Source organism: Pseudomonas sp. B21-040 (assembly GCF_024748695.1).
In the GTDB taxonomy this organism is placed as follows: Bacteria; Pseudomonadota; Gammaproteobacteria; order Pseudomonadales; family Pseudomonadaceae; genus Aquipseudomonas.
This window is the reverse complement of the sequence record NZ_CP087176.1, coordinates 5,970,867-6,026,684: the sequence shown is the minus strand read 5'-3', so window position 1 is coordinate 6,026,684 and position 55,818 is coordinate 5,970,867. Positions and strand designations below refer to the sequence as shown.

At 55.1% G+C, this 55,818-nt stretch carries 58 protein-coding genes, 6 tRNA genes and 3 rRNA genes (2 of these 67 running past the window's edge); 60 read left to right on the top strand and 7 right to left on the bottom strand.

The window, feature by feature from the left end; all coding sequences use genetic code 11:
• The 3 genes from LOY55_RS27670 to hemJ form a co-directional block, all read right to left on the bottom strand.
• On the bottom strand, positions 1-702 hold the 5' portion of the coding sequence (locus tag LOY55_RS27670) for a DUF805 domain-containing protein (protein ID WP_223522824.1). The gene continues 276 nt to the left of window position 1, outside the view; only the first 702 of its 978 coding nucleotides appear in the window; it begins with the start codon at positions 700-702; the stop codon falls past the left edge of the window.
• Positions 703-782: 80 nt separating this feature from the next.
• Positions 783-1,751: a nitronate monooxygenase family protein gene (locus LOY55_RS27665; protein WP_077431174.1), complete on the bottom strand. Its 969-nt coding sequence runs from the start codon at positions 1,749-1,751 to the stop codon at positions 783-785.
• A gap of 33 nt (positions 1,752-1,784) precedes the next feature.
• Complete coding sequence (gene hemJ / locus LOY55_RS27660; RefSeq protein WP_077431175.1) at positions 1,785-2,216, bottom strand: protoporphyrinogen oxidase HemJ; 432 nt, start codon at positions 2,214-2,216, stop codon at positions 1,785-1,787.
• A 135-nt stretch (positions 2,217-2,351) separates the two neighbouring features.
• Between hemJ and argC the strand changes: the two genes are divergently transcribed.
• On the top strand, positions 2,352-3,386 hold the full coding sequence (argC, locus tag LOY55_RS27655) for an N-acetyl-gamma-glutamyl-phosphate reductase (protein WP_109785536.1): 1,035 nt from the start codon (positions 2,352-2,354) through the stop codon (positions 3,384-3,386).
• 168 nt (positions 3,387-3,554) lie between these two features.
• Positions 3,555-3,905 carry an iron-sulfur cluster insertion protein ErpA gene (gene erpA, locus LOY55_RS27650; protein WP_007947969.1) on the top strand — a complete coding sequence of 117 codons (351 nt, stop codon included), beginning with the start codon at positions 3,555-3,557 and terminating at the stop codon, positions 3,903-3,905.
• A 68-nt stretch (positions 3,906-3,973) separates the two neighbouring features.
• Here erpA and LOY55_RS27645 read toward each other — a convergent pair whose 3' ends face one another.
• Positions 3,974-5,065, bottom strand: a complete 1,092-nt coding sequence (locus LOY55_RS27645) for an anhydro-N-acetylmuramic acid kinase (protein ID WP_109785535.1) — start codon at positions 5,063-5,065, stop codon at positions 3,974-3,976.
• A gap of 3 nt (positions 5,066-5,068) precedes the next feature.
• Entirely contained in the window at positions 5,069-6,481 is a 1,413-nt protein-coding gene (locus tag LOY55_RS27640) for a peptidoglycan DD-metalloendopeptidase family protein (RefSeq protein WP_109785765.1), read from the bottom strand.
• 211 nt (positions 6,482-6,692) lie between these two features.
• On the opposite strand from LOY55_RS27640, the gene tyrS reads away from it, so the two are divergent.
• The 56 genes from tyrS to bfr all read left to right on the top strand — a co-directional run bounded on the left by tyrS (position 6,693) and on the right by bfr (position 50,256).
• Positions 6,693-7,892, top strand: a complete 1,200-nt coding sequence (gene tyrS, locus LOY55_RS27635; protein WP_109785534.1) for a tyrosine--tRNA ligase — start codon at positions 6,693-6,695, stop codon at positions 7,890-7,892.
• Between the two features lie 495 nt (positions 7,893-8,387).
• Positions 8,388-9,924: ribosomal RNA gene (locus LOY55_RS27630) — 16S ribosomal RNA — on the top strand.
• Between the two features lie 81 nt (positions 9,925-10,005).
• Positions 10,006-10,082, top strand: a tRNA-Ile gene (locus LOY55_RS27625).
• Between the two features lie 30 nt (positions 10,083-10,112).
• Positions 10,113-10,188 (top strand) — tRNA-Ala (locus LOY55_RS27620).
• 248 nt (positions 10,189-10,436) lie between these two features.
• A 23S ribosomal RNA gene (locus LOY55_RS27615) occupies positions 10,437-13,328 on the top strand.
• 152 nt (positions 13,329-13,480) lie between these two features.
• Positions 13,481-13,596: ribosomal RNA gene (gene rrf, locus LOY55_RS27610) — 5S ribosomal RNA — on the top strand.
• Together the 16S, 23S and 5S rRNA genes with 2 tRNA genes alongside form the textbook arrangement of a ribosomal RNA operon.
• A 133-nt stretch (positions 13,597-13,729) precedes the next feature.
• On the top strand, positions 13,730-14,689 hold the full coding sequence (birA, locus tag LOY55_RS27605) for a bifunctional biotin--[acetyl-CoA-carboxylase] ligase/biotin operon repressor BirA (RefSeq protein ID WP_223525635.1): 960 nt from the start codon (positions 13,730-13,732) through the stop codon (positions 14,687-14,689).
• Positions 14,679-15,428 (top strand): pantothenate kinase, encoded by a 750-nt coding sequence (locus LOY55_RS27600; RefSeq protein ID WP_109787303.1) that lies wholly within the window; start codon positions 14,679-14,681, stop codon positions 15,426-15,428. The genes birA and LOY55_RS27600 overlap by 11 nt, the downstream gene beginning before the upstream one ends.
• Positions 15,429-15,435: 7 nt before the next feature.
• Complete coding sequence (locus LOY55_RS27595) at positions 15,436-15,876, top strand: hypothetical protein (RefSeq protein WP_046033392.1); 441 nt, start codon at positions 15,436-15,438, stop codon at positions 15,874-15,876.
• Positions 15,877-16,020: 144 nt separating this feature from the next.
• Positions 16,021-16,105: transfer RNA gene (locus LOY55_RS27590), tRNA-Tyr, on the top strand.
• A 24-nt stretch (positions 16,106-16,129) separates the two neighbouring features.
• Positions 16,130-16,203: transfer RNA gene (locus LOY55_RS27585), tRNA-Gly, on the top strand.
• Positions 16,204-16,229: 26 nt separating this feature from the next.
• A tRNA-Thr gene (locus tag LOY55_RS27580) sits at positions 16,230-16,305 on the top strand.
• An 84-nt stretch (positions 16,306-16,389) separates the two neighbouring features.
• Positions 16,390-17,583, top strand: a complete 1,194-nt coding sequence (gene tuf / locus LOY55_RS27575; RefSeq protein WP_027924378.1) for an elongation factor Tu — start codon at positions 16,390-16,392, stop codon at positions 17,581-17,583.
• A gap of 53 nt (positions 17,584-17,636) precedes the next feature.
• Positions 17,637-17,712 (top strand) — tRNA-Trp (locus LOY55_RS27570).
• Between the two features lie 45 nt (positions 17,713-17,757).
• Entirely contained in the window at positions 17,758-18,126 is a 369-nt protein-coding gene (secE, locus tag LOY55_RS27565) for a preprotein translocase subunit SecE (protein WP_007896620.1), read from the top strand.
• Between the two features lie 9 nt (positions 18,127-18,135).
• On the top strand, positions 18,136-18,669 hold the full coding sequence (gene nusG, locus LOY55_RS27560) for a transcription termination/antitermination protein NusG (RefSeq protein WP_007896622.1): 534 nt from the start codon (positions 18,136-18,138) through the stop codon (positions 18,667-18,669).
• Between the two features lie 117 nt (positions 18,670-18,786).
• On the top strand, positions 18,787-19,218 hold the full coding sequence (gene rplK, locus LOY55_RS27555; protein ID WP_007933726.1) for a 50S ribosomal protein L11: 432 nt from the start codon (positions 18,787-18,789) through the stop codon (positions 19,216-19,218).
• Positions 19,218-19,913 carry a 50S ribosomal protein L1 gene (gene rplA / locus LOY55_RS27550; RefSeq protein WP_008041297.1) on the top strand — a complete coding sequence of 232 codons (696 nt, stop codon included), beginning with the start codon at positions 19,218-19,220 and terminating at the stop codon, positions 19,911-19,913. The genes rplK and rplA overlap by 1 nt, the downstream gene beginning before the upstream one ends.
• 198 nt (positions 19,914-20,111) lie before the next feature.
• A complete protein-coding gene (gene rplJ, locus LOY55_RS27545; protein ID WP_046033385.1) occupies positions 20,112-20,612 on the top strand; it encodes a 50S ribosomal protein L10 in 501 nt (166 codons plus the stop codon).
• A gap of 75 nt (positions 20,613-20,687) precedes the next feature.
• The gene (gene rplL / locus LOY55_RS27540) at positions 20,688-21,053 is read left to right on the top strand and encodes a 50S ribosomal protein L7/L12 (protein WP_046033384.1); all 366 of its coding nucleotides are present in this window, start codon (positions 20,688-20,690) and stop codon (positions 21,051-21,053) included.
• 220 nt (positions 21,054-21,273) lie between these two features.
• Positions 21,274-25,347: a DNA-directed RNA polymerase subunit beta gene (gene rpoB, locus LOY55_RS27535; RefSeq protein ID WP_046033383.1), complete on the top strand. Its 4,074-nt coding sequence runs from the start codon at positions 21,274-21,276 to the stop codon at positions 25,345-25,347.
• Between the two features lie 64 nt (positions 25,348-25,411).
• On the top strand, positions 25,412-29,611 hold the full coding sequence (gene rpoC / locus LOY55_RS27530) for a DNA-directed RNA polymerase subunit beta' (RefSeq protein ID WP_046033382.1): 4,200 nt from the start codon (positions 25,412-25,414) through the stop codon (positions 29,609-29,611).
• A gap of 216 nt (positions 29,612-29,827) precedes the next feature.
• Positions 29,828-30,199, top strand: coding sequence for a 30S ribosomal protein S12 (gene rpsL / locus LOY55_RS27525; protein WP_002555494.1), 372 nt, complete (start codon positions 29,828-29,830; stop codon positions 30,197-30,199).
• Between the two features lie 118 nt (positions 30,200-30,317).
• Positions 30,318-30,788 (top strand): 30S ribosomal protein S7, encoded by a 471-nt coding sequence (gene rpsG / locus LOY55_RS27520; protein WP_002555493.1) that lies wholly within the window; start codon positions 30,318-30,320, stop codon positions 30,786-30,788.
• Positions 30,789-30,818: 30 nt separating this feature from the next.
• Entirely contained in the window at positions 30,819-32,924 is a 2,106-nt protein-coding gene (gene fusA / locus LOY55_RS27515) for an elongation factor G (protein WP_046033381.1), read from the top strand.
• A gap of 30 nt (positions 32,925-32,954) precedes the next feature.
• Positions 32,955-34,148 (top strand): elongation factor Tu, encoded by a 1,194-nt coding sequence (tuf, locus tag LOY55_RS27510; protein ID WP_027924378.1) that lies wholly within the window; start codon positions 32,955-32,957, stop codon positions 34,146-34,148.
• 156 nt (positions 34,149-34,304) lie between these two features.
• Positions 34,305-34,616, top strand: coding sequence for a 30S ribosomal protein S10 (rpsJ, locus tag LOY55_RS27505; RefSeq protein ID WP_003186070.1), 312 nt, complete (start codon positions 34,305-34,307; stop codon positions 34,614-34,616).
• A gap of 80 nt (positions 34,617-34,696) precedes the next feature.
• On the top strand, positions 34,697-35,332 hold the full coding sequence (gene rplC / locus LOY55_RS27500) for a 50S ribosomal protein L3 (RefSeq protein WP_003186059.1): 636 nt from the start codon (positions 34,697-34,699) through the stop codon (positions 35,330-35,332).
• A 12-nt stretch (positions 35,333-35,344) separates the two neighbouring features.
• Entirely contained in the window at positions 35,345-35,947 is a 603-nt protein-coding gene (gene rplD / locus LOY55_RS27495) for a 50S ribosomal protein L4 (protein WP_007896707.1), read from the top strand.
• Positions 35,944-36,243, top strand: a complete 300-nt coding sequence (gene rplW / locus LOY55_RS27490; RefSeq protein ID WP_002555488.1) for a 50S ribosomal protein L23 — start codon at positions 35,944-35,946, stop codon at positions 36,241-36,243. The genes rplD and rplW overlap by 4 nt, the downstream gene beginning before the upstream one ends.
• A 14-nt stretch (positions 36,244-36,257) precedes the next feature.
• Positions 36,258-37,082 carry a 50S ribosomal protein L2 gene (gene rplB, locus LOY55_RS27485; RefSeq protein ID WP_003176423.1) on the top strand — a complete coding sequence of 275 codons (825 nt, stop codon included), beginning with the start codon at positions 36,258-36,260 and terminating at the stop codon, positions 37,080-37,082.
• A 16-nt stretch (positions 37,083-37,098) separates the two neighbouring features.
• Positions 37,099-37,374 carry a 30S ribosomal protein S19 gene (gene rpsS / locus LOY55_RS27480; RefSeq protein WP_002555486.1) on the top strand — a complete coding sequence of 92 codons (276 nt, stop codon included), beginning with the start codon at positions 37,099-37,101 and terminating at the stop codon, positions 37,372-37,374.
• A gap of 11 nt (positions 37,375-37,385) precedes the next feature.
• Entirely contained in the window at positions 37,386-37,718 is a 333-nt protein-coding gene (gene rplV, locus LOY55_RS27475) for a 50S ribosomal protein L22 (RefSeq protein ID WP_003103908.1), read from the top strand.
• A gap of 13 nt (positions 37,719-37,731) precedes the next feature.
• Entirely contained in the window at positions 37,732-38,418 is a 687-nt protein-coding gene (gene rpsC, locus LOY55_RS27470; protein ID WP_003176422.1) for a 30S ribosomal protein S3, read from the top strand.
• A 12-nt stretch (positions 38,419-38,430) separates the two neighbouring features.
• Positions 38,431-38,844, top strand: a complete 414-nt coding sequence (gene rplP, locus LOY55_RS27465) for a 50S ribosomal protein L16 (RefSeq protein ID WP_007943783.1) — start codon at positions 38,431-38,433, stop codon at positions 38,842-38,844.
• On the top strand, positions 38,844-39,035 hold the full coding sequence (gene rpmC / locus LOY55_RS27460; RefSeq protein WP_002555481.1) for a 50S ribosomal protein L29: 192 nt from the start codon (positions 38,844-38,846) through the stop codon (positions 39,033-39,035). Before rplP ends, rpmC begins: the two co-directional genes overlap by 1 nt.
• 2 nt (positions 39,036-39,037) lie before the next feature.
• The gene (gene rpsQ, locus LOY55_RS27455) at positions 39,038-39,304 is read left to right on the top strand and encodes a 30S ribosomal protein S17 (protein WP_003176419.1); all 267 of its coding nucleotides are present in this window, start codon (positions 39,038-39,040) and stop codon (positions 39,302-39,304) included.
• 23 nt (positions 39,305-39,327) lie between these two features.
• Positions 39,328-39,696, top strand: a complete 369-nt coding sequence (gene rplN, locus LOY55_RS27450; protein ID WP_002555479.1) for a 50S ribosomal protein L14 — start codon at positions 39,328-39,330, stop codon at positions 39,694-39,696.
• Positions 39,697-39,707: 11 nt separating this feature from the next.
• Positions 39,708-40,022, top strand: a complete 315-nt coding sequence (gene rplX, locus LOY55_RS27445) for a 50S ribosomal protein L24 (protein WP_003176416.1) — start codon at positions 39,708-39,710, stop codon at positions 40,020-40,022.
• 20 nt (positions 40,023-40,042) lie between these two features.
• Entirely contained in the window at positions 40,043-40,582 is a 540-nt protein-coding gene (gene rplE, locus LOY55_RS27440; RefSeq protein ID WP_003176415.1) for a 50S ribosomal protein L5, read from the top strand.
• 13 nt (positions 40,583-40,595) lie between these two features.
• Complete coding sequence (gene rpsN / locus LOY55_RS27435; protein ID WP_003176414.1) at positions 40,596-40,901, top strand: 30S ribosomal protein S14; 306 nt, start codon at positions 40,596-40,598, stop codon at positions 40,899-40,901.
• 209 nt (positions 40,902-41,110) lie between these two features.
• Complete coding sequence (rpsH, locus tag LOY55_RS27430; protein ID WP_003186040.1) at positions 41,111-41,503, top strand: 30S ribosomal protein S8; 393 nt, start codon at positions 41,111-41,113, stop codon at positions 41,501-41,503.
• A 12-nt stretch (positions 41,504-41,515) separates the two neighbouring features.
• Positions 41,516-42,049 (top strand): 50S ribosomal protein L6, encoded by a 534-nt coding sequence (gene rplF / locus LOY55_RS27425; RefSeq protein ID WP_003176412.1) that lies wholly within the window; start codon positions 41,516-41,518, stop codon positions 42,047-42,049.
• A gap of 10 nt (positions 42,050-42,059) precedes the next feature.
• Positions 42,060-42,410 carry a 50S ribosomal protein L18 gene (rplR, locus tag LOY55_RS27420; RefSeq protein WP_003186037.1) on the top strand — a complete coding sequence of 117 codons (351 nt, stop codon included), beginning with the start codon at positions 42,060-42,062 and terminating at the stop codon, positions 42,408-42,410.
• 3 nt (positions 42,411-42,413) lie between these two features.
• Positions 42,414-42,914 (top strand): 30S ribosomal protein S5, encoded by a 501-nt coding sequence (gene rpsE / locus LOY55_RS27415; protein ID WP_007943782.1) that lies wholly within the window; start codon positions 42,414-42,416, stop codon positions 42,912-42,914.
• Between the two features lie 2 nt (positions 42,915-42,916).
• Entirely contained in the window at positions 42,917-43,093 is a 177-nt protein-coding gene (rpmD, locus tag LOY55_RS27410) for a 50S ribosomal protein L30 (RefSeq protein WP_003176408.1), read from the top strand.
• Between the two features lie 3 nt (positions 43,094-43,096).
• Positions 43,097-43,534, top strand: coding sequence for a 50S ribosomal protein L15 (gene rplO, locus LOY55_RS27405; protein ID WP_007896782.1), 438 nt, complete (start codon positions 43,097-43,099; stop codon positions 43,532-43,534).
• On the top strand, positions 43,535-44,863 hold the full coding sequence (gene secY / locus LOY55_RS27400) for a preprotein translocase subunit SecY (protein ID WP_003228718.1): 1,329 nt from the start codon (positions 43,535-43,537) through the stop codon (positions 44,861-44,863). It begins immediately after the preceding gene.
• A 27-nt stretch (positions 44,864-44,890) separates the two neighbouring features.
• Positions 44,891-45,007, top strand: coding sequence for a 50S ribosomal protein L36 (rpmJ, locus tag LOY55_RS27395; RefSeq protein WP_002555468.1), 117 nt, complete (start codon positions 44,891-44,893; stop codon positions 45,005-45,007).
• A gap of 130 nt (positions 45,008-45,137) precedes the next feature.
• Positions 45,138-45,494: a 30S ribosomal protein S13 gene (gene rpsM, locus LOY55_RS27390; protein WP_003186020.1), complete on the top strand. Its 357-nt coding sequence runs from the start codon at positions 45,138-45,140 to the stop codon at positions 45,492-45,494.
• A 30-nt stretch (positions 45,495-45,524) separates the two neighbouring features.
• Positions 45,525-45,914: a 30S ribosomal protein S11 gene (gene rpsK / locus LOY55_RS27385; RefSeq protein ID WP_002555466.1), complete on the top strand. Its 390-nt coding sequence runs from the start codon at positions 45,525-45,527 to the stop codon at positions 45,912-45,914.
• Positions 45,915-45,932: 18 nt separating this feature from the next.
• Entirely contained in the window at positions 45,933-46,553 is a 621-nt protein-coding gene (gene rpsD, locus LOY55_RS27380; RefSeq protein WP_003210056.1) for a 30S ribosomal protein S4, read from the top strand.
• 22 nt (positions 46,554-46,575) lie between these two features.
• Positions 46,576-47,577 carry a DNA-directed RNA polymerase subunit alpha gene (locus tag LOY55_RS27375; protein ID WP_003186012.1) on the top strand — a complete coding sequence of 334 codons (1,002 nt, stop codon included), beginning with the start codon at positions 46,576-46,578 and terminating at the stop codon, positions 47,575-47,577.
• Positions 47,578-47,619: 42 nt separating this feature from the next.
• A complete protein-coding gene (gene rplQ / locus LOY55_RS27370) occupies positions 47,620-48,006 on the top strand; it encodes a 50S ribosomal protein L17 (RefSeq protein ID WP_003176402.1) in 387 nt (128 codons plus the stop codon).
• Positions 48,007-48,187: 181 nt separating this feature from the next.
• Entirely contained in the window at positions 48,188-49,642 is a 1,455-nt protein-coding gene (locus LOY55_RS27365; protein WP_046028856.1) for a catalase, read from the top strand.
• A gap of 149 nt (positions 49,643-49,791) precedes the next feature.
• Entirely contained in the window at positions 49,792-50,256 is a 465-nt protein-coding gene (gene bfr / locus LOY55_RS27360; RefSeq protein ID WP_223525633.1) for a bacterioferritin, read from the top strand.
• 64 nt (positions 50,257-50,320) lie between these two features.
• Here bfr and uvrA read toward each other — a convergent pair whose 3' ends face one another.
• Complete coding sequence (gene uvrA / locus LOY55_RS27355) at positions 50,321-53,155, bottom strand: excinuclease ABC subunit UvrA (protein ID WP_109787307.1); 2,835 nt, start codon at positions 53,153-53,155, stop codon at positions 50,321-50,323.
• Between the two features lie 192 nt (positions 53,156-53,347).
• Here uvrA and LOY55_RS27350 point away from each other — a divergent pair, with 192 nt between their 5' ends.
• Both LOY55_RS27350 and LOY55_RS27345 read left to right on the top strand, forming a co-directional pair.
• A complete protein-coding gene (locus LOY55_RS27350) occupies positions 53,348-54,745 on the top strand; it encodes an MFS transporter (RefSeq protein ID WP_109787308.1) in 1,398 nt (465 codons plus the stop codon).
• 9 nt (positions 54,746-54,754) lie between these two features.
• The gene (locus LOY55_RS27345; RefSeq protein ID WP_046028847.1) at positions 54,755-55,276 is read left to right on the top strand and encodes a single-stranded DNA-binding protein; all 522 of its coding nucleotides are present in this window, start codon (positions 54,755-54,757) and stop codon (positions 55,274-55,276) included.
• Positions 55,277-55,350: 74 nt separating this feature from the next.
• Here the strand turns inward: LOY55_RS27345 and LOY55_RS27340 are convergent, their stop codons facing one another.
• A protein-coding gene (locus LOY55_RS27340) for an OsmC domain/YcaO domain-containing protein (RefSeq protein WP_223525632.1) crosses the window boundary here: on the bottom strand, positions 55,351-55,818 show its 3' portion. It continues 1,737 nt past the right edge of the window; 468 of the gene's 2,205 nt are visible here — the last part of the coding sequence; its start codon lies off the right edge, out of view; the stop codon is at positions 55,351-55,353.

Sequence of the window (55,818 nt, the reverse complement as noted above, 5' to 3'; positions counted from 1 at the left end):
GCGATTGGCGATGTTGGTGCCGGGGGCGACCATGATCACGATCGGGAAGAAGCTACCCACGAACGGGACGAGGTTGAGTAACCAGAGCCAGCCCGACCAGCCAATGTCGTGCAGGCGCTGCACGCTGATCTGAATGCTGACCACGGCCACTGCGATAAACAGGATCAGCGCCACCAGGCCACCGACAATCAGGCCCGCCGTCGAGTCTGCGCTAATAAGGGCGATGGCGAAAACGGCCAGCACCGAGCCTACCGCAAGCATGACCAGGGTCAGGACCATCGTCCACGCAAGATAACGCAAGCGGCCGATGCGGCCTTCGACGCTGAATGGCTTGAGCGTGGCGAACACGGGTTCGGTTTCGCCGACAGTCGCGCGGGGCGGCGCGTACGGGGATTCCGGGTCCGTCGGGGCAGGTTGAATGCTGGCTGGAGCGTGATGCTGGACGTCGGCCAGGTTCAACTCGACCGCGGGCTCTGCTTCGACCCGGGCGTCGATACCGGTTTTCGTCAGCGCTTGAAGGTAGGTTTTTGCGTCGGCTTGCGACAAGCCTTGTTTAAGCGTCACCGTCTGGCCACTGAACAATCTTTCGACGGCAGCGACCTCGCTTTTGTACAGCGCGGCGAGGTTGAGTTTTGCGGTGGCGAGGTCAACACCTGGCAGCAGAGCGCCGTTGAATGTGATCTTGAAACGGTTTTCGCTCATTGCGAGGCATCCTTGTCGCGAGTGTTTGAATTAGGAATCGAGTGTAAGGCCAGCCGGTAGGGGCTGGCCAAACTTTCATTTTAGCGTGGCCAGCGCTTGGGCAACGACGCGGCCAGTGCCAATGCCTTGCGGTATTCGTCGTCCAGCCGTGCGACCAGTTGGTCGACGCTCGGCAGGTCATCGATTTCCCCGACCCCCTGACCTGCAGACCACACGGTTTTCCAGGCCTTGGCTTCATCGCTGATGGGTTTCAGTTTGGAACCGAAGTTCACCTCCCCCTTGTTTTGCAGGGCGGCCATGTCGAAGCCCGCCGCTTCAAGACTTTGACGCATGAAGCTCGCCGGTACACCCGAGACGGCTGGAGTATGGACGATGTCCGCCGCCCGGGACGTCAGTAGCATCTCTTTGTAGGCGTCAGGTGCATGACTTTCAGTGGTACCGATAAATCGCGTACCGAAGTAGGCCAAATCCGCCCCCAGCAATTGCGCGGCGAGAATCTCGTGGCCATGGTTCAGGCAGCCGGCCAGCAGCAGGGTCTTGTCGAAGAACTGGCGGATCTCGGCGATCAGCGAAAACGGGCTCCAGGTCCCGGCGTGTCCACCGGCACCCGCGGCCACGGCAATCAAGCCGTCCACGCCGGCTTCGGCGGCTTTTTCCGCATGACGGCGAGTCGTCACGTCGTGAAACACCAGGCCGCCGTAGCTGTGTACAGCGTCGACCACTTCTTTTACGGCGCCCAGGCTTGTGATCACGATCGGCACTTTGTGCTCGATGCAGATCTGCAGATCCGCTTGCAGGCGCGGGTTGCTATTGTGGACGATCAGGTTGACCGCGTAGGGTGCCGGGTTTTCCATTGCTGCCAACCCGGCTTCGATCTCTTCCAGCCAGGCCTTGAAGCCGCTGCTTTCGCGCTGGTTCAACGCGGGGAAGCTCCCCACCACGCCATTTCGGCAACAAGCGAGCACCAGTTGCGGGTTGGAAATCAGGAACATCGGCGCAGCCACCACAGGCAGACGCAGACGTTGATCGAGCAGAGCGGGCAGCGACATTGGAAGTACCCCGGTGAATGATGTTTGTTGAGATTAGAACGGCCGAACCACGACCAGAATTACGATTGCCAGCAATATCAGAACCGGGACTTCATTGAACCAGCGATAAAAGACATGGCTGCGGGTGTTTTCGCCACGGGCAAAACGTTTCACCTGCGCGCCGCACATGTGGTGGTAACCGATCAGAAAAACCACCAACGCCAACTTGGCGTGCATCCAGCCACCCTGGCTGAAATAGGCGCTGGGGTTGAGGCTGATCAACCAGCCGCCGAAAATCAGCGTAGCGATCATCGACGGGCCCATGATGCCCCGGTACAGCTTGCGCTCCATGACGCTGAAGCGTTCCTTGCTGACGGTGTCTTCGCTCTGCGCGTGATAGACGAACAGGCGTGGCAGGTAAAACAGCCCTGCAAACCAGCAAACGATGCTGACGATGTGAAGCGCTTTGAGCCACAGATAAAGCATTTTTAGTTATTCCAGGATTCACGGTAGCCGGAATAGTAGAGGCTTGAGCGTCCGCACGTCACCTTGACGGTTGTCGCAGACGCGCGCGGCCCCTATTATCGACGGCTTTCCAGTGGGTTCGTTGAGGGCAGGTTTATGGTCAAGGTCGGTATCGTCGGCGGCACGGGTTACACCGGTGTCGAACTGCTGCGTCTGTTGGCACAGCATCCGCAAGCTGAAGTGGTTGTCATCACTTCCCGATCCGAGGCTGGCCTGGCCGTCGCCGACATGTACCCGAACCTGCGAGGTCACTACGACGGCCTGGCGTTCAGTGTTCCGGACATCAAGACCCTGGGTGCCTGTGATGTGGTGTTCTTTGCAACGCCTCACGGTGTAGCCCATGCCCTGGCGGGTGAGTTGCTGGCGGCCGGGACCAAGGTCATCGACCTGTCGGCGGATTTCCGCCTGCAAGATGCCGCAGAATGGGCCAAGTGGTACGGCCAGCCGCACGGTGCGCCAGAGTTGCTGGACGAAGCGGTCTACGGCCTGCCGGAAGTCAATCGCGAACAAATCAAGAAGGCTCGCCTGATTGCAGTGCCGGGTTGCTACCCGACCGCTACGCAATTGGGTTTCCTGCCGTTGCTCGAAGCCGGTCTGGCGGATACCGCTCACCTGATTGCCGACTGCAAATCCGGCGTCAGCGGTGCCGGGCGTGGCGCCTCTGTAGGATCGCTGTACTCCGAGACGTCGGAAAGCATGAAAGCCTACTCAGTCAAAGGTCACCGTCACTTGCCGGAAATCCGCCAAGGGCTGCGTCGCGCGGCGGGCAAGGACGTCGGTCTGACGTTCGTTCCGCACCTGACGCCAATGATTCGCGGCATTCACTCGACGCTTTACGCGACCGTCGTGGATCGCTCGGTGGATCTGCAAGCGTTGTTTGAAAAGCGCTATGCCAACGAACCGTTCGTCGACGTAATGCCGGCCGGCAGCCATCCGGAAACCCGCAGCGTGCGCGGCGCCAACGTGTGCCGGATTGCGGTGCATCGTCCACAGGATGGTGATCTGGTGGTGGTATTGTCGGTGATCGACAACCTGGTCAAAGGTGCGTCGGGTCAGGCGGTGCAGAACATGAACATCCTGTTCGGTCTGGATGAGCGTCTGGGCCTGTCCCACGCCGGCATGTTGCCGTAACGCTTTATCCTGCAAAGCAAAAAGGCCCGTCTGACGGGCCTTTTTGCATTCCGGGCGAGCAATGGGTTCGATTGATATACCGTAACAATAGTTGACCGCTTTTCTAGGAGAAGCGGATAATGCGCGTCATCACGCAATATGACGGCGTAACGCCGGGAGATAGTCAGCATGAGCGTCGAATCCTTCACCCCCACGGCTTTGCAATTCACCCACGGTGCCGCGCACAAAGTGAAGAGCCTGGTCGATGAAGAGGGGAATGATCGCTTGAAACTGCGCGTATTCGTTACGGGCGGCGGTTGTTCAGGTTTTCAGTACGGCTTTACCTTCGATGAAGAAGTGGCCGATGACGACACCATCGTCGAGCGCGAAGGCGTGAGTCTGGTCGTAGACCCGATGAGCTTCCAGTACCTGGCCGGTGCCGAGGTGGATTATCAGGAAGGTCTGGAAGGCTCGCGCTTCGTGATCAAGAACCCGAACGCCAGCACGACTTGTGGCTGTGGGTCTTCGTTCTCGATCTGATTGCACCTGCACACAATGCAAAACGCCGCAGAACCTTATGGGTTGTGCGGCGTTTTGCTTTCTGGCGTTTACGCCGGGTAAATGGCGCCCAGAACGCGCAGGCCTCGAGCGCCAGTGACGCTAGGGCGATTGGCGGCGATGCCTTCGAGGCAGCAATGGGCCAGCCAGGCGAAGGCCATGGCTTCGACCCAGTCCGGGTCCACGCCGTAAGCGGCGGTGCTGCTGACTTTGGCGTTGGGCAACAGGTTGGCCAAGCGCTTCATCAGCGTGGTGTTGTGCGCGCCGCCGCCGCAGACCAGCAGTTCTTGAGTGTCCGCCTGGGCGTGTTGCAGTGACTCGATGATCGTCAGCGCGGTCAGTTCGAGCAGGGTTGCTTGCACGTCTTCGGCGGCAAAAGTCGGTAGCTTCGAGAGGTGTTGTGTCAGCCATGGCAGGTTGAACACTTCGCGGCCGGTGCTTTTCGGGCCTTTGGTCACGAAGAAGGGATCACTGAGCAGCTCATTCAGCAGTGACGGTTCGACTTTGCCGTTGGCGGCCCATTGGCCATCCCTATCAAAGTTGTCGCCGCGCTGCTGGTGAATCCATGCATCCAGCAATACGTTACCCGGACCGCAGTCGAAACCCGCAACGGGTTTGCCGGGTTCGATCAGGCTGAGGTTGCTGAATCCACCAATATTCAATACGGCGCGATTGCCGGCGCGTTCTTCAAACAAGGCTTCGTGGAATGCCGGGACTAGCGGCGCGCCTTGTCCACCGGCGGCCACATCGCGACTGCGGAAGTCGCTGACTACGGCAATGCCTGTCAACTCGGTCAGCAGGGCAGGGTTGCCGATTTGCACGGTGAAGCCGCGTGCCGGTTCGTGGCGAATGGTCTGGCCATGGCTGCCAATCGCACGAATGTCTTCGGGCTTAAGGTGTTGTTGATCAAGGAGGGTTTGTACACCCTGGGCAGCCAGTTTTACCCAGTTTTGTTGGGTGATGGCTGAACGGGCTATCTCGTCCGGGCCGCTGGCGCACAAGCCAAGCAGCTCGGTGCGCAGGGTTTCGGGCATCGGAATGTAATGCGTGGCGATCAATCTGATCGCCGGGGCTTGCTCGATCAGCGCGATGTCCAGGCCATCAAGGCTGGTCCCGGACATCACACCTATATAGAGAGCCATGGCTTAACGCTTGCTCGAAGCCAGCAGAGTGGCTTTTTCCTGTTCCATGCGCGCCATCAGTGGCTGGCTTTGGGCGAGGAAGCGTGCGCGTTCCGCCTTGGCAATCGGATCGGCCATTGGCAGTTTCTGGCCCAGTGGATCGACGTGCACGCCATTGACCTGGAATTCGTAGTGCAAATGCGGGCCAGTGGAGAGGCCGGTGGTGCCGATATAGCCAATCACCTGGCCCTGTTTCACCGTGCCGCCAGTTTTCACGCCTTTGGCGAAGCCTTGCATGTGGCCGTAGAGCGTGGTGTAGGTATTGCCATGTTGGAGGACCACGGTATTGCCGTAGCCGCCGCGGCGACCCGCCAGCAATACTTTGCCGTCGCCAGCCGCCTTGATTGGCGTACCGCGTGGTGCTGCGTAATCGACGCCTTTGTGGGCGCGAATCTTGTTCAGGATCGGGTGCTTTCGCCCCATGGAGAATTTCGAGCTGATGCGGGCAAAGTCCACCGGGGTGCGGATGAACGCTTTGCGCATGCTGTTGCCGTCAGCGGTGTAGTAGCTGCTGTTGCCTTGTTTGTTGATGTAACGCACGGCGGTGTAAGTCTTGCCGCGGTTGGTGAAACGTGCGGAAAGGATCGGGCCGTTGCCGACAGCCTTGCCGTTGACGACTTTCTGTTCGTAGATCACATCGAACTCGTCACCCTGGCGAATATCCTGGGCGAAGTCGACGTCGTATCCAAATACACTGGCCATATCCATCGTCAGGCTGTGGGACAAACCAGCGCGAGCGGCGGATTGCGACAGCGAACTGTTGATCACGCCATGAACATAGGCGGAACGCGTGGTGGGTTTGGCAGTGATGCGGTTGAACGCATAACCCTTGTCATGCCTGGTCAGGGTGATGCTTTCGAGGTCGCTGAGTTTGCTGTGCAGGCTGGTCAGTTGGCCTTCGGGGGTCAGTTCGAACTCGAGCTTCTGGCCGTGTTTGAGTTGGCTGAATTGCTTGGCTTGTTTGTCGCTGGCCAGGACATCATGCACCGAGGTGGCTGGGAGGCCGACTTTCTCAAACAGGGTGGAGAGCGTATCGCCTTTGGAGACAATCACTTCCCTGTGGTTCGCAGACTTCTTTTCTTCGACCGCAGGCACCGCCTGCGCGGTTTCCTGTGGTTCTTCGGCGCTGTTATCGATCTGCGCAAAAGGGGAGGTTACTGGCTCATTTGTGGCTTGAGCGGCGTCAGCAGCGTCTTGATCTTGTGACAGTTGTTCAGCAGGGCTTTCCAGTTCGAGACTCAGAGTGGTCTTTTTTGCTTCAACATCACTGGAAGGAAATACCAGAAGCGCCAGGCTCAGGAGAGCGGCGATGCCGCTTGCTGCGAGCAGGTGGGTCTTCGGGTAAAGCGGCGGCGCTTTAGACGATTCTTGGGTCATAAGTAATTTTGACTTTGAAAAAGATGAATTGGAAAAGATGAATGACATGATGAAGATGAAATAACTGTATAAAATATAACCAAATCATCTCTGAAGCAAGTCCGCGGACACTCTGCCAGCGGATTGGCGTCATTGCGCCGGCCAAACTTTGTATTTGACGCGTGATCTTGTATGGTTGGTCCCCTTTGAATTCGAGCCTTGCGGGTCTGTTATGAAGTCGGTTGAAGAGCAGCTAGCGCTGATTAAACGTGGTGCAGAAGAACTGTTGGTCGAGTCCGAGCTGATCGAAAAGCTCAAGCGTGGCCAGCCGCTACGTATTAAGGCAGGCTTCGATCCGACTGCACCGGATTTGCACCTGGGTCATACCGTGCTTATTAATAAGCTGCGCCAGTTCCAGGAACTGGGGCATCAGGTGATCTTCCTTATAGGTGATTTCACCGGGATGATCGGTGATCCGAGCGGCAAGAGCGCGACGCGTCCACCGCTCACCCGTGAGCAGGTTCTCGAGAATGCCGAGACCTACAAGACTCAGGTCTTCAAGATTCTTGATCCGGCGAAGACCGAAGTTGCGTTCAACTCCACCTGGATGGACCAGATGGGGCCGGCGGACTTCATTCGCCTGACGTCGCAGTACACCGTTGCCCGCATGCTCGAGCGCGACGATTTCGATAAGCGCTACACAACTAATCAGCCAATCGCCATTCACGAGTTCCTTTATCCGCTGGTTCAGGGTTATGACTCGGTCGCTTTGCGCGCGGATATTGAGCTGGGCGGCACTGATCAGAAGTTCAACCTGTTGATGGGGCGTGAGCTGCAGCGTGGTTATGGTCAAGATCCTCAGTGCATTCTGACGATGCCGTTGCTCGAGGGGTTGGATGGCGTGAAGAAGATGTCCAAGTCCTTGGGCAACTACGTCGGTATTCAGGAAGCGCCGGGTGTCATGTACAGCAAGCTGGTTTCCATACCGGATGTGTTGATGTGGCGCTATTTCGAATTGCTCAGCTTCCGCTCCATGGATGAGATCAATGCATTCCGTGCTGATGTCGAGGCTGGCGCTAACCCGCGCGACATCAAGATCAAGCTGGCCGAAGAAATCGTTGCGCGGTTCCATGGTGAAGAGGCTGCGGCCAATGCTCATCGTGCGGCAGGCAATCGTATGAAAGAGGGCGAGCTCCCGGACGATCTGCCAGAGATCGAGCTGACTGCTGCCGAAGATATGCCGATTGCGGCTGTCCTTAATAAGGCCGGGCTGGTGAAGAACTCGGCAGTGGCGCGTGACCTGCTGGGTTCCGGCGGTGTGCGTATTGATGGTGAGGTGGTCGATCGCACCTTTATATACGTACTGGGCGCGACGCACGTTTGTCAGGCCGGCAAGAAGGCATTTGCGCGTATTACGCTCAAATCCGAATAAAGCCGAAATCAGTGCTTGACGGCAGATTCAGGATGTCTATAATTCGCCCCACTTCCGGCGCAGTCGAAACGGAAAACTCCTTGGTAAACAAAGAGTTACGCAGTTTTCGGCAGTGAGTGGCTTCAGTTCATCGAAGTCCGAAAGGAGTTGAAAAAGAGGTGTTGACAGCAGCGTGTAACGCTGTAGAATTCGCCTCCCGCTACCGAGTGATCGGAAGCGCAAGTGGTTGAAGTTACAAAGGAAACTTTGAAAACTTCTGAAAATAACCACTTGACAGCAACAGAGGCTGCTGTAGAATGCGCGCCTCGGTTGAGACGAAAGATCTTAACCAACCGCTCTTTAACAACTGAATCAAGCAATTCGTGTGGGTGCTTGTGGAGTCAGACTGATAGTCAACAAGATTATCAGCATCACAAGTTACTCCGCGAGAAATCAAAGATGTAACCAACGATTGCTGAGCCAAGTTTAGGGTTTCTTAAAAACCCAAAGATGTTTGAACTGAAGAGTTTGATCATGGCTCAGATTGAACGCTGGCGGCAGGCCTAACACATGCAAGTCGAGCGGTAGAGAGAAGCTTGCTTCTCTTGAGAGCGGCGGACGGGTGAGTAATGCCTAGGAATCTGCCTGGTAGTGGGGGATAACGTTCGGAAACGGACGCTAATACCGCATACGTCCTACGGGAGAAAGCAGGGGACCTTCGGGCCTTGCGCTATCAGATGAGCCTAGGTCGGATTAGCTAGTTGGTGAGGTAATGGCTCACCAAGGCGACGATCCGTAACTGGTCTGAGAGGATGATCAGTCACACTGGAACTGAGACACGGTCCAGACTCCTACGGGAGGCAGCAGTGGGGAATATTGGACAATGGGCGAAAGCCTGATCCAGCCATGCCGCGTGTGTGAAGAAGGTCTTCGGATTGTAAAGCACTTTAAGTTGGGAGGAAGGGTTGTAACCTAATACGTTGCAATTTTGACGTTACCGACAGAATAAGCACCGGCTAACTCTGTGCCAGCAGCCGCGGTAATACAGAGGGTGCAAGCGTTAATCGGAATTACTGGGCGTAAAGCGCGCGTAGGTGGTTCGTTAAGTTGGATGTGAAATCCCCGGGCTCAACCTGGGAACTGCATTCAAAACTGTCGAGCTAGAGTATGGTAGAGGGTGGTGGAATTTCCTGTGTAGCGGTGAAATGCGTAGATATAGGAAGGAACACCAGTGGCGAAGGCGACCACCTGGACTGATACTGACACTGAGGTGCGAAAGCGTGGGGAGCAAACAGGATTAGATACCCTGGTAGTCCACGCCGTAAACGATGTCAACTAGCCGTTGGGAGCCTTGAGCTCTTAGTGGCGCAGCTAACGCATTAAGTTGACCGCCTGGGGAGTACGGCCGCAAGGTTAAAACTCAAATGAATTGACGGGGGCCCGCACAAGCGGTGGAGCATGTGGTTTAATTCGAAGCAACGCGAAGAACCTTACCAGGCCTTGACATCCAATGAACTTTCCAGAGATGGATCGGTGCCTTCGGGAACATTGAGACAGGTGCTGCATGGCTGTCGTCAGCTCGTGTCGTGAGATGTTGGGTTAAGTCCCGTAACGAGCGCAACCCTTGTCCTTAGTTACCAGCACGTTATGGTGGGCACTCTAAGGAGACTGCCGGTGACAAACCGGAGGAAGGTGGGGATGACGTCAAGTCATCATGGCCCTTACGGCCTGGGCTACACACGTGCTACAATGGTCGGTACAGAGGGTTGCCAAGCCGCGAGGTGGAGCTAATCCCAGAAAACCGATCGTAGTCCGGATCGCAGTCTGCAACTCGACTGCGTGAAGTCGGAATCGCTAGTAATCGCGAATCAGAATGTCGCGGTGAATACGTTCCCGGGCCTTGTACACACCGCCCGTCACACCATGGGAGTGGGTTGCACCAGAAGTAGCTAGTCTAACCTTCGGGAGGACGGTTACCACGGTGTGATTCATGACTGGGGTGAAGTCGTAACAAGGTAGCCGTAGGGGAACCTGCGGCTGGATCACCTCCTTAATCGACGACATCAGCTGCTCCATAAGTTCCCACACGAATTGCTTGATTCATTGAAGAAGACGAAAGAAGCAGCCCGAAATTGGGTCTGTAGCTCAGTTGGTTAGAGCGCACCCCTGATAAGGGTGAGGTCGGCAGTTCGAATCTGCCCAGACCCACCAATTTTGTGTGGGAAACGCCTGTAGAAATACGGGGCCATAGCTCAGCTGGGAGAGCGCCTGCCTTGCACGCAGGAGGTCAACGGTTCGATCCCGTTTGGCTCCACCACTACTGCTTCTGAAGTTTGAAAGCTTAGAAATGAGCATTCCATCGAGAGATGGTGAATGTTGATTTCTAGTCTTTGACTAGTTCGTTCTTTAAAAATTTGGGTATGTGATAGAAAGATAGACTGAACGTTACTTTCACTGGTAACGGATCAGGCTAAGGTAAAATTTGTGAGTTGCTCTTAATTGAGTATTATCGAATTTTCGGCGAATGTCGTCTTCACAGTATAACCAGATTGCTTGGGGTTATATGGTCAAGTGAAGAAGCGCATACGGTGGATGCCTTGGCAGTCAGAGGCGATGAAAGACGTGGTAGCCTGCGAAAAGCTTCGGGGAGTCGGCAAACAGACTTTGATCCGGAGATGTCTGAATGGGGGAACCCAGCCATCATAAGATGGTTATCTTGTACTGAATACATAGGTGCAAGAGGCGAACCAGGGGAACTGAAACATCTAAGTACCCTGAGGAAAAGAAATCAACCGAGATTCCCTTAGTAGTGGCGAGCGAACGGGGACTAGCCCTTAAGTGGCTTTGAGATTAGCGGAACGCTCTGGAAAGTGCGGCCATAGTGGGTGATAGCCCTGTACGCGAAAATCTCTTGGTCATGAAATCGAGTAGGACGGAGCACGAGAAACTTTGTCTGAATATGGGGGGACCATCCTCCAAGGCTAAATACTACTGACTGACCGATAGTGAACTAGTACCGTGAGGGAAAGGCGAAAAGAACCCCGGAGAGGGGAGTGAAATAGATCCTGAAACCGTATGCGTACAAGCAGTGGGAGCCCACTTTGTTGGGTGACTGCGTACCTTTTGTATAATGGGTCAGCGACTTATTTTCAGTGGCGAGCTTAACCGAATAGGGGAGGCGTAGCGAAAGCGAGTCTTAATAGGGCGTCTAGTCGCTGGGAATAGACCCGAAACCGGGCGATCTATCCATGGGCAGGTTGAAGGTTGGGTAACACTAACTGGAGGACCGAACCGACTACCGTTGAAAAGTTAGCGGATGACCTGTGGATCGGAGTGAAAGGCTAATCAAGCTCGGAGATAGCTGGTTCTCCTCGAAAGCTATTTAGGTAGCGCCTCATGTATCACTGTAGGGGGTAGAGCACTGTTTCGGCTAGGGGGTCATCCCGACTTACCAAACCGATGCAAACTCCGAATACCTACAAGTGCCGAGCATGGGAGACACACGGCGGGTGCTAACGTCCGTCGTGAAAAGGGAAACAACCCAGACCGTCAGCTAAGGTCCCAAAGTTATGGTTAAGTGGGAAACGATGTGGGAAGGCTTAGACAGCTAGGAGGTTGGCTTAGAAGCAGCCACCCTTTAAAGAAAGCGTAATAGCTCACTAGTCGAGTCGGCCTGCGCGGAAGATGTAACGGGGCTCAAACCATACACCGAAGCTACGGGTATCACTTAGGTGATGCGGTAGAGGAGCGTTCTGTAAGCCTGTGAAGGTGAGTTGAGAAGCTTGCTGGAGGTATCAGAAGTGCGAATGCTGACATGAGTAACGACAATGGGTGTGAAAAACACCCACGCCGAAAGACCAAGGTTTCCTGCGCAACGTTAATCGACGCAGGGTTAGTCGGTCCCTAAGGCGAGGCTGAAAAGCGTAGTCGATGGAAAACAGGTTAATATTCCTGTACTTCTGGTTATTGCGATGGAGGGACGGAGAAGGCTAGGCCAGCTTGGCGTTGGTTGTCCAAGTTTAAGGTGGTAGGCTGGAATCTTAGGTAAATCCGGGATTCTAAGGCCGAGAGCTGATGACGAGTGTACTTTTAGTACACGAAGTGGTTGATGCCATGCTTCCAAGAAAAGCTTCTAAGCTTCAGGTAACCAGGAACCGTACCCCAAACCGACACAGGTGGTTGGGTAGAGAATACCAAGGCGCTTGAGAGAACTCGGGTGAAGGAACTAGGCAAAATGGCACCGTAACTTCGGGAGAAGGTGCGCCGGTGAGGGTGAAGCATTTACTGCGTAAGCCCATGCCGGTCGAAGATACCAGGCCGCTGCGACTGTTTATTAAAAACACAGCACTCTGCAAACACGAAAGTGGACGTATAGGGTGTGACGCCTGCCCGGTGCCGGAAGGTTAATTGATGGGGTTAGCTAACGCGAAGCTCTTGATCGAAGCCCCGGTAAACGGCGGCCGTAACTATAACGGTCCTAAGGTAGCGAAATTCCTTGTCGGGTAAGTTCCGACCTGCACGAATGGCGTAACGATGGCGGCGCTGTCTCCACCCGAGACTCAGTGAAATTGAAATCGCTGTGAAGATGCAGTGTATCCGCGGCTAGACGGAAAGACCCCGTGAACCTTTACTATAGCTTTGCACTGGACTTTGAATTTGCTTGTGTAGGATAGGTGGGAGGCTTTGAAGCGTGGACGCCAGTTCGCGTGGAGCCAACCTTGAAATACCACCCTGGCAACTTTGAGGTTCTAACTCAGGTCCGTTATCCGGATCGAGGACAGTGTATGGTGGGTAGTTTGACTGGGGCGGTCTCCTCCTAAAGAGTAACGGAGGAGTACGAAGGTGCGCTCAGACCGGTCGGAAATCGGTCGTAGAGTATAAAGGCAAAAGCGCGCTTGACTGCGAGACAGACACGTCGAGCAGGTACGAAAGTAGGTCTTAGTGATCCGGTGGTTCTGTATGGAAGGGCCATCGCTCAACGGATAAAAGGTACTCCGGGGATAACAGGCTGATACCGCCCAAGAGTTCATATCGACGGCGGTGTTTGGCACCTCGATGTCGGCTCATCACATCCTGGGGCTGAAGCCGGTCCCAAGGGTATGGCTGTTCGCCATTTAAAGTGGTACGCGAGCTGGGTTTAGAACGTCGTGAGACAGTTCGGTCCCTATCTGCCGTGGACGTTTGAGATTTGAGAGGGGCTGCTCCTAGTACGAGAGGACCGGAGTGGACGAACCTCTGGTGTTCCGGTTGTCACGCCAGTGGCATTGCCGGGTAGCTATGTTCGGAATAGATAACCGCTGAAAGCATCTAAGCGGGAAACTAGCCTCAAGATGAGATCTCACTGGGACCTTGAGTCCCCTGAAGGGCCGTCGAAGACTACGACGTTGATAGGTTGGGTGTGTAAGCGCTGTGAGGCGTTGAGCTAACCAATACTAATTGCCCGTGAGGCTTGACCATATAACACCCAAGCAATTTGACTACTCGAGAGAGCATCAGATTGCGGTGTGTGAAGACGATACATTGTCGAAAATTCGAAACACACAAATCTATTACATACCCATTCGCTGGAGCGTGATCTTGCAAGAGAGCACGACCTGGCTACCGAATTTCTTGACGACCATAGAGCATTGGAACCACCTGATCCCATCCCGAACTCAGCAGTGAAACGATGCATCGCCGATGGTAGTGTGGGGTTTCCCCATGTGAGAGTAGGTCATCGTCAAGATTAAATTCCGAAACCCCAATTGCGAAAGCAGTTGGGGTTTTGTTTTGCCTGCAGAAAACCCGGCTTGTCGGGTTTCTATGCAGCGGCTCGCGGCATGGCTATCATGCGGGCCTCATTGTGAGGCGAAACTTACATGCTGACGTTGTTAAAGCTTCTTAAAGATGGCCGGTTCCATTCGGGTGAGGCTCTGGGTGTTGCGTTGGGCATCAGTCGTAGTGCTGTGTGGAAGCAGCTTCAGCATCTAGAAGCTGAGCTCGGCTTGTCTATTCATAAAGTGCGCGGCCGCGGATATCAGCTGGCTGCGCCGTTGACGCTGCTCGATCCTGTAGCCATAAAAGAGCGTGCACCTGATTGTGGCTGGCCCATTTTTGTCTTCGATTCAATAGACTCCACCAACGCTGAGGCTTTACGAGCTATTGAGCGTGGTCGGGCCGCGCCATTGTTATTGCTTGCCGAGCGCCAGACCGCTGGGCGTGGGCGGCGAGGGCGCAAATGGGTCAGTCCTTTCGCAGAAAACATCTATTGCAGTTTGGTGTTGCGCATAGAGGGTGGAATGCGACAACTGGAGGGATTGAGCCTCGTTGTCGGTCTCGCGGTCATGCACACCTTGCGTGCGCTCGGTGTTTCTGGCGTTGGATTAAAATGGCCCAACGATTTATTGGCTGATCAGAAAAAAATCGCCGGGATATTGCTTGAGTTGGTCGGTGATCCCGCGGATGTGTGTCACTTAGTGATAGGTGTTGGCATCAACGTCAACATGCAGATCACTGATGAGGTTGACCAGTTGTGGACATCGATGCGCCTGGAGTCGGGCAGGGTGATTGATCGTAATCACCTGGTTTCGGAGTTGTGTTCGCAGCTCCAGGCGTATTTGGCTCGGCACCAGCGCGATGGGTTCTCCTCTATTCAGTCTGAGTGGGAGCAAAATCACCTATGGCAAGGGCGACCAGTCACATTGATAGCCGGCACGAGCCAGATAGAGGGGGAAGTGTTGGGTATCGACAGTCAGGGGGCTTTGCGCTTGAAAGTGAATGGCGTTGAAAAAGTCTTTAGTGGTGGTGAGCTCAGTTTGAGGTTGCGTGATGATTCTTGAGCTCGACTGTGGAAATAGTTTTATAAAGTGGCGTGTGCTTCGCGCAGGTGTCAGTCGAGTGTTCAGTGAGGGCGTAGTCGATTCAGATGACGCTTTGCTGGAAGGGCTGCGCAATCTTGATGGGCTAGCCCTTACGCACTGTCGGTTGGTGAGTGTTAGAACGGCGGAAGAAACCAGTGCGTTGAACTATCTATTGACGCAAGCTTTTGGTGTGTCTGTGGTATGTGCTTCGCCTGCTCGCCAAGTGGCTGGGGTGCGCAATGGCTATGACGAGTATGAGCGGTTGGGGCTAGATCGCTGGCTGGCAATGCTTGGAGGGTTTCATCTGGCTTCTGGTGCGTGCCTGGTGCTTGATTTCGGTACGGCTGTGACTGCTGACTTCGTTGCTGGGGATGGAGAGCATCTTGGTGGTTTTATTTGCCCTGGGATGCCTTTGATGCGTCATCAGCTACGAACCCATACTCGCAAGATTAGGTATGGGGATCTGGCTGCCGAGCGGGCCCTTGAGAGTCTCGCTCCTGGTCGCACGACAGTGGAGGCGGTTGAGCGAGGCTGTTCTCTTATGCTGAGGGGGTTTGTCCTGACTCAACTGGAGATGGCGCGCAGTTATTGGGGGGAGGACTTTGTGGTGTTCCTTACCGGGGGAGATGCGGCTCTTGTCGCCGGAATCGTGCCCGAGGCCAGGCTGGTTCCAGACCTGATTTTTGTAGGTTTAGCGATGGCATGTCCATTGTCTTGAGGTTTTTATGCGTTGGTTGTTCCTGTTGCTGCTTGTTCTCAACGTCGTCTATTACATTTGGCATCAGCAAGAAGCCCCTCTGCGGGCAAAAGATGTAACGCCTTTGAGTTTGTACCGAGGGTCTCAGCAGGATATTCGCTTGTTGAGCGAAGCAGCTGATGCGACTCATGACAAAGAAAAATCCACAGTGGCTAGCGGAAGCTGTCTCTATTTGGGTGGCTTTTCTCGTCAGGAGTCACTGTTGTTGGTTGGGCGGCGACTTGGTGAGATGGGTGTGAGGTTTCAGTCCTTGCAGAAAGATCCCGTCGAGTCGTCCGGTTACTGGGTGCTTGTATTACCCGAAAGCCAGCGTTTGCTGGATGGTTTGCAGCTGCAAAACCTTTCTAAAGAATTCAATGAGTTAAAACATAAAATAATGCCGTGCGAGGGGGTTGCGCCTGCCGAATAGTTTGAATAGAATGGCGCCCGCTTCGCAGTGAAGACCTTTAACGGTCAGCGGTGTGATAGCAGTGTCAACGCAGCTAAGCTCAGGTTTTTAATGAGAAAAATGCTTGACAGAAGGCTGGCATGATGTAGAATGCCGGCTCGCTTAGGAGGGGTTCCCGAGCGGCCAAAGGGATCAGACTGTAAATCTGACGTCTACGACTTCGAAGGTTCGAATCCTTCCCCCTCCACCATTTTTAGCGAGAGCTGCAAGCTCCGCGGGTATAGTTTAGTGGTAGAACCTCAGCCTTCCAAGCTGATGATGCGGGTTCGATTCCCGCTACCCGCTCCAAGTTTGCAGGTCCTGCAAAGTGTTACGCTCTTGTAGCTCAGTTGGTAGAGCACACCCTTGGTAAGGGTGAGGTCAGCGGTTCAAATCCGCTCAAGAGCTCCATATAACAAGGCAGATATGAAAATATCTGCCTTTGTTTTAATGGCTGATATTGTTCGCTTAATTCTTCTGCTGAGGGTTGTTTCGATGGCTAAGGAAAAGTTCGATCGTTCTCTGCCGCACGTCAACGTTGGTACCATTGGTCACGTTGACCACGGTAAAACCACTCTGACTGCTGCTCTGACTCGTGTTTGCTCCGAGGTTTTCGGTTCGGCTATCGTTGATTTCGATAAGATCGACAGCGCGCCAGAAGAAAAAGCTCGCGGTATCACCATTAACACCGCGCACGTTGAGTACAACTCGAAGATCCGTCACTACGCTCACGTTGACTGCCCAGGTCACGCTGACTATGTGAAGAACATGATCACCGGTGCTGCTCAAATGGACGGCGCTATCCTGGTTTGCTCGGCCGCTGATGGTCCGATGCCGCAAACCCGTGAGCACATCCTGCTGTCTCGTCAGGTAGGCGTTCCGTACATCGTGGTTTTCCTGAACAAGGCTGACCTGGTAGACGACGCTGAACTGCTGGAACTGGTTGAGATGGAAGTTCGCGACCTGCTGTCCACCTACGACTTCCCGGGCGATGACACTCCAATCATCATCGGTTCGGCTCGTATGGCGCTGGAAGGCAAAGACGACAACGAAATGGGCACCACTGCCGTTCGTAAACTGGTTGAAACTCTGGACAGCTACATCCCAGAACCAGTTCGTCTGACCGACAAGCCGTTCCTGATGCCAATCGAAGACGTATTCTCGATCTCCGGTCGCGGTACTGTTGTGACTGGTCGTATCGAGCGCGGTATCGTTCGCGTTCAGGATCCGCTGGAAATCGTTGGTCTGCGTGACACTACCGTCACCACTTGCACCGGCGTTGAAATGTTCCGCAAACTGCTCGACGAAGGTCGTGCTGGCGAGAACTGCGGCGTTCTGCTGCGTGGCACCAAGCGTGACGACGTTGAGCGTGGTCAGGTTCTGGTTAAGCCGGGTTCGGTTAAGCCGCACACCAAGTTCACCGCAGAAGTTTATGTTCTGAGCAAGGAAGAAGGCGGTCGTCATACTCCGTTCTTCAAAGGCTACCGTCCACAGTTCTACTTCCGTACTACTGACGTGACTGGTAACTGCGAGCTGCCAGAAGGCGTTGAAATGGTAATGCCAGGTGACAACATTCAGATGACTGTTACCCTGATCAAAACCATTGCGATGGAAGATGGTCTGCGTTTCGCTATCCGTGAAGGCGGTCGTACCGTCGGCGCTGGCGTCGTAGCCAAAATCATCGAGTAAATTGTTGTAATGTCTTTTTCGGGCCGGCATAATGGTCGGCCTGATTTTGTTTTAGGTCAGTAGCTCAATTGGCAGAGCGACGGTCTCCAAAACCGTAGGTTGGGGGTTCGATTCCCTCCTGACCTGCCAGATTCACTTGGTGTATCTGGCTTTCTTTTCACAGGATCTTCATAGATGACTCCTAAAGCTGAAGCTCAAGGCTCTCGCTTCGATCTACTTAAGTGGCTTGTAGTAGTCGCCTTGGTGGTTGTTGGCGTTGTTGGCAATCAGTATTACTCTGCTTCGCCGATCCTGTACCGCGTACTCGCATTGCTTGTCATTGCTGCTGTAGCTGCCTTTGTAGGCCTGCAGACGGTGAAGGGCAAGTCTTTCTTTGTACTGGTTAAGGAAGCTCGCACCGAGATTCGTAAAGTCGTATGGCCAACTCGCCAAGAAACCACGCAGACCACGCTGATAGTTGTGGCTGTTGTACTGGTTATGGCGTTGCTGTTGTGGGGGCTCGATTCCCTGCTCGGCTGGCTTGTTTCCTTGATTGTCGGCTAAGGGTGTCCCGTGGCTAAGCGTTGGTACGTTGTGCATGCTTACTCCGGTTACGAGAAGCATGTCATGCGCTCTTTGGTCGAGCGCGTAAAGCTGGCTGGCATGGAAGATGGCTTCGGCGAAATTCTGGTTCCCACTGAAGAAGTGGTTGAAATGCGTAATGGCCAGAAGCGCAAAAGCGAACGCAAGTTCTTCCCTGGCTATGTGCTGGTGCAGATGGATATGAATGAGGGTACTTGGCACTTGGTCAAGGACACTCCTCGGGTGATGGGCTTCATTGGCGGTACTGCTGACAAGCCTGCACCGATTACAGATAAAGAGGCAGAAGCAATTCTGCGTCGTGTTGCTGATGGTAGCGACAAGCCGAAGCCGAAGACGTTGTTCGAGCCGGGTGAGTCAGTACGTGTCAATGACGGGCCGTTTGCCGATTTTACCGGCACGGTTGAAGAGGTTAACTACGAAAAGAGCCGGATCCAAGTGGCGGTGCTCATTTTCGGTCGCTCTACTCCGGTAGAGCTAGAGTTCAGCCAGGTCGAAAAGGTCTAGCTGATCAAGCATCCCAACCCCGCAGCCCCAGGCTGTGGGGTTTTGTCGTCACTGGGATAAACGCGCAAGTAACCGGGGAGCCTTTCGAGGCGTTTGAACCCGTAATTGGAGTGCCTCATGGCCAAGAAGATTACCGCTTACATCAAGCTGCAAGTGAAGGCCGCTCAGGCTAACCCAAGCCCACCTGTTGGTCCTGCTTTGGGTCAGCACGGCGTGAACATCATGGAATTCTGCAAGGCTTTCAACGCCCGTACCCAGGGTCTTGAGCCAGGTCTGCCGACTCCAGTGATCATCACTGTCTACAGCGACCGTAGCTTCACTTTCGAAACCAAGTCCACCCCTGCTTCGGTTCTGCTGAAGAAGGCTGCTGGTCTGACTAGCGGTTCCGCTCGTCCGAACACCGTTAAGGTTGGCACCGTGACCCGTGCTCAGCTGGAAGAAATCGCGAAAACCAAAAACGCGGATCTGACTGCAGCTGATATGGAAGCAGCCGTGCGTACTATCGCCGGTTCTGCTCGTAGCATGGGCCTTAACGTGGAGGGTGTGTAATGGCTAAGCTGACCAAGCGTCAAAAGGCTATCGCCGGCAAAATCGAAGCAGGCAAGTCCTACAACTTTGTAGACGCTGCTGCCCTGCTGGCTGAGCTGTCGACTGTCAAGTTCAGCGAGTCGTTCGACGTTGCTGTGAACCTGGGCGTTGACCCGCGTAAATCTGACCAGGTTGTTCGTAGCGCTACTGTGCTGCCACACGGCACTGGCAAGACCGTTCGCGTTGCTGTGTTCACCCAGGGTCCTGCTGCTGAGGCCGCTCTGGCTGCCGGCGCTGACCGTGTAGGTATGGACGACCTGGCTGCCGAAATGAAAGGCGGCGACCTGAACTATGACGTAGTTATCGCATCCCCGGATGCAATGCGCGTTGTTGGTCAGTTGGGTCAGATCCTCGGCCCGCGCGGCCTGATGCCTAACCCTAAAGTTGGCACCGTAACTCCAGACGTAGCTACCGCGGTTAAAAACGCCAAGGCTGGTCAGGTTCGTTATCGCACCGACAAAAACGGCATCATCCACACTTCCGTTGGCAAGATTGGCTTCGACGCCGTCAAGCTGAAGGAAAACGTTGAAGCCCTGATCGCTGATCTGAAGCGTATCAAGCCAGCTTCTTCGAAAGGCATTTACGTCAAGCGCGTTACCCTGAGCACTACCATGGGCCCAGGTCTGGTTATCGACCAAAGCTCGCTCGACGCGTAAGACACAGGTTGGCGCAAGCGATTGCGTCAATTGAAAGATTGGGGTCCCTGCCTGGCGGGGGCTATCCAAGACCGTAGGCGACGCAAGTCTTAAACCTCAAGCCTACGCAGATGGTGCTCCCGGTTCCTTACCGAATCAGACACCAAAACGACATCCGACTCCGGTTGGATGAAACGGTAACAAGCAGGAGTTAAACCCGTGGCAATTAAACTCGAAGACAAGAAGGCCATCGTCGCTGAAGTCAACGAGGCTGCCAAAGTCGCTCTGTCCGCTGTCGTGGCTGATGCCCGTGGCGTAACAGTAGGCGCAATGACCGGACTCCGTAAAGAGGCTCGTGAAGCTGGCGTTTACGTACGTGTCGTACGTAACACCCTGCTCAAGCGCGCTGTTGCTGACACTGAATACAGTGTTCTCAACGACGTGTTCACCGGCCCGACCTTGATTGCGTTCTCCAAAGAACATCCGGGCGCTGCTGCTCGTATCTTCAAAGAGTTCGCCAAAGGTCAGGATAAGTTCGAGATCAAGGCAGCTGCGTTCGAGGGCAAGTTCCTCGCAGCTAATCAGATCGACGTACTGGCAACCCTGCCGACCCGTGACGAAGCAATTTCTCAGCTGATGAGCGTGATTCAAGGCGCTACCAGCAAATTGGCTCGTACTCTGGCGGCAGTTCGCGACCAAAAAGAAGCAGCTGCAGCCTAAGGCTCGTCTCCTTCTCGCGTTTTTTGTTTATTTCGATGGTCGCGTAGGCCGTCCCCAATATCAGGAATTAGATTCATGTCTATCTCTCAGAACGATATCCTTGAAGCAGTTAGCAACATGTCCGTAATGGAAGTTGTTGAGCTGATCAAAGCTTTCGAAGAAAAATTCGGTGTTACCGCTGCTGCTGCATCGGCTGGTCCAGCTGCTGCTGCCGCTGTTGTTGAAGAGCAAACTGAATTCAACGTCATGCTGACCGAAGCTGGCGAGAAGAAAGTTAACGTGATCAAGGCAGTACGTGAACTGACCGGTCTGGGCCTGAAAGAAGCCAAGGCTGTAGTTGACGGCGCTCCTGCCATGGTTCTGGAAGCTGTTTCGAAAGACGCAGCTGACAAAGCCAAAGCTACTCTGGAAGAAGCAGGCGCTAAAGTCGAGCTGAAGTAAGCATCGACTTTGCTCCTCCAGCCCAAGCGTAAAGCGAAAGGCTGATGGCTGGTGGCTCTTGCCACCGGCCTTTTTCCGTTATTGGCAGCCGACTGGGTCGGTGTTGATAACGAGCTGTAACCACCCGATGTGGTGGCGCAAACCATGGGGTTTGCACGATTTTCTGGCTGCTCCCGTCGGGAGGGGCCAAACAAGCAGGTGACCAAGCTGGGGAACGCTGATGGCTTACTCATATACTGAGAAAAAACGTATCCGCAAGGACTTTAGCAAGTTGCCGGACGTCATGGATGTGCCGTACCTCCTGGCCATCCAGCTGGATTCGTATCGTGAATTCTTGCAAGCGGGAGCGACTAAAGATCAGTTCCGCGACGTGGGCCTGCATGCGGCCTTCAAATCCGTTTTCCCGATCATCAGCTACTCCGGCAATGCTGCGCTGGAGTACGTCGGTTATCGCCTGGGCGAACCGGCATTTGATGTCAAAGAATGCGTGTTGCGCGGTGTAACTTACGCCGTACCTTTGCGGGTAAAAGTGCGCCTGATCATTTTCGACAAAGAATCGTCGAACAAAGCGATCAAGGACATTAAAGAGCAAGAAGTCTACATGGGTGAAATCCCCCTGATGACTGAGAACGGTACTTTCGTAATCAACGGTACCGAGCGTGTAATCGTTTCCCAGCTGCACCGTTCCCCGGGCGTGTTCTTCGACCACGACCGTGGCAAGACGCACAGCTCCGGTAAACTGCTGTACTCCGCGCGCATCATTCCTTACCGCGGTTCGTGGCTGGACTTCGAGTTCGACCCGAAAGATTGCGTGTTCGTGCGTATCGACCGTCGTCGCAAGCTGCCTGCATCGGTACTGCTGCGCGCGCTGGGCTATACCACTGAAGAAGTGCTCGACGCGTTCTACACCACCAACGTTTTTCACCTGAGCGGCGAAACCCTCAGTCTGGAACTGATTGCTTCGCGTCTGCGTGGTGAAATCGCTGTTCTTGATATTCAGGACGAGAAGGGCAAGGTCATCGTTGAGGCTGGTCGCCGTATTACTGCGCGCCACATCAACCAGATCGAAAAAGCCGGTCTCAAGACCCTGGAAGTGCCTCTGGACTACGTCCTGGGTCGCACTACCGCCAAGGCCATCGTGCATCCGGCAACCGGCGAAATCCTGGCAGAGTGCAACACCGAGCTGAACACCGAGATCCTGGCCAAAATCGCCAAGGCTCAGGTTGTTCGCATCGAAACTCTGTACACCAACGATATCGACTGCGGTCCGTTCGTCTCCGACACACTGAAGATCGACTCCACCAGCAACCAATTGGAAGCGCTGGTCGAGATCTATCGCATGATGCGTCCAGGCGAGCCGCCAACCAAGGATGCTGCCGAGACTCTGTTCAACAACCTGTTCTTCAGCCCTGAGCGTTATGACCTGTCTGCGGTCGGCCGGATGAAGTTCAACCGTCGTATCGGTCGTACCGAGATCGAAGGTTCGGGCGTGTTGTGCAAAGAAGACATCGTCGCGGTCCTGAAGACTCTGGTCGACATCCGTAACGGTAAAGGCATCGTCGATGATATCGACCACCTGGGTAACCGTCGTGTTCGCTGCGTAGGCGAAATGGCCGAGAACCAGTTCCGCGTTGGCCTGGTACGTGTTGAGCGTGCGGTCAAAGAGCGTCTGTCGATGGCTGAAAGCGAAGGCCTGATGCCGCAAGACCTGATCAACGCCAAGCCAGTGGCTGCGGCAGTGAAAGAGTTCTTCGGTTCCAGCCAGCTGTCCCAGTTCATGGACCAGAACAACCCGCTCTCCGAGATCACCCACAAGCGTCGTGTGTCTGCACTCGGCCCTGGCGGTTTGACTCGTGAGCGTGCAGGTTTTGAAGTTCGTGACGTACACCCGACTCACTACGGTCGTGTATGCCCGATTGAAACGCCGGAAGGTCCGAACATCGGTCTGATCAACTCCCTGGCAGCTTATGCGCGCACCAACCAGTACGGCTTCCTCGAGAGCCCGTACCGAGTGGTGAAAGACGCTCTGGTCACCGACGAGATCGTGTTCCTGTCCGCCATCGAAGAAGCTGATCACGTGATCGCTCAGGCTTCGGCCACGATGAACGACAAGAAAGTCCTGATCGACGAACTGGTAGCTGTTCGTCACTTGAACGAGTTCACCGTCAAGGCGCCGGAAGACGTCACCTTGATGGACGTTTCGCCGAAGCAGGTAGTTTCGGTTGCAGCGTCGCTGATCCCGTTCCTCGAGCACGACGACGCCAACCGTGCGTTGATGGGTTCGAACATGCAGCGTCAAGCTGTACCAACCCTGCGCGCTGACAAGCCGCTGGTCGGTACCGGCATGGAGCGTAACGTAGCTCGTGACTCCGGCGTTTGCGTCGTGGCTCGTCGTGGCGGCGTTATCGATTCCGTCGACGCCAGCCGTATCGTGGTTCGTGTTGCTGATGACGAAGTTGAAACCGGCGAAGCTGGTGTCGACATCTACAACCTGACCAAGTACACCCGCTCCAACCAGAACACCTGCATCAACCAGCGTCCGCTGGTGCGTAAAGGTGATCGGGTTCAGCGTAGCGACATCATGGCCGACGGTCCGTCCACCGATATGGGTGAGCTGGCTCTGGGTCAGAACATGCGCATCGCGTTCATGGCATGGAACGGCTTCAACTTCGAAGACTCCATCTGCCTGTCCGAGCGTGTGGTTCAGGAAGATCGTTTCACCACGATCCACATTCAGGAACTGACCTGTGTGGCTCGTGACACCAAGCTTGGGCCAGAGGAAATCACTGCAGACATCCCGAACGTGGGTGAAGCTGCACTGAACAAGCTGGACGAAGCCGGTATCGTTTACGTAGGTGCTGAAGTTGGCGCAGGCGACATTCTGGTTGGTAAGGTCACTCCGAAAGGCGAGACCCAACTGACTCCGGAAGAGAAGCTGTTGCGTGCCATCTTCGGTGAAAAAGCCAGCGACGTTAAAGACACTTCCCTGCGCGTGCCTACCGGCACCAAGGGTACTGTCATCGACGTACAAGTCTTCACTCGTGACGGCGTTGAGCGTGATGCTCGTGCACTGTCGATCGAGAAGACTCAACTCGACGAGATCCGCAAGGACCTGAACGAAGAGTTCCGTATCGTTGAAGGCGCCACTTTCGAACGTCTGCGTTCCGCTCTGGTTGGCCACAAAGCCGAAGGCGGCGCCGGTCTGAAGAAAGGTCAGGAAATCACCGACGAAGTTCTCGACGGTCTTGAGCATGGTCAGTGGTTCAAACTGCGCATGGCTGAAGATGCTCTGAACGAGCAGCTCGAGAAGGCTCAGGCCTACATCGTTGATCGCCGCCGTCTGCTGGACGACAAGTTCGAAGACAAGAAGCGCAAACTGCAGCAAGGCGATGACCTGGCTCCAGGCGTGCTGAAAATCGTCAAGGTTTACCTGGCAATCCGTCGTCGCATCCAGCCGGGCGACAAGATGGCCGGTCGTCACGGTAACAAAGGTGTGGTCTCCGTGATCATGCCGGTTGAAGACATGCCGCACGATGCCAATGGCACCCCGGTCGACGTCGTCCTCAACCCGTTGGGCGTACCTTCGCGTATGAACGTTGGTCAGATCCTTGAAACCCACCTGGGCCTCGCGGCCAAAGGTCTGGGCGAGAAGATCAACCGGATGATCGAAGAGCAGCGCAAGGTTGCTGAGCTTCGCACCTTCCTGGACGAGATCTACAACCAGATCGGCGGTCGTAACGAAGATCTGGATAGCTTCTCCGACCAGGAAATCCTGGATCTGGCGAAGAACCTGCGTGGCGGCGTTCCAATGGCCACTCCAGTGTTCGACGGCGCCAAGGAAAGCGAAATCAAGGCCATGCTGAAACTGGCAGACCTGCCAGAAAGCGGCCAGATGCAGCTGACCGACGGCCGTACCGGCAACAAGTTCGAGCGCCCGGTTACTGTTGGCTACATGTACATGCTGAAGCTGAACCACTTGGTAGACGACAAGATGCACGCTCGTTCTACCGGTTCGTACAGCCTGGTTACCCAGCAGCCGCTGGGTGGTAAGGCGCAGTTCGGTGGTCAGCGTTTCGGGGAGATGGAGGTCTGGGCACTGGAAGCATACGGTGCCGCTTACACTCTGCAAGAAATGCTCACAGTGAAGTCGGACGATGTGAACGGCCGTACCAAGATGTACAAAAACATCGTGGATGGCGATCACCGTATGGAGCCGGGCATGCCCGAGTCCTTCAACGTGTTGATCAAGGAAATTCGTTCCCTCGGCATCGATATCGATCTGGAAACCGAATAACACGTGACGCGAATCGAGAGCGGGGCAGGATTGCCCGCTCTCTGCTCCGCCAGGAGGAAAGGCCTTGAAAGACCTACTGAATTTGCTGAAAAACCAGGGTCAAGTCGAAGAGTTCGACGCCATCCGTATTGGATTGGCATCGCCTGAGATGATCCGTTCGTGGTCGTTCGGTGAAGTTAAAAAGCCGGAAACCATCAACTACCGTACGTTCAAACCTGAGCGTGACGGCCTGTTCTGCGCCAAAATCTTTGGCCCGGTAAAGGATTACGAGTGCCTGTGCGGTAAGTACAAGCGCTTGAAGCACCGCGGTGTGATCTGCGAGAAGTGCGGCGTTGAAGTCGCGCTGGCTAAAGTTCGTCGTGAGCGCATGGCGCACATCGAACTGGCCTCGCCAGTTGCCCACATCTGGTTCCTGAAATCGCTGCCGTCGCGTATCGGTTTGCTGATGGACATGACCCTGCGTGATATCGAACGCGTTCTCTACTTCGAGAGCTATGTCGTTATCGATCCAGGCATGACCACCCTTGAAAAGGGTCAGCTGCTGAACGATGAGCAGTACTTCGAAGCGCTGGAAGAGTTCGGCGACGATTTCGATGCCCGCATGGGTGCCGAAGCTGTCCGTGAACTGCTGCACGCTATCGACCTGGAACACGAGATTGGCCGTCTGCGTGAAGAAATTCCGCAAACCAACTCCGAAACCAAAATCAAGAAGCTGTCCAAGCGTCTGAAGTTGATGGAAGCCTTCCAGGGTTCCGGCAACCTTCCAGAATGGATGGTGCTGACCGTTCTGCCGGTTCTGCCGCCAGATCTGCGTCCACTGGTCCCGCTGGATGGCGGTCGCTTCGCGACTTCCGATCTCAACGATCTGTATCGTCGAGTGATCAACCGTAACAACCGCTTGAAGCGCCTGCTTGATCTGTCCGCTCCGGACATCATCGTGCGCAACGAAAAGCGTATGTTGCAGGAAGCCGTCGACGCACTGCTCGACAACGGTCGTCGTGGCCGCGCTATCACCGGTTCCAACAAGCGTCCTCTGAAATCCCTGGCTGACATGATCAAGGGTAAGCAAGGTCGTTTCCGTCAGAACTTGCTCGGTAAGCGTGTTGACTACTCCGGTCGTTCGGTAATTACCGTAGGTCCGACCCTGCGTCTGCACCAGTGCGGTCTGCCGAAGAAAATGGCTCTCGAGCTGTTCAAGCCGTTCATTTTCGGCAAGCTGGAAATGCGTGGTCTCGCGACCACCATCAAGGCTGCCAAGAAGATGGTCGAGCGCGAGCTGCCGGAAGTTTGGGACGTTCTCGCTGAAGTGATTCGCGAACACCCGGTACTCCTCAACCGTGCACCGACCCTTCACCGTCTGGGTATCCAGGCGTTTGAACCGGTACTGATCGAAGGTAAGGCTATCCAGCTGCACCCGCTGGTCTGCGCCGCGTACAACGCCGACTTCGACGGCGACCAAATGGCCGTGCACGTACCGCTGACACTGGAAGCCCAGTTGGAAGCGCGCGCGTTGATGATGTCGACCAACAACATTCTGTCGCCAGCCAACGGTGAGCCAATCATCGTTCCGTCGCAGGACGTTGTATTGGGTCTGTACTACATGACTCGTGAAGCGATCAACGCCAAGGGCGAAGGTCGTGTGTTCGCGGATCTGCAAGAAGTTGACCGTGTGTTCCGTGCCGGCGAAGCCGCACTGCACGCCAAGGTCAAAGTGCGGATCAACGAAACCGTCAACGACCGTGATGGTGGCAGCGTGAGCAACACCCGTATCGTCGACACTACTGTCGGTCGTGCGCTGTTGTTCCAGGTTGTGCCAAAAGGTCTGTCGTACGACGTCGTCAACCTGCCGATGAAGAAAAAGGCGATCTCCAAGCTGATCAACCAGTGCTACCGCGTGGTTGGTTTGAAAGAGACCGTGATCTTCGCCGACCAGTTGATGTACACCGGTTTTGCTTACTCGACCATTTCCGGCGTTTCCATCGGTGTAAACGACTTCGTTATCCCGGATGAGAAAGCCCGCATCATCAGTGCAGCTACCGATGAAGTGAAAGAGATCGAAAGTCAGTACGCCTCCGGCCTGGTAACCCAGGGCGAGAAGTACAACAAAGTGATCGACCTTTGGTCCAAGGCGAACGACGAAGTTTCCAAGGCGATGATGGCCAACCTCTCGAAAGAGAAAGTCATCGACCGTCATGGTGTCGAAGTCGACCAGGAATCGTTCAACTCGATGTACATGATGGCCGACTCGGGCGCACGGGGTTCTGCTGCGCAGATCCGTCAGCTCGCCGGTATGCGTGGCCTGATGGCCAAGCCGGATGGCTCCATCATTGAAACGCCGATTACTGCGAACTTCCGTGAAGGTTTGAGCGTACTCCAGTACTTCATCTCCACTCACGGTGCTCGTAAAGGTTTGGCGGATACCGCGTTGAAAACTGCGAACTCCGGTTACCTGACTCGTCGTCTGGTAGACGTAGCGCAGGATCTGGTTGTGACCGAGATCGACTGCGGCACCGAGCATGGCCTGGTAATGACTCCGCACATTGAAGGCGGTGACGTTGTTGAGCCGCTGGGTGAGCGCGTATTGGGTCGTGTCATTGCCCGTGACGTGTTCAAGCCGGGTACTGAAGAAGTTATCGTTCCTGCCGGTACGCTGGTAGACGAGAAGTGGGTCGAGTTCATCGAGCTGAACAGCATCGACGAAGTGATCGTGCGTTCGCCGATCAGCTGCGAAACCCGCTATGGCATTTGCGCCAAGTGCTACGGCCGTGACTTGGCTCGTGGTCACCAGGTGAACATCGGTGAAGCGGTCGGCGTTATCGCTGCCCAGTCCATTGGTGAGCCAGGTACCCAGCTGACCATGCGTACGTTCCACATCGGTGGTGCGGCAAGCCGGACCTCCGCTGCTGACAGCGTTCAGGTGAAGAATGGCGGTACCGTCCGTCTGCATAACCTGAAGCACGTTGAGCGAGTGGATGGTTGCCTGGTTGCTGTGTCCCGTTCCGGTGAGCTGGCGATCGCTGACGACTTCGGTCGTGAGCGTGAGCGTTACAAGCTGCCGTACGGTGCTGTGATTTCGGTTAAAGAAGGTGACAAGGTCGACGCTGGCGCAATCGTGGCCAAGTGGGATCCGCACACTCACCCAATCGTTACCGAAATGAAAGGTACCGTGACCTACGTGGGCATGGAAGAAGGCATCACGATCAAGCGTCAGACTGACGAATTGACCGGTATGACCAACATTGAAGTACTCGACGCCAAAGACCGTCCAGCTGCCGGTAAAGATATCCGTCCTGCTGTGAAGATGGTTGATGACAACGGCAAGGATCTCTTGCTGCCGGGTACCGACGTAATTGCTCAGTACTTCCTGCCTGCTAACGCCTTGGTCGGTGTAGCGGACGGTGCGAAAATCGCGATCGGTGACGTTATCGCTCGTATTCCGCAAGAGACTTCGAAGACCCGTGACATCACCGGTGGTCTGCCGCGTGTTGCCGACTTGTTCGAAGCTCGTCGTCCGAAAGAAGCCTCGATTCTGGCTGAAGTCAGCGGCACCATCGCGTTCGGTAAAGAGACCAAAGGCAAGCGCCGTCTGGTCATTACCCCGAACGACGGTAGCGATCCGTACGAAGAGCTGATTCCGAAGTGGCGTCACCTGAACGTCTTCGAAGGCGAACAGGTAAACCGCGGCGAAGTTATCTCCGACGGCCCGAGCGATCCACACGACATCCTGCGTCTGCTGGGTGTGAGTGCGCTGGCCAAGTACATCGTGAACGAGATCCAGGATGTTTACCGTCTGCAAGGCGTGAAGATCAACGACAAGCACATCGAGACCATCCTGCGTCAGATGCTGCGTAAAGTTGAAATCGCTGAATCCGGCGATTCCAGTTTCATCAAGGGCGACCAGATGGAATTGACTCATGTTCTGGTAGAGAACGAGCGTCTGGCTGGCGACGAGAAATTCGTTTCCAAGTTCACTCGCGTACTGTTGGGTATCACCAAGGCGTCGTTGTCCACCGAATCGTTCATCTCGGCGGCTTCCTTCCAGGAAACCACTCGAGTACTGACCGAAGCGGCAGTCACCGGCAAGCGCGATTACCTGCGCGGCCTGAAAGAAAACGTAGTCGTGGGTCGTCTGATCCCGGCGGGTACCGGTCTGGCTTATCACAGCGAGCGTAAGCGCCGTCGTGATGCTGACAAACCGTTGCGCGTAAGCGCCAGTGAAGTGGAAGCTGCACTGACCGAAGCGCTGAACTCGAGCGGTAACTGAGTTCTGCGATAAATGAGCGTAAGGCCCTGGCCGCTCCGTTCATCGAATCGAGACAATTTGTCGAGGTTCGATGGGCGGGGAGGTCGGGGCCTTGCCTTGACTGGGGGCAAGATCCTCTTTAGACTCTTGTACCCCTAAATTTGGCGGGAATTCGTTCCTGCCATTTTGCTTTTCTTGCAAGACAATAGCGTCGCAAGACAACAGTGGAGCTAGTAGATGGCAACTATCAACCAGCTGGTACGTCAGCCGCGTAAGCGTATCGTCGAGAAATCCGACGTGCCTGCGCTGCAGAACTGCCCGCAACGTCGTGGCGTATGCACCCGTGTGTATACCACCACGCCGAAAAAACCTAACTCGGCACTGCGTAAAGTATGCCGTGTGCGCCTGACCAACGGTTTCGAGGTTTCCTCGTACATCGGCGGTGAAGGCCACAACCTGCAAGAGCACAGCGTGGTACTGATCCGCGGCGGTCGTGTAAAAGACTTGCCAGGTGTTCGTTACCACACCGTGCGCGGTTCTTTGGATACTTCCGGCGTTAAAGGTCGTAACCAGGGTCGTTCGAAGTACGGTACCAAGAAGCCTAAGTAGTAGCGGCTTTTTGTAAGAACTGATTTTCTATTTTTCTGAGTCGATAAGAGTAAGGTCGGAGGCGTCCCGTAAGGGCACCGATTCCGAGCGAACCTGAAGACCGTTTGAGGGCTTATCCATGCCAAGAAGACGCGTAGCAGCCAAGCGCGAAGTGCTTGACGATCCAAAATACGGCAGCCAGATCCTGGCCAAGTTCATGAACCACGTGATGGAAAGCGGCAAGAAAGCCGTTGCCGAGCGTATCGTTTATGGCGCGCTGGAAAAAGTTAAAGAACGCAAGAACAGCGATCCCCTGGAAATCTTCGAGAAAGCTCTCGACGCCATCGCTCCGCTGGTCGAAGTAAAGTCGCGCCGTGTAGGCGGTGCTACTTACCAGGTTCCGGTCGAAGTTCGTCCGTCCCGTCGTAACGCTCTGGCAATGCGCTGGTTGGTAGACTTCGCACGCAAGCGCGGCGAGAAGTCTATGGCTCTGCGTTTGGCTGGCGAACTGCTGGACGCCGCTGAAGGCAAAGGTGCTGCAGTTAAGAAGCGTGAAGACGTGCACCGTATGGCTGAAGCCAACAAGGCTTTCTCGCACTACCGCTTCTAATTTTAGCGTCACTAATTTTGCGAGGGCTTTATGGCTCGTACTACACCGATTAACCGCTACCGTAACATTGGTATCGTTGCTCACGTGGATGCTGGTAAGACCACCACCACCGAGCGCGTCCTTTTTTACACTGGCAAAAGCCACAAGATGGGCGAGGTGCATGACGGCGCCGCGACCACCGACTGGATGGTTCAGGAGCAGGAGCGTGGTATTACCATTACTTCTGCTGCTATTACCGCGTTCTGGCAGGGTTCCGAGAAGCAGCACAAGGACCAATACCGCTTTAACGTCATCGACACCCCGGGCCACGTTGACTTCACTATTGAAGTTGAGCGTTCCCTGCGTGTTCTCGACGGCGCGGTAGTTGTGTTCTGCGGCACCTCGGGTGTTGAGCCTCAGTCGGAAACCGTATGGCGTCAAGCCAACAAGTACGGCGTTCCACGTCTTGTTTACGTAAACAAGATGGACCGTGCTGGTGCGAACTTCCTGCGCGTGATCGGTCAGATCAAGCAGCGTCTGGGTCACACTCCGGTGCCAATCCAGTTGGCCATCGGTTCCGAAGACAACTTCCAGGGTCAGATCGATCTGATGTCCATGGAAGCTGTTTACTGGAATGACGCTGACAAAGGCATGACTCCGCGTCGCGAGCCAATCCCTGCTGAACTGCAGGAACTGGCTAACGAGTGGCGCGGCAACATGATTGAAGCTGCAGCCGAAGCCAGCGAAGAGCTGATGAACAAGTACCTCGAAGGTGAAGAACTCACCAACGCGGAAATCAAGGCCGCTCTGCGTCAGCGTACTATCGCTGGTGAGATCGTTCTGGCTGTTTGCGGTTCTTCCTTCAAGAACAAGGGTGTTCCCCTGGTTCTCGACGCCGTTATCGACTACCTGCCGGCTCCTACCGACATTCCTGCCATCAAGGGTACTGACCCGGATGACGAGACTCGGGAAATGGAGCGTCACGCAGACGACAGCGAGCCGTTCTCGGCTCTGGCGTTCAAGATCGCTACCGACCCATTCGTGGGTACCTTGACCTTTGTTCGAGTTTACTCGGGCGTGTTGGCCTCCGGCGACGGCGTGATCAACTCGGTTAAAGGCAAGAAAGAGCGCGTGGGTCGTATGGTGCAAATGCACGCAAACGCCCGTGAAGAAATCAAGGAAGTGCGCGCTGGTGACATCGCGGCCTTGATCGGCATGAAGGACGTCACCACTGGTGAGACTTTGTGCAACGCTGACAAGCCAATCATCCTGGTTCGCATGGACTTCCCGGAGCCGGTTATTTCGGTTGCCGTAGAGCCTAAGACCAAGGATGACCAGGAAAAAATGGGTATCGCTCTGGGCAAGCTTGCTCAGGAAGATCCGTCTTTCCGCGTCAAAACCGATGAAGAGACTGGTCAAACGATCATCTCTGGCATGGGCGAACTGCACCTGGACATCCTGGTTGACCGGATGCGCCGTGAGTTCAACGTCGAAGCCAACATTGGTAAGCCTCAGGTTTCCTATCGTGAGCGCATCACGAAGAACTGTGAAATCGAAGGCAAATTCGTTCGTCAATCCGGCGGTCGTGGCCAGTTCGGCCATTGCTGGATTCGTTTTGCTCCTGCTGACGAAGGTCAGGAAGGTCTGCAATTCGTGAACGAAGTCGTGGGTGGTGTGGTTCCTAAGGAATACATCCCGGCGATCCAGAAGGGTATCGAAGAGCAGATGAAGAACGGCGTTGTTGCCGGCTATCCGCTGATCGGCCTGAAGGCTACCGTGTTTGATGGTTCTTACCACGACGTCGACTCCAACGAGATGGCGTTTAAAGTGGCTGCTTCCATGGCGACCAAGCAACTGGCCCAGAAGGGCGGTGGTGAGTTGCTTGAGCCGATCATGGCGGTAGAGGTTGTTACGCCTGAAGACTATATGGGTGACGTGATGGGCGACCTTAACCGTCGTCGCGGCATGATTTTGGGTATGGAAGACACGGTCTCCGGCAAGGTAATTCGCGCCGAAGTTCCGTTGGGCGAGATGTTCGGTTATGCGACCGATGTTCGTTCCATGTCCCAGGGTCGCGCAAGCTACTCTATGGAATTCAAAAAATACAATACGGCTCCGTCGCACATCGTCGAAACCGTTACCAAAAAACAAGGCTGATTCAGTCCTTTAGGCAAGGAGTTAATTGTCGTGGCTAAAGAAAAATTTGATCGTTCCCTACCGCACGTCAACGTTGGTACCATTGGTCACGTTGACCACGGTAAAACCACTCTGACTGCTGCTCTGACTCGTGTTTGCTCCGAGGTTTTCGGTTCGGCTATCGTTGATTTCGATAAGATCGACAGCGCGCCAGAAGAAAAAGCTCGCGGTATCACCATCAACACCGCGCACGTTGAGTACAACTCGAAGATCCGTCACTACGCTCACGTTGACTGCCCAGGTCACGCTGACTATGTGAAGAACATGATCACCGGTGCTGCTCAAATGGACGGCGCTATCCTGGTTTGCTCGGCCGCTGATGGTCCGATGCCGCAAACCCGTGAGCACATCCTGCTGTCTCGTCAGGTAGGCGTTCCGTACATCGTGGTTTTCCTGAACAAGGCTGACCTGGTAGACGACGCTGAACTGCTGGAACTGGTTGAGATGGAAGTTCGCGACCTGCTGTCCACCTACGACTTCCCGGGCGATGACACTCCAATCATCATCGGTTCGGCTCGTATGGCGCTGGAAGGCAAAGACGACAACGAAATGGGCACCACTGCCGTTCGTAAACTGGTTGAAACTCTGGACAGCTACATCCCAGAACCAGTTCGTCTGACCGACAAGCCGTTCCTGATGCCAATCGAAGACGTATTCTCGATCTCCGGTCGCGGTACTGTTGTGACTGGTCGTATCGAGCGCGGTATCGTTCGCGTTCAGGATCCGCTGGAAATCGTTGGTCTGCGTGACACTACCGTCACCACTTGCACCGGCGTTGAAATGTTCCGCAAACTGCTCGACGAAGGTCGTGCTGGCGAGAACTGCGGCGTTCTGCTGCGTGGCACCAAGCGTGACGACGTTGAGCGTGGTCAGGTTCTGGTTAAGCCGGGTTCGGTTAAGCCGCACACCAAGTTCACCGCAGAAGTTTATGTTCTGAGCAAGGAAGAAGGCGGTCGTCATACTCCGTTCTTCAAAGGCTACCGTCCACAGTTCTACTTCCGTACTACTGACGTGACTGGTAACTGCGAGCTGCCAGAAGGCGTTGAAATGGTAATGCCAGGTGACAACATTCAGATGACTGTTACCCTGATCAAAACCATCGCGATGGAAGATGGTCTGCGTTTCGCTATCCGTGAAGGCGGTCGTACCGTCGGCGCTGGCGTCGTAGCCAAAATCATCGAGTAAGTCTCTTTTAGAGTCGGCTTGATGAGTTGAAAAAGCCTCCGCTTAGCGGGGGCTTTTTTATTGGGTTGACACCTATCTGGGGCGTCTATAGAATTGCGCCTCCTTTTAACGGGCGTATTGCGCTCGGTGGGAATAGCAGCCGGAGTCTGAAATCCAATGCAAAATCAGCAAATCCGTATCAGGTTGAAGGCTTTTGACCATCGCCTGATCGACCAATCCACCCAGGAAATCGTGGAAACCGCGAAACGTACTGGTGCTCAAGTGCGTGGTCCAATTCCACTGCCTACCCGTAAAGAGCGGTTCACCGTTCTGGTCTCCCCGCACGTCAACAAAGACGCGCGTGACCAGTACGAGATCCGTACTCATAAGCGCGTACTGGACATCGTCCAGCCAACGGATAAAACCGTTGATGCTCTTATGAAGCTTGATCTTGCGGCCGGTGTGGAAGTGCAGATCAGCCTCGGCTAAGACTCGGTCTTAGTCGTGTAACGCTCTGAAATGGGCGGCCATAGCGGGTGAAAGCCCCGTACACTCATGAGGTTTACAACATGACTATTGGTGTAGTCGGTCGTAAATGCGGTATGACCCGTATTTTCACCGAAGAAGGTGTCTCCATTCCGGTCACGGTCATTGAGATCGAACCGAATCGCGTCACCCAGTTCAAAACTGAAGAAACCGATGGCTATCGTGCAGTGCAAGTCACTGTCGGTGAACGTCGTGCTTCGCGTGTTACAGCTGCTCAAGCTGGCCACTTCGCTAAGGCGAACGTTGCCGCTGGTCGTACCGTAATGGAATTCCGCCTTGAAGAAGGCGAGTACCAGGCCGGCGATCTGATCAACGCTGAAATCTTCGCTGCTGGTCAACTGGTTGATGTAACCGGTCAGTCCAAAGGTAAAGGCTTCCAGGGTACGATCAAGCGTTGGAACTTCCGCGGGCAAGATAATACCCACGGTAACTCCGTGTCCCACCGCGTTCCAGGCTCTATCGGCCAGTGCCAGACTCCTGGTCGTGTATTCAAGGGCAAAAAAATGTCCGGTCATATGGGCGCTGAGCGCGTGACCGTGCAGTCCCTCGAAGTAGTGCGCGTGGACGCTGAACGCAATCTGTTGTTGGTCAAGGGCGCTGTTCCTGGCGCTACTGGCGGCAACTTGGTTGTACGTCCAGCAGCCAAGGCTCGCGGTTAAGGGGAAGCTGACATGCAATTAAATGTAAATGACGCTCAAGCGATCGAAGTTTCCGAACTGACATTTGGCGGCGAATTCAACGAGACGCTGGTTCACCAGGCAGTCGTGGCCTACATGGCTGGCGGTCGTCAGGGTTCCAAGCAGCAAAAGACCCGTTCCGACGTTCGTGGTGGCGGTAAGCGCCCATGGCGTCAGAAAGGTACTGGCCGTGCTCGTGCCGGTACTATCCGTAGCCCAATCTGGCGTGGCGGCGGTACCACTTTCGCAGCTCGTCCTCAGGATCACACCCAGAAGCTGAACAAGAAGATGTATCGCGCAGCAATGCGTTCCATCCTTGCTGAGCTGGTGCGTACTGATCGTCTGGTAGTGGTTCAGGACTTCGCTGTTGATGCACCGAAGACCAAAGATCTGCTGAACAAACTGACCGGCATGGGCTTGACTGACGTCTTGATCGTGTCTGAAGTCGTTGATCAGAACCTGTACCTGGCTGCTCGTAACCTGCCACACGTTGATGTCCGTGACGTGCAAGGTTCCGATCCAGTTAGTCTGATCGCATACGACAAGGTGTTGATCACCGTGTCGGCCGTGAAGAAATTCGAGGAGCTGCTGGGATGAACCAGGAACGCGTATTTAAAGTTCTGCTTGGCCCGCACGTTTCCGAGAAGGCTACGGTTCTGGCTGACAAGAAGGGCCAGTTCGTTTTCAAGGTTGCAACTGACGCAACCAAGCTGGAAATCAAGAAGGCCGTCGAAAGCCTGTTCAGCGTGAAAGTAGAGCGTGTTACTACCCTGAATGTTCTGGGTAAGAGCAAGCGCACTGCTCGCGGTCTGGGCAAGCGTAATGACTGGAAGAAGGCAGTTATCTCCCTTCAGCCAGGCCAAGATCTCGATTTCAGCAGCAGTGCTGAGTAAGGAAGGGGTGCATCATGGCAATCGTTAAATGCAAACCGACTTCCCCTGGCCGCCGTTTTGTGGTCAAGGTGGTCAACCAGGAGCTGCATAAAGGCGCTCCTCACGCACCGCTGCTCGAGAAAAAATCGAAGACTGGTGGTCGTAACAACAATGGTCGTATTACCACTCGTCACATCGGTGGTGGCCATAAGCAGCATTATCGTCTGGTCGATTTCCGTCGCAACGACAAAGATGGCATCTCTGCCACTGTCGAGCGTATTGAATACGATCCAAACCGTACTGCTCACATCGCTCTGCTGCTGTACGCAGATGGCGAGCGTCGCTACATCATCGCCCCTAAAGGCGTGAGTGCTGGTGACCAGCTGATCGCAGGTGCTCTGGCACCGATCAAGCCGGGCAACGCTCTGCAACTGCGTAACATTCCAGTTGGTAGCACCGTACACGGCATCGAATTGAAGCCAGGTAAAGGCGCCCAAATCGCTCGTTCCGCTGGTGCTTCGGCTCAGCTGATCGCTCGTGAAGGTGTCTACGTGACCCTGCGTCTGCGTTCTGGTGAGATGCGTAAAGTGCTGGCTGAATGCCGCGCGACCCTGGGTGAAGTCTCGAACTCCGAGCACAGCCTGCGTTCGCTGGGTAAAGCTGGTGCCAAACGCTGGCGTGGCGTTCGCCCAACCGTTCGTGGTGTTGCCATGAACCCGGTTGACCACCCACATGGTGGTGGTGAAGGTCGTACCTCTGGTGGTCGTCATCCGGTATCGCCATGGGGCTTCCCGACTAAGGGCGCGAAGACTCGTGGTAATAAGCGTACCGACAAAATGATCGTCCGTCGTCGCAAGTAAATAGAGGGATACGACAGTGCCACGTTCTCTGAAAAAAGGTCCTTTTATCGATCTTCACCTACTGAAGAAGATCGAAGTGGCGGCGGAAAAGAATGATCGCAAACCGGTGAAAACCTGGTCGCGTCGTTCGATGATCCTGCCACAAATGGTCGGTTTGACCATCGCAGTACACAACGGTCGTCAACACGTCCCAGTTCTCGTTAACGAAGACATGGTCGGCCACAAACTGGGCGAGTTCGCCGGTACCCGCACTTATCGTGGGCACGTGGCAGACAAGAAAGCCAAGCGTTAAGGGGTTAGGAAATGGAAGTAGCCGCTAAGTTGTCGGGCGCTCGAATCTCCGCCCAGAAAGCCCGCTTGGTCGCCGACCAGATCCGCGGGAAGAAGGTGGGCGAAGCGCTCAACTTGTTGGCTTTCAGCAGTAAGAAAGCCGCCGAGATCATGAAGAAAGTGCTGGAGTCGGCCGTAGCCAACGCCGAGCATAACGAAGGCGCAGACGTTGATGACCTTAAAGTCAGCACCGTTTTCGTCAACGAAGGGCGTTCGCTGAAGCGCATCATGCCGCGTGCCAAAGGCCGTGCTGATCGCATCGTCAAGCGGTCTTGCCATATCACTGTCAAGGTTGCTGACAAGTAACGGAGTCGAAGAGATGGGTCAGAAAGTACATCCCATTGGCATTCGCCTGGGAATCGTCAAGGAGCACACCTCCGTCTGGTACGCAGACGGTCGGACTTATGCGGACTATTTGTTCGCTGATCTGAAGGTGCGTGAGTATCTCCAAGACAAACTAAAAAGCGCGTCCGTAAGCCGTATCGATATCCATCGTCCGGCTCAGACTGCACGTATCACCATCCACACCGCTCGTCCAGGTATTGTTATCGGGAAGAAAGGTGAAGATGTTGAGAAACTGCGTCAGGACCTGACCAAGCAAATGGGTGTGCCTGTGCACATCAATATCGAAGAGATCCGCAAGCCGGAGCTCGACGGTATGCTGGTTGCGCAGAGCGTAGCTCAGCAGCTGGAGCGTCGCGTAATGTTCCGTCGCGCTATGAAGCGCGCTGTTCAGAACGCCATGCGCATTGGTGCCAAAGGCATCAAAATCCAAGTGAGCGGTCGTCTCGGCGGTGCTGAAATCGCACGTACTGAATGGTATCGCGAAGGTCGTGTGCCACTGCACACCCTGCGTGCCGACATCGACTATGCCAACTACGAAGCTCACACCACTTACGGTGTGATCGGTGTAAAGGTTTGGATCTTCAAAGGCGAAGTAATTGGTGGTCGCCAAGAAGAACTGAAACCACAAGCACCAGCGCCTCGTAAAAAAGCTGCTAAGTAAGGGGTACGCCAAATGTTGCAACCAAAGCGTACGAAGTTCCGCAAGCAGATGACAGGCCACAACCGTGGTCTGGCTCAGCGCGGTAGCAAAGTCAGCTTCGGCGAATATGCGCTGAAGTCTGTAGCTCGTGGTCGTCTCACCGCTCGTCAGATTGAGTCAGCGCGTCGTGCTCTGACCCGTCACGTTAAACGTGGCGGCAAGATCTGGATCCGTGTATTCCCGGACAAGCCTATTTCCAAAAAGCCCCTCGAAGTTCGGATGGGTAAAGGTAAGGGTAGTGTGGAGTACTGGGTTGCCCAGATTCAGCCAGGCAAAGTCCTGTATGAAATCGAGGGTGTTTCTGAAGAGCTGGCGCGTGAGGCTTTTGCCCTGGCTGCTGCAAAGCTGCCGCTCGCCACCGCCTTTGTTAAACGGACGGTGATGTGATGAAAGCGAATGAACTTCGTGAAAAATCCGCACAGCAGCTGAACGAGCAACTGCTCGGCTTGCTGCGCGACCAGTTCAATCTGCGTATGCAGAAAGCAACTGGCCAGTTGGGGCAGTCTCATCTGCTCTCGCAAGTTAAGCGTGACATCGCTCGCGTGAAGACTGTGCTCAACCAGCAGGCAGGTAAGTAATCATGGCTGAAGCCGAAAAAACTGTCCGTACGCTGACTGGCCGTGTTGTCAGCGACAAGATGGACAAAACCATCACCGTACTGATCGAGCGTCGCGTTAAGCACCCGATCTACGGTAAATACGTTAAGCGTTCGACTAAGCTGCACGCGCACGACGAAACCAATCAGTGCCACATCGGCGACAAAGTCACTATTCGTGAAACTCGTCCTTTGGCCAAGACCAAGTCTTGGGCGCTGGTTGATGTTCTCGAACGCGCTGTGGAAGTCTAAGGACTAGGGGTCGGAGAAATTATATGATTCAGACTCAATCCATGCTCGATGTGGCCGATAACAGCGGCGCTCGCCGTGTTATGTGCATCAAGGTGCTGGGTGGCTCCCATCGTCGTTACGCTGGTATCGGTGACATCATCAAAGTTACCGTGAAGGAAGCAATTCCTCGCGGTAAAGTGAAAAAAGGCCAAGTGATGACTGCTGTTGTAGTCCGCACTCGTCACGGCGTACGTCGTGCTGATGGCTCCATTATCCGCTTTGATGGCAACGCTGCTGTTCTTCTGAACAACAAGCAAGAGCCGATCGGCACCCGTATCTTTGGGCCAGTGACCCGTGAACTTCGTACTGAGAAGTTCATGAAGATCGTCTCGCTCGCCCCAGAAGTGCTGTAAGGAGATCCGACATGCAAAAGATTCGTCGTGACGACGAGATCATCGTGATCGCCGGCAAAGACAAAGGGAAGCGCGGTAAGGTGCTTAAGGTTCTCGCTAATAACCGTCTGGTTATTGGCGGTCTGAACCTGGTTAAGCGTCATACCAAGCCTAACCCGATGTCGGGCGTACAAGGCGGTATCGTCGAAAAAGAAGCTCCACTGGACGCTTCTAACGTCGCCATTTTCAACGGCGAAACCAACAAGGCTGACCGCGTTGGTTTCAAAGTAGAAGACGGCAAGAAAATTCGTGTCTTCAAGTCGACCCAAAAAGCGGTTGATGCTTGAACACTGCTAGGTAGAAGACCATGGCACGACTAAAAGAGATTTACTGGAAGGAAATCGCACCGAAACTTAAGGAAGAACTTAAGCTTTCGAACGTGATGGAAGTTCCACGCGTTACAAAAATCACCCTGAACATGGGTCTGGGCGAAGCGGTCGGTGACAAAAAAGTCATCGAGCACGCTGTTGCCGACCTGGAAAAGATCACCGGCCAGAAAGTCGTTGTGACCTACGCTCGGAAATCCATCGCTGGCTTTAAAGTCCGTGAAGGTTGGCCGATCGGCGTCAAAGTGACCCTGCGCCGTGAGCGTATGTACGAGTTCCTGGATCGTCTGCTGTCGATCTCCCTGCCTCGGGTTCGCGACTTCCGCGGCCTGAATGCCAAGTCCTTCGATGGTCGTGGTAACTACAGCATGGGCGTTAAAGAGCAGATCATCTTCCCGGAAATCGACTACGACAAGATCGATGCTCTCCGCGGTCTGGACATTACCCTGACCACCACTGCCAAGAACGATGATGAAGGTCGCGCCCTGTTGCGTGCTTTCAAATTCCCGTTCCGCAACTGATTGGAGTAGGAAAATGGCCAAGATGAGCATGAAAAACCGCGAGCTGAAGCGTCAGCTCACGGTTGCCAAGTACGCCAAAAAGCGTGCAGCACTGAAAGCTATCATCGTTGATCTGAACGCAAGTCCAGAAGCACGCTGGGAAGCTACAGTAGCTCTGCAGAAGCAGCCACGTGACGCAAGCGCCTCGCGCATGCGTAACCGCTGCCGCCTGACCGGTCGTCCACACGGCGTTTACCGCAAGTTCGGCCTCGGCCGTAACAAACTGCGTGAAGCTGCAATGCGTGGTGACGTACCTGGTCTGGTTAAAGCCAGCTGGTAAGCACTATCAAAGTCTCGGTGTTCGGGTTCGCAAGATCCTGACCGCCGGTGACCTTGAACTTGAATCAAGCCCCTTTTGGGGCTTGATTCATTTGTGGGGTGTGTCTAGAATACCCGGCTCGCCTGAGCCCGTGCTTTTTCCGCATGGATGAGCTCGGCGACACGTAGTAGCCGCAAGGCTAATTTTTTTGTATTAGGAGCGTCTAGCCCATGAGTATGCAGGACCCGTTAGCGGACATGCTAACTCGAATCCGTAATGCCCAGATGGCTGAAAAGTCCGTCGTAAGCATGCCATCTTCTACTTTGAAGGTAGCTGTTGCCAAAGTCCTGAAGGACGAAGGTTACATTGCGGGTTATCAGATCAGCAGCGAAATCAAACCACTGCTGTCCATCGAGCTGAAGTACTTCGAAGGCCGTCCGGTCATCGAGGAAGTGAAGCGCGTTAGCCGTCCAGGCCTGCGTCAGTACAAGTCCGTCGATGATCTGCCAAAAGTTCGTGGCGGTCTCGGTGTGTCTATCGTCTCCACCAACAAAGGTGTGATGACGGATCGTGCTGCGCGCGCTGCCGGTGTCGGCGGCGAAGTTCTTTGCACTGTGTTCTAAGGGGGGATAAGCATGTCACGCGTCGCTAAGAACCCCGTTAAGCTGCCAGCCGGTGTCGAAGTCAAATTCGCAGGCCAACAGCTTTCGGTGAAGGGTGCCAAGGGCACTCTCGAACTGAACATCCATTCGTCCGTTGAGATCGTTGAAGAAGCTGGTGAGCTGCGTTTCGCTGCTCGCAATGGCGATCAACAAACTCGCGCAATGGCTGGTACCACTCGTGCGTTGGTAAACAACATGGTCCAAGGCGTAAGCCAAGGCTTCGAGCGCAAGCTCCAGCTGGTCGGTGTTGGTTACAAAGCGCAAGCAAAAGGCACAGTGCTGAACCTGGCTCTTGGCTTCTCGCACCCAGTGGATTATGAACTGCCGGAAGGCATCACCGCTGAGACTCCTAGCCAGACCGATATCCTGATCAAGGGCATCGATAAGCAGCTGGTAGGTCAAGTGGCCGCCGAGATCCGCGACTTCCGTCCACCAGAGCCGTACAAAGGCAAAGGTGTGCGCTACGCGGACGAAGTCGTCCGTCGTAAAGAAGCCAAGAAGAAGTAGGGCATAGCAAATGACCGACAAAAAAGTTACTCGACTGCGTCGCGCTCGCAAAGCACGCCTGAAAATGCACGAACTCGAAGTCGTGCGTCTCTGCGTGTTCCGCTCGTCGCAGCACATCTACGCCCAGGTCATTTCGGCCGACGGCAACAAAGTCCTGGCATCTGCCTCGACTTTGGATAAAGAACTGCGTGATGGCGCCACTGGCAACATCGACGCGGCCACTAAGGTTGGCCAGCTGGTCGCTACGCGTGCTAAAGCCGCTGGCGTCTCGCAGGTGGCTTTCGACCGCTCTGGCTTCAAGTACCACGGTCGCGTCAAGGCGCTGGCTGATGCTGCTCGTGAAGCTGGGCTGGAGTTCTAAGTTATGTCAAATAACGACCAAAAGCGCGACGAAGGCTACATCGAGAAGCTGGTTCAAGTTAACCGCGTAGCCAAAACCGTTAAAGGCGGCCGTATCTTCACTTTCACCGCGTTGACCGTGGTTGGTGATGGTAAAGGGCGTGTTGGCTTCGGCCGTGGCAAGTCGCGTGAAGTGCCTGCTGCGATCCAGAAGGCAATGGAAGCTGCTCGCCGCAACATGATCCAAGTTGATCTGAACGGCACCACTCTGCAGTACGCAATGAAGTCCGGTCACGGCGCTTCGAAGGTGTACATGCAGCCTGCTTCTGAAGGTACCGGTATCATCGCTGGCGGCGCTATGCGTGCTGTCCTCGAAGTTGCTGGCGTTCAGAACGTTCTGGCCAAGTGCTACGGCTCGACTAACCCGGTAAACGTGGTTCACGCCACTTTCAAAGGTTTGAAAGCTATGCAGTCTCCTGAATCCATTGCCGCCAAGCGTGGCAAAAGCGTCAAGGAGATCTTCTGATCATGGCTACCGTTAAAGTTACGCTGATCAAAAGCATGACCGGCCGTATCCCTAACCACAAACTGTGCGTTAAGGGTCTTGGTCTGCGTCGCATCGGTCACACTGTAGAAGTCCAGGATACTCCCGAGAATCGCGGGATGATCAACAAGGCTTACTACATGCTGCGTGTCGAGGGTTAATCGATGAAACTCAATGATCTGAGTCCAGCGCCGGGTTCCCGTCGCGAAAAGCATCGTCCGGGCCGTGGTATCGGTAGTGGTTTGGGCAAGACCGGTGGCCGTGGCCACAAAGGTCAGTCCTCCCGCTCCGGTGGCACCATTGCTCCAGGCTTTGAAGGCGGTCAACAGCCGCTGCATCGTCGCCTGCCGAAGTTCGGTTTCGTTTCCCTGAAAGCCATGGATCGCGCAGAAGTGCGTTTGTCCGAGCTGGCTAAAGTGGAAGGCGACATCGTCACCGTGCAGTCCCTGAAAGATGCCAACGTGATCAACGTCAACGTACAGCGTGTGAAAATCATGCTGTCCGGCGAAGTTACTCGCGCTGTCACCATCGGAAAGGGAATCGGCGCCACCAAAGGTGCGCGTGCGGCTATCGAAGCAGCTGGCGGCAAGTTCGAGGAATAAATGGCTAAGCAAGGTGCTCTCTCTGCGCTCGGCAAAGGCGGTATGTCTGAACTCTGGGCTCGTCTGCGTTTTCTGTTCCTGGCGATTATCGTCTACCGAATAGGCGCACACATCCCGGTTCCAGGTATCAACCCGGACCGACTCGCGGACCTGTTTCGACAGAATGAGGGGACCATTCTTAGCTTGTTCAACATGTTTTCCGGCGGCGCGCTGGAACGGATGAGCATCTTTGCACTGGGGATCATGCCGTACATTTCGGCATCGATCATCATGCAGCTGATGACCGCCGTCAGCCCGCAGCTGGAGCAGTTGAAGAAGGAAGGTGAAGCTGGCCGTCGCAAGATCAGCCAGTACACCCGCTACGGCACTGTCGTCCTCGCTCTCGTTCAGGCAATTGGCATGTCCATTGGTCTGGCAGGGCAGGGCGTTGCGTTCACTGGTGACTTTGGCTTCCATTTCGTCGCGGTATCCACTTTTGTGGCTGGTGCGATGTTCATGATGTGGCTGGGTGAGCAGATTACTGAGCGTGGTGTTGGCAACGGTATCTCGATGTTGATTTTTTCGGGTATCGTCGCCGGTCTTCCGAGAGCGATCGGGCAGTCTTTCGAGTCTGCACGTCAGGGCGATATCAACATCTTCGCCTTGGTTGCCATCGGTTTGCTGGCAGTAGCGATTATCGGTTTCGTGGTGTTCATTGAGCGTGGTCAGCGTCGTATTGCTGTTCACTACGCCAAGCGTCAGCAGGGCCGTAAGGTCTTTGCTGCGCAGACTAGCCACTTGCCGCTGAAGGTGAACATGGCCGGTGTTATTCCGGCCATTTTCGCGAGCAGCATTTTGCTGTTCCCGGCTTCGTTGGGTGCCTGGTTCGGTCAGTCTGAAGGTATGGGCTGGTTGCAGGACATCTCGCAGTCGATCGCTCCTGGTCAGCCGTTGAATATTCTGCTGTTTAGTGCAGGGATTATTTTCTTCTGCTTCTTCTATACGGCGTTGATGTTCAATCCGAAAGACGTAGCGGAAAACCTGAAGAAGTCCGGTGCCTTTATTCCGGGCATCCGTCCAGGTGAGCAGTCTGCGCGCTACATTGATGGCGTTCTGACTCGCTTGACCATGTTCGGTGCTCTTTACATGACGGCCGTGTGCCTGTTGCCCCAGTTCCTGGTGGTTGCAGCAAACGTACCGTTCTACCTTGGCGGGACCTCGTTGCTGATCGTCGTCGTGGTTGTGATGGACTTCATGTCCCAAGTACAATCGCACCTCGTTTCGCACCAGTACGAATCCCTGATGAAGAAAGCCAACCTGAAGGGTTACGGCAGCGGCATGTTGCGCTGAGTACCCATAAGGTTCGAGGAGTTGGTGATGAAAGTTCGTGCATCGGTGAAAAAGCTGTGCCGTAACTGCAAGATTATTCGCCGCGAAGGTGTTGTTCGAGTAATTTGCAGCGCGGAACCGCGTCACAAACAGCGCCAAGGCTGAGTGTGATTGTGCTTCAAGCCCGGTAGCTAGTGCGCTACCGGGTTGATTATTTGTTATTACAGCGATATTATCTCGCGCCCTATTTCTTGGCTTCCGGGGCGTAGGTAGCTGTCAATTGGAGTCCCACTGAATGGCCCGTATTGCAGGCGTTAACATTCCAGATAACAAGCATACTGTTATCTCGCTGACCTACATCTATGGTGTTGGTCGCACTACTGCACAGAAGATCTGTGCAGTGACTGGGGTAAACCCAGCCGCAAAGATCAAAGATCTGAGCGACGAGCAGATTGAACAGCTGCGTGGCGAAGTGGCGAAGTTCACCACTGAAGGTGACCTGCGTCGCGAAATCAACATGAAAATCAAGCGTTTGATGGACCTCGGTTGCTATCGCGGTCTGCGTCATCGTCGTGGTCTTCCAGTACGCGGTCAGCGTACCAAGACTAACGCGCGTACCCGTAAAGGTCCGCGTAAGCCGATCCGCAAGTAATCGCCCCAGCGAATCGACAGGAAATTAATCATGGCTAAACCTGCTGCTCGTCCTCGTAAAAAAGTTAAAAAGACAGTGGTTGATGGCATCGCCCACATCCATGCATCTTTTAACAACACAATCGTGACCATCACCGACCGTCAAGGCAACGCTCTTTCCTGGGCTACCTCCGGTGGTTCGGGTTTCCGCGGTTCCCGCAAGTCCACCCCGTTTGCTGCTCAAGTAGCTGCTGAACGTGCTGGCCAAGCTGCGCTGGAATACGGTCTGAAAAACCTCGACGTTAACGTCAAAGGTCCAGGCCCAGGTCGTGAATCCGCAGTCCGCGCTTTGAACGGCTGTGGCTACAAGATCGCCAGCATCACCGACGTGACGCCAATCCCGCACAACGGGTGCCGTCCGCCGAAGAAGCGCCGCGTGTAATCCAGGAGATTGTAAAGAATGGCTCGTTACATTGGTCCAAAATGCAAACTCGCTCGTCGCGAAGGCACCGATCTCTTTCTGAAGAGCGGCGTGCGCGCGATCGAATCGAAGTGCAACATTGAAGCAGCACCTGGTATCCACGGCCAACGCCGCGGTCGCCAGTCCGATTACGGCACCCAACTGCGTGAAAAGCAGAAGGTCCGTCGTATCTACGGCGTTCTCGAGCGTCAATTCAGCGGCTACTATAAAGAAGCTGCTGGCAAGAAAGGTGCAACCGGTGAAAACCTGCTGCAACTGCTCGAATGCCGTTTGGACAACGTTGTATACCGTATGGGTTTTGGCTCTACTCGTGCCGAATCCCGTCAGCTGGTATCGCACAAATCCGTCAGCGTTAACGGTCAGACCGTAAACGTACCGTCTTACCAGGTTCGTGCTGGTGACGTGGTCGCGATTCGCGAGAAAGCAAAGAACCAACTTCGCATTGTCCAAGCTCTCGATCTGTGTGCCCAACGTGGCCGCGTAGAATGGGTAGAAGTAGACACTGAGAAGAAGTCGGGCGTTTTCAAGAACGTTCCAGCTCGCAGTGATCTGTCCGCCGACATCAACGAAAGCCTGATTGTCGAGCTCTACTCCAAGTAAGGGCTAGAAAATAGGTGCATCCATGCAGATTTCGGTAAATGAGTTCCTGACACCCCGCCACATTGATGTGCAGGTTGTCAGTCCAACCCGCGCCAAGATCACTCTCGAGCCTCTCGAGCGTGGTTTCGGCCACACCCTGGGCAACGCGCTGCGCCGCATCCTGTTGTCCTCAATGCCCGGCTGTGCAGTAGTCGAGGCCGAGATTGACGGTGTACTCCATGAGTACAGCGCCATCGAAGGCGTACAGGAAGACGTAATTGAAATCCTGTTGAACCTTAAAGGTCTGGCTATCAAGCTGCACGGTCGTGACGAAGTTACGCTGACCTTGTCGAAGAAGGGTTCGGGGGTGGTTACCGCTGCCGATATTCAGCTGGATCATGATGTCGAGATCGTTAACCCCGATCACGTAATCGCTAACCTGGCGTCTAACGGCGCCCTGAACATGAAGCTCACCGTAGCTCGTGGTCGTGGTTATGAACCGGCAGACTCGCGTCAGAGCGATGAAGACGAAAGCCGCAGCATCGGTCGCTTGCAGCTTGACTCTTCGTTCAGCCCGGTTCGCCGTATCGCATACGTGGTGGAAAACGCCCGTGTCGAGCAGCGTACTAACCTGGACAAGCTGGTTATTGATCTGGAAACCAACGGTACTCTGGATCCTGAAGAGGCTATCCGCCGCGCTGCAACCATTCTGCAACAGCAGTTGGCTGCGTTCGTCGACCTCAAAGGTGACAGTGAGCCAGTGGTTGTTGAGCAGGAAGACGAGATCGATCCGATCCTGCTTCGCCCGGTTGACGATCTGGAACTGACTGTACGTTCGGCTAACTGCCTTAAGGCGGAAAACATCTACTACATCGGTGACCTGATTCAGCGTACCGAAGTAGAGCTGTTGAAGACTCCGAACCTTGGCAAGAAATCCTTGACTGAAATCAAGGACGTTCTGGCCTCCCGCGGTCTGTCCCTCGGCATGCGCCTCGACAACTGGCCGCCTGCAAGTCTTAAGAAGGACGACAAGGCGACTGCCTGATCGTCGTAATCACCGAACGTCGTGTTTGGTAAGGAATGAACCATGCGTCATCGTAAAAGTGGTCGTCACCTGAGCCGCACTAGCTCGCACCGCAAGGCCATGTTTCAAAACATGGCAGTGTCGCTGTTCGAGCACGAGCTGATCAAAACTACACTGCCGAAAGCTAAAGAACTGCGTCGCGTTGCTGAGCCGCTGATCACTTTGGCCAAGACAGACAGCCTGGCTAACCGCCGTCTGGCTTTCGACCGTACTCGTTCGAAAGCTATCGTTGGTAAGCTCTTCAACGACCTGGGCAAGCGTTACGCTACCCGTGAGGGTGGCTACCTGCGCATCCTCAAGTGCGGCTTCCGCGCTGGCGACAACGCGCCTATGGCGTACGTCGAGTTGGTTGATCGTGCTACTGCTGGCGAAGCTGTATCCGCCGAGTAAGACGTCAGTCTGAAACAAAGAACCGGGCCTAGTGCCCGGTTTTTTGTGTGCGGTCGAAAGTATCTTAGAAATTTTCTATCGATTACAAAATGTTAATGAATTTGTAGGTGTAACGTGGGTGAGCAATACTCCTTTTCAGCCGATTAGCCGGCAGTGAAAGACTGACAAAGGAAGAGATCGCATGAGCCAAAGTAAAACGCTTACCACCGCCAGTGGCGCTCCTGTCGCCGATAACCAGAATTCTCGCTCCGCCGGCCCTCGTGGCCCGCTGCTGCTCGACGATTTTCACCTGATCGAGAAGCTCGCCCATTTCAACCGTGAAAACATCCCTGAGCGTCGCGTGCACGCTAAAGGTTCGGGCGCCTACGGAACGTTCACCGTAACGCGTGATATCACCCAATACACCAGCGCTAAACTGTTCGAGTCCGTGGGCAAGCAAACCCCGACGTTCCTGCGGTTTTCCACTGTTGGTGGTGAGCGTGGTTCGGCCGACACTGAGCGCGATCCACGTGGCTTCGCCCTGAAGTTCTATACCGAGGAAGGCAACTGGGACATCGTCGGCAACAACACGCCCGTTTTCTTCATTCGCGATCCTTTGAAATTCCCCGACTTTATTCACACTCAAAAACGCTTGCCGCAAAGCAATCTGAAAAGTGCGCAGATGATGTGGGATTTCTGGTCGCACTCACCCGAGGCGTTGCACCAGGTCACGATCCTGTTCTCGGATCGCGGCATTCCTGACGGTTACCGTCACATGCATGGCTTCGGCAGTCACACCTACAGCCTGATCAACGCCAGCGGCGAGCGGCATTGGGTGAAGTGGCACTACAAGACTCAGCAAGGGATCAAGAACCTCGCTCCGGCAGATGCTGCACGCCTGGCGGGCACTGATCCGGATTACGCCCAGCGTGACCTGTTTGGTGCAATCGAGCGCGGAGACTTCCCCAAATGGCGTGTTTGCATCCAGATTATGTCTGAGGCTCAGGCAGCAGAGCATTACGAGAACCCGTTCGATGTGACCAAGACCTGGTCGCAGAAAGAGTTTCCACTGATTGAAGTAGGCGAATTGGAGCTCAATCGCAATCCGCAGAACTACTTTGCTGAGGTCGAGCAAGCGGCGTTTGGTCCGAGCAACATGGTGCCGGGTGTCGGTCTGTCGCCTGATCGCATGCTGCAAGGTCGCGTATTCGCCTACGCGGATGCTCACCGCTACCGTGTTGGCACCAATCACCAGCAACTGCCGGTGAATGCGCCTCGCAGTCCGGTGAACAGCTACCAGCGTGATGGTTCGATGGCGTTTGGCAGCAACGGCGGTGCAACGCCTAACTATGAGCCGAACAGCTATGTCGCTTCGCCGAAGCAAGCGCCTCATTATGCAGAGCCGCCGTTGGTGCTGAGCGGGGCGGCTGATCGCTACGATCACCGCGAAGATACCGACTACTACAGCCATGCCGGTGCGTTGTTCCGTTTAATGAGCGATGAGCAGAAAAGGCTGCTGGTCAGCAATATTGCCGGCGCAATGGCTGGGGTTTCCAGCGATGTGGTTGACCGTCAATTGCAGCATTTCTACAAAGCCGATCCTGCGTATGGAGAAGCAATCGCAAAGCTGCTCAACGTACAGCTTAACGAAGTCTAAATGAGAAGCAGAACCGCCCTCGATTGGGCGGTTTTTGCGTTATTTAAACCACTTTTCTCAGAATATCTTCGCTTTTATCGCGCAAACGGAGTGACCAATCAGTCGTCGTGGTTCAAACTACAGACTTTCAAGCAGGGAGATGTAGGGCGATGCAAGGCCACCCAGACGTAATCGATTACCTCAACACGTTGCTGACTGGCGAACTGGCGGCACGTGATCAATATTTCGTCCATTCGCGGATGTATGAGGACTGGGGTTTCACCAAGCTCTACGAACGTATCAATCACGAGATGGAAGAAGAGGCGGGGCATGCGGATGCCCTGATGCGCCGTATCCTGATGCTCGAAGGCACGCCGCGCATGCGTCCCGACGACCTTGATGTCGGCACCACCGTGCCGGAGATGCTCGCCGCTGACCTGCGCCTGGAATACAAAGTCCGCGCCGCACTCTGCAAGGGCATCAAGCTCTGCGAGCAGCACAAGGACTATGTCAGCCGCGAGATGCTGCGGATCCAGTTACATGACACCGAAGAAGATCACACCTACTGGCTTGAAAAGCAGATGGGTCTGATCAAGTTGATCGGTCTCGAGAACTACCTGCAATCCCACGCCTGATTGCACCGATATAAAAAAGCCCCTGTCACTGAGTCAGTGACAGGGGCTTTTTTTCGAGCCGGATTCAGGCTCGATCACGCTCCAGCAGCGGTTTGAGGTAGAAGCCGGTATGCGACTGCTTCATCTCGGAGACTTCTTCCGGCGTACCGACGGCAATGATCTGCCCGCCCTTGGAACCGCCCTCCGGGCCCAGGTCCACCAGCCAGTCAGCGGTCTTGATCACGTCGAGGTTATGCTCGATTACCACCACGGTGTTGCCGTGGTCGCGAAGGCGGTGCAGCACATCCAGCAATTGCTGAATGTCCGCGAAGTGCAGACCGGTCGTAGGCTCATCGAGGATATACAGCGTCTTGCCGGTATCGCGCTTGGACAGTTCACGGGACAGTTTCACCCGTTGCGCTTCACCGCCGGACAGTGTGGTCGCCGATTGCCCCAGTTTGATGTACGACAAACCCACATCCATCAGCGTCTGAAGTTTGCGTGCCAGGGCTGGAACCGCATCGAAGAACACCCGGGCTTCCTCGATGGTCATCTCGAGGGTTTCGTGGATGCTCTTGCCCTTGTACTTGATCTCCAGTGTTTCACGGTTGTAGCGCTTGCTTTTGCAGACGTCGCACGGGACATAGATGTCTGGCAGGAAGTGCATTTCCACCTTGATCAAACCGTCGCCCTGGCAGGCCTCGCAACGTCCGCCTTTCACGTTGAAGGAGAAGCGTCCCGGGCCGTAACCCCGTGAACGAGACTCCGGCACGCCGGCAAACAGCTCACGAATCGGAGTGAACAGACCGGTGTAAGTCGCCGGGTTGGAGCGTGGTGTACGACCGATTGGGCTTTGGTCGATGTCGACGACCTTATCCAGATGCTCCAGGCCCTTGATGCTGTCGTGAGCGGCAGCTTCAAGCGTTGTTGCGCCGTTGAGCGCCGTTGCGCTCAACGGGAAGAGTGTGTTGTTGATCAGCGTCGATTTGCCAGAGCCCGATACACCGGTCACGCAGGTCAACAGGCCAATCGGAATTTCCAGGTCAACGTCGCGCAAGTTGTTACCGCGAGCGCCCTTGAGCGACAACGACAGTTTCTTGTTACGCGGTGTGCGTTTGGCCGGAACAGCAATCTTCACCCGACCCGACAAGTACTTGCCAGTCAATGAATCCGGGTGAGCCATGACCTCGGCCGGTGTACCTTCGGCGACAATATGGCCACCGTGTACGCCAGCGCCCGGACCGATGTCCACCACGTAGTCGGCCAAGCGAATCGCATCTTCATCGTGCTCGACCACGATCACCGTGTTGCCGATGTCGCGCAGGTGCTTGAGCGTCCCGAGCAACCGATCGTTATCGCGTTGGTGCAGGCCAATCGACGGTTCATCGAGGATGTACAGAACCCCCACCAGGCCGGCACCAATCTGGCTGGCCAGGCGAATCCGCTGGGCCTCGCCGCCGGACAATGTGTCCGCACTGCGATCCAGCGAAAGATAGTCGAGGCCCACGTTCACCAGAAACTGCAGGCGTTCGCGGATTTCCTTGAGGATCTTGTCGGCAATTTCGCCGCGACGGCCTGTCAGCTTCAGAACCTCGAAATACTCGCAGGCATCCCCGATCGGCAGATTGGTCACTGCGGGCAGCGTCTTCTCGCCTACCCACACGTGCCGGGCTTCACGCCGCAGGCGCGTGCCCCGGCAGTCCGGGCACGACTGGGTGCTGAGGAATTTGGCCAGCTCTTCACGCACCGAAGCAGACTCGGTTTCGCGATAGCGGCGCTCAAGGTTCGGCACGATGCCTTCAAACGGATGAGAGCGTTTGACGATGTCGCCACGGTCGTTCAGGTATTTGAAGTCGACGTTTTGCGAGCCGCTACCATGCAGGATGAATTTCTGTTGGTCGGCCGGCAGTTCGTTGAATGGCACTTCCAGGCTGAATTTGTAGTGGGACGCCAACGACCCGAGCATCTGGAAGTAATAGACGTTGCGCCTGTCCCAGCCGCGAATCGCGCCTTCTGCCAGTGTCAGCTCGCCGTTCACCAATCGCTTGATGTCGAAAAACTGCTTCACACCCAGGCCGTCGCAGGTCGGGCAAGCGCCGGCCGGGTTGTTGAAGGAGAACAGCTTGGGTTCGAGCTCACTGATGGCGTGGCCGCAAATCGGGCAGGCGAAGCGCGCGGAGAAGATCATTTCTTCACCCGGTTCGTCGTCCATCGGCGCAACCAGCGCAATGCCGTCAGCCAGTTTCAGTGCGGTTTCGAACGATTCGGCCAGGCGCTGTTGCAGATCGGCGCGAACCTTGAAACGGTCGACCACGACATCGATCGAATGCTTCTTCTGTTTATCCAGCTTGGGCAATTCGTCCAGCTCGCAGAGCCGGCCATTGACCCGGGCCCGGACAAAACCCTGGGCGCGCAGTTCTTCGAAGACCGACAGATGCTCGCCTTTGCGCTCGCGGATGACCGGGGCCAGCAGCATCAGTTTGCTGCCCTCCGGTTGGGCGAGGACCAGGTCGACCATCTGGCTGACAGTTTGTGCTTCCAGTGGAATGTCGTGATCCGGGCAGCGCGGAATACCCACGCGCGCATACAGCAGACGCAGGTAGTCGTAGATTTCGGTGATGGTGCCGACCGTCGAGCGCGGGTTGTGCGAGGTCGACTTCTGTTCGATGGAAATGGCTGGCGACAAACCCTCGATGGTATCGACGTCAGGCTTTTCCATCATCGACAAAAACTGCCGGGCGTAGGCCGACAACGATTCGACGTAGCGGCGCTGGCCTTCGGCGTACAGCGTGTCGAACGCCAGGGACGATTTGCCCGACCCGGACAGGCCGGTGATGACGATCAGTTTGTCCCGTGGCAGGGTCAGGTCGATGTTCTTCAGGTTGTGGGTCCGGGCCCCACGAATCAGGATCTTGTCCAAAAGTGGCCTCGCTTGGCGGGCGTCGAAAACGTAGGAGTATACGGCCAAATACTGGATGGATGCACACTATCAAACGAGTGGATGATTGTCTTAGATGAAGAGTCTGTCAGCAGAACGCGTCAAAGCGTCGCGATATACCCTGTCAATCGATGGGACTGGTAGAATCGCGGCCGGTTCACATGAGGTTTTTCCATGCACGATCCCCACAGCGAACGCATGAGTGGCAGTGAGACCCGCGCAGCAAGCGGTCTGGCCCTGGTGTTCGCATTCCGTATGCTTGGCATGTTCATGGTGTTGCCGGTACTGGCGACCTATGGGATGGATCTGGCAGGTGCAACACCGGCCCTCATCGGGCTGGCGATTGGCGCTTACGGCCTGACCCAGGCGATCTTTCAGATTCCATTCGGCATCATTTCCGACCGCATTGGCCGCCGCCCGGTGATTTACCTGGGGCTGATCGTCTTCGCGCTCGGCAGTGTGCTGGCGGCCAATGCCGATTCGATCTGGGGCGTCATCGCCGGACGAGTCCTGCAGGGCGCGGGGGCGATTTCTGCCGCCGTCATGGCCTTGCTGTCAGACCTGACCCGCGAGCAGCATCGGACCAAAGCCATGGCCATGATCGGCATGACGATCGGTTTGTCGTTCGCGGTCGCCATGGTCGTAGGACCGTTGCTGACCCGTGCCTTCGGCCTGTCCGGATTGTTCCTCGCCACGGGTGGCATGGCGCTGTTCGGTATCGTGATCGTGATGTTCATGGTGCCAAAGTCCACCGGCCCGTTGCAGCACCGAGAGTCGGGTGTCGCGCGTCAGGCGCTGTTACCGACGCTCAAACATCCGGACCTGTTGCGCCTGGACCTGGGCATTTTTGTGTTGCACGCGATGTTGATGTCGAGCTTCGTCGCGTTGCCTTTGGCGCTGGTTGAAAAAGCCGGTTTGCCTAAAGAGCAGCACTGGTGGGTCTACCTGACAGCTCTGCTGATTTCTTTCTTCGCCATGATCCCGTTCATTATCTACGGCGAGAAGAAACGCAAAATGAAACGAGTTTTATTGGGCGCAGTGCTGACGCTGATGCTCACTGAGCTATTCTTCTGGCAGTTCGGCGATAGCCTGCGGGCTCTGGTGATCGGGACGGTGGTGTTTTTCACCGCGTTCAATCTGCTGGAAGCTTCGTTGCCATCGCTGATCAGCAAGGTTTCACCAGCAGGCGGCAAGGGCACGGCGATGGGGGTTTATTCCACCAGCCAGTTCCTCGGTTCGGCACTGGGCGGTATCCTCGGCGGCTGGATGTTTCAGCATGGCGGTTTGTCGGTTGTATTCCTGGGATGTGCCGGGCTGGCTGCACTTTGGTTGGCCTTTGCTGTTACCATGCGTGAACCTCCCTATGTGACGAGCCTGCGCTTGCCGTTGTCGCCCGAAGCGATTCGTGAAGCTGGCCTGATCGAGCGCCTGAAGGCCGTTACAGGGGTTACCGATGCAATTGTCGTTGCCGATGAAGCCGCCATTTACATCAAATTGGACACAGAATTATTGGATCGCAACACGCTTGAGCGTCTGGTGAACAACCCGGCCGCGACAGCGTGCGAAGCCTAGGAGAACGCAATGGCCCGTGGGGTTAACAAAGTCATATTGGTCGGTACTTGCGGCCAGGATCCTGAAGTTCGTTACCTGCCAAATGGCAACGCCGTGACCAACCTGAGTCTGGCGACCAGCGAACAATGGACCGACAAGCAAACCGGTCAGAAGGTCGAGAAGACCGAATGGCACCGTGTGTCGATGTTCGGCAAGGTTGCCGAAATCGCCGGCGAATACCTGCGTAAAGGTTCGCAGGTATACATCGAAGGCAAGCTGCAGACCCGCGAGTGGGAAAAAGACGGTATCAAGCGTTACACCACTGAAATCGTGGTCGACATGCAAGGCACCATGCAACTGCTGGGCGGCCGTCCACAACAGGGCGACCAACAAGGTGGTGGCAACAACTACCAGCAATCCGCTCCGGCCCCACGCCAACAGGCACCACGTCCGCAGCAGTCGGCGCCACAACAGTCGCGTCCGGCTCCACAGCAAGCCGCACCGCAACCGGCTCCGGATTTCGACAGCTTTGATGACGATATCCCGTTCTGATCCGTAGCTTTTTCAGAACCGTAAACAAAAAAAGCGAAGCCATTGATCTGGCTTCGCTTTTTTTGTGGGCGCTGTTAACGGGATAACGTGGTCACATTGGCCCGCGCCGAGTGCAGTTTCTTGTAGCTATCGATCAACCGCAGGTGCCTGTCGAGCCCCTCCAGTTTCATGCTGGTCGGCGTCAAGCCATGGAAACGCACGCTGCCGTCCACCGAGCCGATCGCTGCATCCGTGCGCTCGTTGCCAAACATCCGGCGGAAATTGGCCTCGTAGTCTTCCAGTTCCAGGTCTTCGTCCAGCTTCATTTCCAGCACCACATTGACGGCCTGGTAGAACAAGCCGCGCTCAACCGTGTTGTCGTTGTACTGCAGGAACATTTCCACTGCCTCTTTCGCCTCTTCGAATTGCTGCAAGGCGAGATAAATCAGCAGCTTCAACTCAAGAATCGTCAGTTGGCCCCACGCCGTGTTGTCGTCAAATTCGATGCCGATCAAGCTGGTGATGTCGGTGTAGTCGTCCAGCTCACTTTCCACCAGACGCTC

Coding starts and splice junctions, on each gene's coding strand:
- LOY55_RS27665 (WP_077431174.1), bottom strand. CDS start 1,751: ATGTCGCTGCCCGCTCTGCTCGATCAACGTCTGCGTCTGCCTGTGGTG.
- hemJ (WP_077431175.1), bottom strand. CDS start 2,216: ATGCTTTATCTGTGGCTCAAAGCGCTTCACATCGTCAGCATCGTTTGC.
- argC (WP_109785536.1), top strand. CDS start 2,352: ATGGTCAAGGTCGGTATCGTCGGCGGCACGGGTTACACCGGTGTCGAA.
- erpA (WP_007947969.1), top strand. CDS start 3,555: ATGAGCGTCGAATCCTTCACCCCCACGGCTTTGCAATTCACCCACGGT.
- LOY55_RS27645 (WP_109785535.1), bottom strand. CDS start 5,065: ATGGCTCTCTATATAGGTGTGATGTCCGGGACCAGCCTTGATGGCCTG.
- LOY55_RS27640 (WP_109785765.1), bottom strand. CDS start 6,481: ATGACCCAAGAATCGTCTAAAGCGCCGCCGCTTTACCCGAAGACCCAC.
- tyrS (WP_109785534.1), top strand. CDS start 6,693: ATGAAGTCGGTTGAAGAGCAGCTAGCGCTGATTAAACGTGGTGCAGAA.
- birA (WP_223525635.1), top strand. CDS start 13,730: ATGCTGACGTTGTTAAAGCTTCTTAAAGATGGCCGGTTCCATTCGGGT.
- LOY55_RS27600 (WP_109787303.1), top strand. CDS start 14,679: ATGATTCTTGAGCTCGACTGTGGAAATAGTTTTATAAAGTGGCGTGTG.
- LOY55_RS27595 (WP_046033392.1), top strand. CDS start 15,436: ATGCGTTGGTTGTTCCTGTTGCTGCTTGTTCTCAACGTCGTCTATTAC.
- tuf (WP_027924378.1), top strand. CDS start 16,390: ATGGCTAAGGAAAAGTTCGATCGTTCTCTGCCGCACGTCAACGTTGGT.
- secE (WP_007896620.1), top strand. CDS start 17,758: ATGACTCCTAAAGCTGAAGCTCAAGGCTCTCGCTTCGATCTACTTAAG.
- rplK (WP_007933726.1), top strand. CDS start 18,787: ATGGCCAAGAAGATTACCGCTTACATCAAGCTGCAAGTGAAGGCCGCT.
- rplA (WP_008041297.1), top strand. CDS start 19,218: ATGGCTAAGCTGACCAAGCGTCAAAAGGCTATCGCCGGCAAAATCGAA.
- rplL (WP_046033384.1), top strand. CDS start 20,688: ATGTCTATCTCTCAGAACGATATCCTTGAAGCAGTTAGCAACATGTCC.
- rpoB (WP_046033383.1), top strand. CDS start 21,274: ATGGCTTACTCATATACTGAGAAAAAACGTATCCGCAAGGACTTTAGC.
- rpsL (WP_002555494.1), top strand. CDS start 29,828: ATGGCAACTATCAACCAGCTGGTACGTCAGCCGCGTAAGCGTATCGTC.
- rpsG (WP_002555493.1), top strand. CDS start 30,318: ATGCCAAGAAGACGCGTAGCAGCCAAGCGCGAAGTGCTTGACGATCCA.
- fusA (WP_046033381.1), top strand. CDS start 30,819: ATGGCTCGTACTACACCGATTAACCGCTACCGTAACATTGGTATCGTT.
- rpsJ (WP_003186070.1), top strand. CDS start 34,305: ATGCAAAATCAGCAAATCCGTATCAGGTTGAAGGCTTTTGACCATCGC.
- rplC (WP_003186059.1), top strand. CDS start 34,697: ATGACTATTGGTGTAGTCGGTCGTAAATGCGGTATGACCCGTATTTTC.
- rplD (WP_007896707.1), top strand. CDS start 35,345: ATGCAATTAAATGTAAATGACGCTCAAGCGATCGAAGTTTCCGAACTG.
- rplW (WP_002555488.1), top strand. CDS start 35,944: ATGAACCAGGAACGCGTATTTAAAGTTCTGCTTGGCCCGCACGTTTCC.
- rplB (WP_003176423.1), top strand. CDS start 36,258: ATGGCAATCGTTAAATGCAAACCGACTTCCCCTGGCCGCCGTTTTGTG.
- rplV (WP_003103908.1), top strand. CDS start 37,386: ATGGAAGTAGCCGCTAAGTTGTCGGGCGCTCGAATCTCCGCCCAGAAA.
- rpsC (WP_003176422.1), top strand. CDS start 37,732: ATGGGTCAGAAAGTACATCCCATTGGCATTCGCCTGGGAATCGTCAAG.
- rplP (WP_007943783.1), top strand. CDS start 38,431: ATGTTGCAACCAAAGCGTACGAAGTTCCGCAAGCAGATGACAGGCCAC.
- rpmC (WP_002555481.1), top strand. CDS start 38,844: ATGAAAGCGAATGAACTTCGTGAAAAATCCGCACAGCAGCTGAACGAG.
- rpsQ (WP_003176419.1), top strand. CDS start 39,038: ATGGCTGAAGCCGAAAAAACTGTCCGTACGCTGACTGGCCGTGTTGTC.
- rplN (WP_002555479.1), top strand. CDS start 39,328: ATGATTCAGACTCAATCCATGCTCGATGTGGCCGATAACAGCGGCGCT.
- rplX (WP_003176416.1), top strand. CDS start 39,708: ATGCAAAAGATTCGTCGTGACGACGAGATCATCGTGATCGCCGGCAAA.
- rplE (WP_003176415.1), top strand. CDS start 40,043: ATGGCACGACTAAAAGAGATTTACTGGAAGGAAATCGCACCGAAACTT.
- rpsN (WP_003176414.1), top strand. CDS start 40,596: ATGGCCAAGATGAGCATGAAAAACCGCGAGCTGAAGCGTCAGCTCACG.
- rpsH (WP_003186040.1), top strand. CDS start 41,111: ATGAGTATGCAGGACCCGTTAGCGGACATGCTAACTCGAATCCGTAAT.
- rplF (WP_003176412.1), top strand. CDS start 41,516: ATGTCACGCGTCGCTAAGAACCCCGTTAAGCTGCCAGCCGGTGTCGAA.
- rplR (WP_003186037.1), top strand. CDS start 42,060: ATGACCGACAAAAAAGTTACTCGACTGCGTCGCGCTCGCAAAGCACGC.
- rpsE (WP_007943782.1), top strand. CDS start 42,414: ATGTCAAATAACGACCAAAAGCGCGACGAAGGCTACATCGAGAAGCTG.
- rpmD (WP_003176408.1), top strand. CDS start 42,917: ATGGCTACCGTTAAAGTTACGCTGATCAAAAGCATGACCGGCCGTATC.
- rplO (WP_007896782.1), top strand. CDS start 43,097: ATGAAACTCAATGATCTGAGTCCAGCGCCGGGTTCCCGTCGCGAAAAG.
- secY (WP_003228718.1), top strand. CDS start 43,535: ATGGCTAAGCAAGGTGCTCTCTCTGCGCTCGGCAAAGGCGGTATGTCT.
- rpmJ (WP_002555468.1), top strand. CDS start 44,891: ATGAAAGTTCGTGCATCGGTGAAAAAGCTGTGCCGTAACTGCAAGATT.
- rpsM (WP_003186020.1), top strand. CDS start 45,138: ATGGCCCGTATTGCAGGCGTTAACATTCCAGATAACAAGCATACTGTT.
- rpsK (WP_002555466.1), top strand. CDS start 45,525: ATGGCTAAACCTGCTGCTCGTCCTCGTAAAAAAGTTAAAAAGACAGTG.
- rpsD (WP_003210056.1), top strand. CDS start 45,933: ATGGCTCGTTACATTGGTCCAAAATGCAAACTCGCTCGTCGCGAAGGC.
- LOY55_RS27375 (WP_003186012.1), top strand. CDS start 46,576: ATGCAGATTTCGGTAAATGAGTTCCTGACACCCCGCCACATTGATGTG.
- rplQ (WP_003176402.1), top strand. CDS start 47,620: ATGCGTCATCGTAAAAGTGGTCGTCACCTGAGCCGCACTAGCTCGCAC.
- LOY55_RS27365 (WP_046028856.1), top strand. CDS start 48,188: ATGAGCCAAAGTAAAACGCTTACCACCGCCAGTGGCGCTCCTGTCGCC.
- bfr (WP_223525633.1), top strand. CDS start 49,792: ATGCAAGGCCACCCAGACGTAATCGATTACCTCAACACGTTGCTGACT.
- LOY55_RS27350 (WP_109787308.1), top strand. CDS start 53,348: ATGCACGATCCCCACAGCGAACGCATGAGTGGCAGTGAGACCCGCGCA.
- LOY55_RS27345 (WP_046028847.1), top strand. CDS start 54,755: ATGGCCCGTGGGGTTAACAAAGTCATATTGGTCGGTACTTGCGGCCAG.